The 57,671-nt window shown below is 38.7% G+C and carries 36 protein-coding genes (1 of these 36 running past the window's edge); 18 read left to right on the top strand and 18 right to left on the bottom strand.

Annotation, left to right across the window (positions count from 1 at the left end):
- On the bottom strand, window positions 1–2,113 hold a 2,113-nt coding region (locus tag Q1K78_RS09100), incomplete at its 3' end, for a VCBS domain-containing protein (protein WP_300177167.1).
- A gap of 374 nt (window positions 2,114–2,487) precedes the next feature.
- Here Q1K78_RS09100 and udp point away from each other — a divergent pair.
- Window positions 2,488–3,246, top strand: coding sequence for a uridine phosphorylase (udp, locus tag Q1K78_RS09105; RefSeq protein ID WP_300177170.1), 759 nt, complete (start codon window positions 2,488–2,490; stop codon window positions 3,244–3,246).
- Window positions 3,247–3,378: 132 nt separating this feature from the next.
- Here the strand turns inward: udp and Q1K78_RS09110 are convergent, their stop codons facing one another.
- The gene (locus Q1K78_RS09110; RefSeq protein ID WP_300177173.1) at window positions 3,379–4,530 is read right to left on the bottom strand and encodes a DUF1887 family protein; all 1,152 of its coding nucleotides are present in this window, start codon (window positions 4,528–4,530) and stop codon (window positions 3,379–3,381) included.
- A gap of 240 nt (window positions 4,531–4,770) precedes the next feature.
- On the opposite strand from Q1K78_RS09110, the gene Q1K78_RS09115 reads away from it, so the two are divergent.
- Window positions 4,771–5,244 carry a DUF2947 domain-containing protein gene (locus Q1K78_RS09115; RefSeq protein WP_300177176.1) on the top strand — a complete coding sequence of 158 codons (474 nt, stop codon included), beginning with the start codon at window positions 4,771–4,773 and terminating at the stop codon, window positions 5,242–5,244.
- A gap of 99 nt (window positions 5,245–5,343) precedes the next feature.
- On the opposite strand, the gene Q1K78_RS09120 is transcribed toward Q1K78_RS09115, so the two are convergent.
- The 4 genes from Q1K78_RS09120 to Q1K78_RS09135 all read right to left on the bottom strand — a co-directional run bounded on the left by Q1K78_RS09120 (window position 5,344) and on the right by Q1K78_RS09135 (window position 11,208).
- A complete protein-coding gene (locus Q1K78_RS09120) occupies window positions 5,344–5,646 on the bottom strand; it encodes a hypothetical protein (RefSeq protein WP_300177179.1) in 303 nt (100 codons plus the stop codon).
- Window positions 5,647–5,784: 138 nt separating this feature from the next.
- Window positions 5,785–8,601: an Hsp70 family protein gene (locus Q1K78_RS09125; RefSeq protein WP_300177182.1), complete on the bottom strand. Its 2,817-nt coding sequence runs from the start codon at window positions 8,599–8,601 to the stop codon at window positions 5,785–5,787.
- A 154-nt stretch (window positions 8,602–8,755) separates the two neighbouring features.
- The gene (locus Q1K78_RS09130) at window positions 8,756–10,576 is read right to left on the bottom strand and encodes an Hsp70 family protein (protein WP_300177185.1); all 1,821 of its coding nucleotides are present in this window, start codon (window positions 10,574–10,576) and stop codon (window positions 8,756–8,758) included.
- A complete protein-coding gene (locus Q1K78_RS09135; RefSeq protein WP_300177188.1) occupies window positions 10,576–11,208 on the bottom strand; it encodes a DUF2760 domain-containing protein in 633 nt (210 codons plus the stop codon). The genes Q1K78_RS09130 and Q1K78_RS09135 overlap by 1 nt, the downstream gene beginning before the upstream one ends.
- Window positions 11,209–11,547: 339 nt before the next feature.
- Between Q1K78_RS09135 and Q1K78_RS09140 the strand changes: the two genes are divergently transcribed.
- Together Q1K78_RS09140 and Q1K78_RS09145 are read left to right on the top strand one after the other, a co-directional pair.
- On the top strand, window positions 11,548–12,972 hold the full coding sequence (locus Q1K78_RS09140; protein WP_300177191.1) for a sensor domain-containing diguanylate cyclase: 1,425 nt from the start codon (window positions 11,548–11,550) through the stop codon (window positions 12,970–12,972).
- Window positions 12,973–13,062: 90 nt separating this feature from the next.
- Window positions 13,063–13,593, top strand: a complete 531-nt coding sequence (locus Q1K78_RS09145) for a 3'-5' exonuclease (protein WP_300177194.1) — start codon at window positions 13,063–13,065, stop codon at window positions 13,591–13,593.
- A gap of 402 nt (window positions 13,594–13,995) precedes the next feature.
- Here Q1K78_RS09145 and Q1K78_RS09150 read toward each other — a convergent pair whose 3' ends face one another.
- A complete protein-coding gene (locus tag Q1K78_RS09150) occupies window positions 13,996–15,366 on the bottom strand; it encodes an L-cystine transporter (protein ID WP_300177197.1) in 1,371 nt (456 codons plus the stop codon).
- A gap of 253 nt (window positions 15,367–15,619) precedes the next feature.
- On the opposite strand from Q1K78_RS09150, the gene Q1K78_RS09155 reads away from it, so the two are divergent.
- Together Q1K78_RS09155 and Q1K78_RS09160 are read left to right on the top strand one after the other, a co-directional pair.
- Entirely contained in the window at window positions 15,620–16,261 is a 642-nt protein-coding gene (locus Q1K78_RS09155; RefSeq protein ID WP_300177199.1) for a thiopurine S-methyltransferase, read from the top strand.
- Window positions 16,262–16,464: 203 nt separating this feature from the next.
- On the top strand, window positions 16,465–18,369 hold the full coding sequence (locus tag Q1K78_RS09160; protein ID WP_300177201.1) for a metallophosphoesterase: 1,905 nt from the start codon (window positions 16,465–16,467) through the stop codon (window positions 18,367–18,369).
- 74 nt (window positions 18,370–18,443) lie between these two features.
- Here the strand turns inward: Q1K78_RS09160 and Q1K78_RS09165 are convergent, their stop codons facing one another.
- From Q1K78_RS09165 to Q1K78_RS09185, 5 genes are all read right to left on the bottom strand, one after another.
- Window positions 18,444–19,538, bottom strand: coding sequence for a YdcF family protein (locus Q1K78_RS09165; RefSeq protein ID WP_300177204.1), 1,095 nt, complete (start codon window positions 19,536–19,538; stop codon window positions 18,444–18,446).
- Between the two features lie 192 nt (window positions 19,539–19,730).
- On the bottom strand, window positions 19,731–20,477 hold the full coding sequence (locus Q1K78_RS09170; protein WP_300177207.1) for a phosphocholine cytidylyltransferase family protein: 747 nt from the start codon (window positions 20,475–20,477) through the stop codon (window positions 19,731–19,733).
- A gap of 75 nt (window positions 20,478–20,552) precedes the next feature.
- Entirely contained in the window at window positions 20,553–21,326 is a 774-nt protein-coding gene (locus tag Q1K78_RS09175) for a CDP-alcohol phosphatidyltransferase family protein (RefSeq protein WP_300177210.1), read from the bottom strand.
- Window positions 21,327–22,523, bottom strand: a complete 1,197-nt coding sequence (locus tag Q1K78_RS09180; protein ID WP_300177213.1) for an aminotransferase class V-fold PLP-dependent enzyme — start codon at window positions 22,521–22,523, stop codon at window positions 21,327–21,329.
- A gap of 698 nt (window positions 22,524–23,221) precedes the next feature.
- Window positions 23,222–23,572 (bottom strand): DUF2750 domain-containing protein, encoded by a 351-nt coding sequence (locus tag Q1K78_RS09185; protein ID WP_274445413.1) that lies wholly within the window; start codon window positions 23,570–23,572, stop codon window positions 23,222–23,224.
- 222 nt (window positions 23,573–23,794) lie between these two features.
- Here Q1K78_RS09185 and Q1K78_RS09190 point away from each other — a divergent pair, with 222 nt between their 5' ends.
- Entirely contained in the window at window positions 23,795–35,713 is an 11,919-nt protein-coding gene (locus Q1K78_RS09190; protein ID WP_300177217.1) for a retention module-containing protein, read from the top strand.
- A gap of 234 nt (window positions 35,714–35,947) precedes the next feature.
- Window positions 35,948–38,722 carry a hypothetical protein gene (locus tag Q1K78_RS09195; RefSeq protein WP_300177220.1) on the top strand — a complete coding sequence of 925 codons (2,775 nt, stop codon included), beginning with the start codon at window positions 35,948–35,950 and terminating at the stop codon, window positions 38,720–38,722.
- Window positions 38,723–38,868: 146 nt separating this feature from the next.
- On the opposite strand, the gene Q1K78_RS09200 is transcribed toward Q1K78_RS09195, so the two are convergent.
- Entirely contained in the window at window positions 38,869–40,059 is a 1,191-nt protein-coding gene (locus Q1K78_RS09200; RefSeq protein WP_300177223.1) for a class I SAM-dependent methyltransferase, read from the bottom strand.
- A 145-nt stretch (window positions 40,060–40,204) separates the two neighbouring features.
- Window positions 40,205–42,166 (bottom strand): methyl-accepting chemotaxis protein, encoded by a 1,962-nt coding sequence (locus Q1K78_RS09205; protein WP_300177226.1) that lies wholly within the window; start codon window positions 42,164–42,166, stop codon window positions 40,205–40,207.
- Window positions 42,167–42,501: 335 nt separating this feature from the next.
- Between Q1K78_RS09205 and yccX the strand changes: the two genes are divergently transcribed.
- Window positions 42,502–42,774, top strand: a complete 273-nt coding sequence (yccX, locus tag Q1K78_RS09210) for an acylphosphatase (protein ID WP_300177229.1) — start codon at window positions 42,502–42,504, stop codon at window positions 42,772–42,774.
- A gap of 55 nt (window positions 42,775–42,829) precedes the next feature.
- On the opposite strand, the gene Q1K78_RS09215 is transcribed toward yccX, so the two are convergent.
- Window positions 42,830–43,156 (bottom strand): TusE/DsrC/DsvC family sulfur relay protein, encoded by a 327-nt coding sequence (locus Q1K78_RS09215; RefSeq protein WP_300177232.1) that lies wholly within the window; start codon window positions 43,154–43,156, stop codon window positions 42,830–42,832.
- A 167-nt stretch (window positions 43,157–43,323) separates the two neighbouring features.
- On the opposite strand from Q1K78_RS09215, the gene hrpA reads away from it, so the two are divergent.
- On the top strand, window positions 43,324–47,250 hold the full coding sequence (gene hrpA / locus Q1K78_RS09220; RefSeq protein WP_300177234.1) for an ATP-dependent RNA helicase HrpA: 3,927 nt from the start codon (window positions 43,324–43,326) through the stop codon (window positions 47,248–47,250).
- Between the two features lie 108 nt (window positions 47,251–47,358).
- Entirely contained in the window at window positions 47,359–47,835 is a 477-nt protein-coding gene (locus Q1K78_RS09225) for an outer membrane beta-barrel protein (RefSeq protein ID WP_300177237.1), read from the top strand.
- A gap of 92 nt (window positions 47,836–47,927) precedes the next feature.
- Here Q1K78_RS09225 and Q1K78_RS09230 read toward each other — a convergent pair whose 3' ends face one another.
- A complete protein-coding gene (locus tag Q1K78_RS09230; protein WP_300177240.1) occupies window positions 47,928–49,031 on the bottom strand; it encodes a phosphoribosylaminoimidazolesuccinocarboxamide synthase in 1,104 nt (367 codons plus the stop codon).
- Between the two features lie 175 nt (window positions 49,032–49,206).
- Here Q1K78_RS09230 and Q1K78_RS09235 point away from each other — a divergent pair, with 175 nt between their 5' ends.
- From Q1K78_RS09235 to miaE, 5 genes are all read left to right on the top strand, one after another.
- The gene (locus Q1K78_RS09235; RefSeq protein WP_300177243.1) at window positions 49,207–49,953 is read left to right on the top strand and encodes a YggN family protein; all 747 of its coding nucleotides are present in this window, start codon (window positions 49,207–49,209) and stop codon (window positions 49,951–49,953) included.
- A gap of 24 nt (window positions 49,954–49,977) precedes the next feature.
- The gene (locus Q1K78_RS09240) at window positions 49,978–50,265 is read left to right on the top strand and encodes a glutaredoxin (RefSeq protein ID WP_300177246.1); all 288 of its coding nucleotides are present in this window, start codon (window positions 49,978–49,980) and stop codon (window positions 50,263–50,265) included.
- A 67-nt stretch (window positions 50,266–50,332) separates the two neighbouring features.
- Window positions 50,333–52,015 carry a DUF342 domain-containing protein gene (locus Q1K78_RS09245; protein ID WP_300177249.1) on the top strand — a complete coding sequence of 561 codons (1,683 nt, stop codon included), beginning with the start codon at window positions 50,333–50,335 and terminating at the stop codon, window positions 52,013–52,015.
- A gap of 242 nt (window positions 52,016–52,257) precedes the next feature.
- Window positions 52,258–52,638 carry a transporter gene (locus Q1K78_RS09250; protein WP_300177252.1) on the top strand — a complete coding sequence of 127 codons (381 nt, stop codon included), beginning with the start codon at window positions 52,258–52,260 and terminating at the stop codon, window positions 52,636–52,638.
- Window positions 52,639–53,266: 628 nt separating this feature from the next.
- Window positions 53,267–54,028 (top strand): tRNA isopentenyl-2-thiomethyl-A-37 hydroxylase MiaE, encoded by a 762-nt coding sequence (miaE, locus tag Q1K78_RS09255; protein ID WP_300177292.1) that lies wholly within the window; start codon window positions 53,267–53,269, stop codon window positions 54,026–54,028.
- Window positions 54,029–54,108: 80 nt separating this feature from the next.
- On the opposite strand, the gene Q1K78_RS09260 is transcribed toward miaE, so the two are convergent.
- Window positions 54,109–54,873 (bottom strand): DNA repair protein, encoded by a 765-nt coding sequence (locus Q1K78_RS09260; protein ID WP_300177255.1) that lies wholly within the window; start codon window positions 54,871–54,873, stop codon window positions 54,109–54,111.
- Between the two features lie 287 nt (window positions 54,874–55,160).
- Here Q1K78_RS09260 and cysB point away from each other — a divergent pair, with 287 nt between their 5' ends.
- Both cysB and Q1K78_RS09270 read left to right on the top strand, forming a co-directional pair.
- On the top strand, window positions 55,161–56,135 hold the full coding sequence (gene cysB / locus Q1K78_RS09265) for an HTH-type transcriptional regulator CysB (protein ID WP_300177258.1): 975 nt from the start codon (window positions 55,161–55,163) through the stop codon (window positions 56,133–56,135).
- Between the two features lie 33 nt (window positions 56,136–56,168).
- Window positions 56,169–57,365 carry a methyltransferase gene (locus Q1K78_RS09270; RefSeq protein ID WP_300177261.1) on the top strand — a complete coding sequence of 399 codons (1,197 nt, stop codon included), beginning with the start codon at window positions 56,169–56,171 and terminating at the stop codon, window positions 57,363–57,365.
- A 69-nt stretch (window positions 57,366–57,434) separates the two neighbouring features.
- Here the strand turns inward: Q1K78_RS09270 and Q1K78_RS09275 are convergent, their stop codons facing one another.
- Window positions 57,435–57,671: the 3' end of an amino acid aminotransferase gene (locus tag Q1K78_RS09275; protein ID WP_300177264.1), read on the bottom strand. 954 nt of this gene lie beyond the right edge of the window; the window shows 237 of its 1,191 coding nt (coding positions 955–1,191); the start codon falls outside the window, past its right edge; its stop codon occupies window positions 57,435–57,437.

The following is a 57,671-nucleotide window of genomic DNA, read 5'->3' on the forward strand; positions in this document are numbered from 1 at the left end:
CTGAAGTCTGAAGTTGAGATTCTTCCGTCACCGCACCAGTATTTGAGCCACCAATTACCGCTTTGTCATTAGTGCCATTAACCGTAATCGTTACTTGATGAGGCGTGCCATCGGCCGAATGAACAGTAATGGTATCCGTTGCCGTCGAGCCTTTACCTAACGCTTGAACTGTTGGATTAGTATTATCTAAATCGTATGTCCAATTGCCATTATCAGTTAAGTGCAGCGTACCTAAAGTCCCAATAATGTTGCTATTAGAGAAGTGCGCTTCGCCTGTATCAATATCCGTTACAGTCAGTGTACCGGAGGTATGAAGTTGAGATTCTTCGGTGACCGCACCAGAGTTTGTCCCTGCAATAACAGCTTTATCGTTAGTGCCATTTACTGTGATAGTTACTTGATGTGGCGTGCCATCGGCAGAATGAACGATGATGGTATCGGTAGTTGTCGAGCCTTTGCCTAATGCTTGAACCGTCAGGTTAGTATTATCTAGATCGTATGTCCAATTACCATTATCAGTTAAGTGCAGCGTACCTAACGTCCCAATAATATTGCTATTGGAGAAGTGCGCCTCGCCGGTATCGACATCGGTGACAGTCAGTGTGCCTGAGGTCTGAAGTTGAGATTCTTCTGTTACCGCACCAGTATTTGAGCCACCAATTACCGCTTTGTCATTAGTGCCATTCACCGTAATAGTTACTTGATGAGGTGTACCATCGGCAGAATGAACAGTAATCGTATCGGTAGCTGTCGAGCCTTTACCTAGCGCCTGAACGTTAGGATTTGTATTATCAAGATTGTACGTCCAACTACCATTATCTGTTAGGTGGAGAGTCCCAAAAGTTCCTGCAATATTGGTACTTCCTGTGGGTGAAGTAGCGAAGTGCGCTTCGCCAGTATCGACATCAGTCACAGTCAGTATTCCTGAAGTCTGAAGTTGAGATTCTTCCGTCACCGCACCAGTATTTGAGCCTCCAATCACGGCTTTATCATTCGTGCCGTTAACGGTAATCGTTACTTGATGAGGCGTGCCATCGGCTGAATGAACGATGATGGTATCGGTAGTTGTCGAGCCTTTACCTAATGCTTGAACGGTTGGGTTAGTATTATCTAGATCGTAAGTCCAATTACCATTATCAGTTAAGTGCAGCGTACCTAACGTCCCAATAATGTTGGTATTGGAGAAGTGTGCTTCGCCAGTGTCGACATCAGTCACACTCAGTATTCCTGAAGTCTGAAGTTGAGATTCTTCGGTGACCGCACCAGAGTCTGTCCCTGCAATAACAGCTTTATCGTTAGTGCCATTTACTGTGATAGTTACTTGATGTGGCGTGCCATCGGCAGAATGAACGATGATGGTATCGGTAGCTGTCGAGCCTTTGCCTAATGCTTGAACCGTCGGGTTAGTGTTATTTAGATCGTACGTCCATGCACCAGAGTTAGTAAGGTGGAGAGTGCCTAGTGAACCTGAAATATCAGTGTTTGAAAAATGAGCCTCACCAAGATCAGGGTCTATTATTGTCAGTTTTCCGGCAACATGAGTTGTCACGTCTTCGGTTGTTGTCGCTGAGTCTTTGCCTGAAATAATGGCTTGCTGTTGTGAGTGTTGTGGTGGAGATGTGCTTAATGTCGTAGGGTTTGTGACCAACATAGCAGGAGCTTGATTGATTGTATGGTTTTGCACTGGCGTAGGAAGAATTCCAAGAGGAGTTATTGCGTGTGAAGCTAAGTGAGAACTACTTCGTACGCTTGGAGTTACTATTGGTGTGTGCTCATTCGTATCATCTGGATTAGATTGAATATTGCTCATTTTACTTTCAAAAATAGGATCTAAAGGTGAAATGAGTGATTCATTATGATGAGAATTCGACACATCTAATGTATCGCTTTCTATATTTGAGGCTTTTTCTTCGACCAATTCTTCGGGTGTAAATGTTTTAGAAAAAGAAAAACTTGGCAAAATTAGCATCAATTGAGGATAAAGAGAGAGCCTTCTAGCTAAATAACGTTGGCTTTTATTTTTTTTCTTTTTAATCGGTGATTTTTCCTTTCCCGAATCTGAAAATGATTTAGATTTATTATTTGAGTTTGCTTTATCTGACTGCTTATTCATCCATGACCTCAGTACATAATATATAACTTATTATAAGTTAAGGATATAGAAGGCAAAAAAGCCAATACTAAGGTTAATAATTATTTAAAAGTGAGCTTCCGTTTTAATAAAAGATAGTGCTATCAATTATACCTATTGAATTTGAAATGATTGTAAGGTCATATAAGTCGCGTTAATCTTGAGTGTAAGTTAACCAAAGCTCTCAATTTTTGTGATGCCAATCGTTTTTCTGTGCAAGAGGGCGATCTATCATCATTCCTTTCGGGATTTTAATCACACTAATACTTTAGCCGTTTGGGTAAAGTAACTTCATCGAATCAAATATAATATAATTATTTAAATTAACGCGACCCTACAATCGCAAGGAGTTAACCATGACAGCAGCAGTATTCCATTTAGGTGTTACAAAAGACGATCTTCAAGGCGCAGAAATGGCTATCATCCCAGGTGATCCAGCACGTGTTCAGAAAATCGCAGAACAAATGGAAAACCCTAAGTTCTTAGCAAGCCACCGTGAATACACAGTGTACCTAGCGGAGTTGGAAGGTAAGAAAATTGTTGTATGTTCAACAGGTATTGGGGGGCCATCGACTTCTATTGCTGTTGAAGAGCTAGCACAACTTGGTGTTCGTACTTTCTTACGTGTTGGTACTACCGGTGCAATTCAACCGCATGTAAATGTAGGTGACATGATTGTGACTACTGGTTCCGTTCGTTTAGATGGCGCAAGTCTACACTTTGCTCCAATGGAATTCCCAGCAGTAGCTGACTTTGATGTAGCAACAGCAATGCGTAAAGCCGTTGTTGATCAAGGTGCAACTGTTCACACTGGTATTACGGCATCAAGTGATACGTTCTATCCAGGACAAGAGCGTTACGACACATTCTCTGGTCGTGTTGTTAAGCGCTTCCAAGGTTCTATGCAAGAATGGCAAGACATGGGTGTGCTTAACTTTGAAATGGAATCAGCAACACTACTTACAATGTGTGCAAGCTCAGGTTTACGTGCGGGTTGTGTTGCAGGTGTTATTATAAACCGCACACAAAAAGAGACGCCAGATCACGCAACACTAAAAGAAACAGAAGCACGTTCAATCAAAGTTGTTATTGAAGCTGCTCGTAATCTTCTATAATAGAAGAGCATAAAAAATGCCGCTGATTCGTAATGAATGAGCGGCATTCTTATTTTGTAGTAAAGTAAATAATAAAAAGACCGAATTACGGGTCTTTTTGTTATTCAAATAGCAATGTATCCGTGATAATTATTAATGACCGCCAGCCGCCAAGAACCAATTTAGTAGATGTTTTTTAAGATCGCCTAATTCATCAGGGCCAATAATCGCTAAACCTAAATCCTGTGCTCGCATAATGTCATTGTTACGTAAAGGACGGAAACTCACTAGCATTGCGCGTGCTTGCAGGCCACCTAAAAGGTCACGTAATGACTCTAATTTATAAAGCGTATCATCGCCATCATCTCGCATACCTTTGGTCTTACATTCAATGATATGCAGCTTATTGTTCACGATACTCACAACATCAAGCTCATTACGAACATCTTTCGTTCCTATTTCACGATGTACCTGAACATTCAATGAGTGATCTTGAAGTGTTGGCAAATACTGTTGAATATCAACAACCGTATTATGAACCAGAATTTCCAACCATTCTCCATTCGCTAATCGGCGCGCTTCTTCACAATCAAAGGTTAATACCCCATTGTCATATTTAGCTAGACCGGTTTCCACTAAATCATTCAGCAGCATATTTAGCTCTTTATAGCTCTGCTGTTTCTCTGTAACTTCAACATCTAAACGTTGTTCTTTACGGCATGTGGTTGCAAGGTAATTCAGTGTGGCTAAGCCTGGGCCTAATTCTAGTGCATTACTTGCCCAACGCTGGCAAAGCTGACGTAGACGCTTATCAATATTTTCCGGTAATTCAGTTTCAGAAAACTCACAACGTGCGCCAAAGATAGCAAGATAATCACTGAGTTGAATATTATCAGCAACGTGTCTCTGTTTGCGCCCATCTGGATATAGCCAACATAATTTGTCACTGAAAGGTTCGACAACAAAAATTGGCCAATGATAAGAGCGAAATACTTCATAGGCAGAAAGAAGGCGATGACGAAGACCACAGCTAGCATTCAATTTGATATCACTAAAATGAACTTTCATCTCAGCAGCCAGTGCTTGCAATGATTTTTTGATTAAATGCGTATCAACAATATTTGGTATTTCATAGAAATCAGAAGAGATACCTTTATATTTAAGAATACTCTCTAAACGATGAAACATATCTTTTTGCGTATTATCACCAATAAAAATCATATGCTCACCTTTTACAGAGAGGTCAAGAAGAGGGGTGATAAGACGGACTGGGTCTTGATCTAATATACCAACATGCGTGATCATAAAAAAATCCTTGTAATGGTGATTACACATAGATGGAAATGGAAGGCATGTGTAACCGAATAATTATAATTTTAGATAATATCAACTTATACTAATTTATTGGATTAGTATAAGTTAGCTATTCAATACTATTGTAATGAGGGGCTTAATGATAAAAATCAACCCATTGTCAAATATTCTTATTTGGGCTAAATAAAAAAGGCGATAGAATAGGGGGAAATGCCTACCTATAGAAGAATTATGAGCTATTTACTTTTAGATGAATACAGTCGCAAATGGATTTTCACTCACCAATCAATGCCAGTTGATGCAGAGTTATTACCATTAATTAAGCCGTTCACTCAAGCAAAGTCTGCTCAAGTTTGGAATGACTTTATCAGTGCAAATAGTCCAACGGCTGATCATTTTGACTCAAAAGAATGGCCAATGAAAAAAAGCTCATGGAGTAATGAGATTGATTGGCAACATCGTTGGGACAGTGATAACGACGATTTACCTGAAGAGATTTTAGAGTTCATTGATTGGGCTGATGATGTGACGATATATTTTTGTTATGAAAAATATAATTTAGTTGAAACTTCTTGGGGAACATTCAAGAAAACATGGAAAAATTTCTTATTTTATGATGACTTACCAATTTTAATCGGTAAAAAGAAATCACAAGCGTTATGGTTTAACTCAAAAGGTAAAGTGAAGTTAGGCTCAAGAAGCTAGCCTTAATTTATATAAAGAAACATGTATATATAAAATACAGATGCATAAAAGGCTCAGTGTCAATGACGGTGAGCCTTTTTAAATTGTAAATCAGAATGTTTAAGAGTGGGTTCTTGATATGACATACTCAGGGGCATGTATTTCGAGATAATGTGAAAAACTATCTAATTCTACCTTTAAGTCTTCAGTGTTTGATCTATTTAAATGGATGATAAAGCGTTGAAACTCATTGATATCCAATATCTGTTTGTTATACATAATCCATTCAATTACTAGCTCTTTAGGTGCAGGGAATAATTCACTAAACCTTTTAGCAGCATTGCGTAATTCTCGAGTGCCGAAGCGAGACCAACCAACAAAATAAAGTAACACCATAACCGCTAAAATAACGATATGGATCATTAAAATTACCTTCAAATTGTGATGAATAAAGTATACCTAATTCATTATGTATTTGAAGGTAATTTTAATTTCTTTGCGAAGCTTTGACAAAAATTAAGCAAGACTCTCTTTTGTTGTTGTATTTCTGATATTGAATTACTAATTAATTAAGCGTAAACCAGCTGGTAAAGCATCACCAAAGAGGCGTTTTGAATCTGCCTCTGTTAACGCTTGTTGACTTGATACAAGGTCAATCCAACTTTGTGGAGAACGGCTCTTCTTTAATTTATCGATGATACTTTCACGCAATTCATCAGAGACATCTAAGGTTCTATCTCCAGTAAGGCGTGCCATCATTACCGCAGCAAAGCCTGTCATCGGTTGTGTTTTCCAGTCTTGTTCTAGCAAGGTTGGAAGCCATTTTGATACTTGAGTTGCTGGGATCAAATTATGCTGACTGCCATAGAAAGGGGAACGAGAACAAATGCGTCCTAGAGCCCACCAATGCACTTGGGGTTGATTGCCATTTTTTGCATGACCTAAGACCCAAGTTGAAATTAATATTTTGTCTTCAATATCCAGGTGTTCTAATGCAGCGGCTAAACGAACCATAGCTTCATAGCTTTTATTCGTTGCGTCTTCTAATGTCTTAGGATTACGCAGAGAGCCCGGGTGTAAGTATTTAGCAATATCGGCCAAAATAGTTTCTTGTTGTTCTTGATTTAATCCACCCGAAATTCGACGCCAGAACGTCCACCAATCATTCCAAGATTGCTTAGATTCAAACTGAATCCCTTGTTGATAGGTTTCCCACGCTTGGCCAATTTTCCATTCATCCGCAGGGTAACCAAAGCCCGGACGCAGCGTAAACCCCGTCATCTTTAGCCAATTCTGTTCGTGTTTATCTGAGCGACGGCGACGTTTTTTACTGTCTAATAATGCGGTTGCTAGTTCACGAGAAGTAATCAAATCCCATGATTCACGCTTACCAATTAATTTCTCGATATTTTTAGAGAAGGCTTTGATGGCATTAGGATTTTGCTTACTACCACCATAGGCTTCTTTAATGTTTTCTATCGCATTAGGAAGTCGAGGGGGTAGGCTGATTTGGTCAGCCAAGTTTGCACTTTTATTTGATGCTTGGTTACGCACTTCAAATTCAACCAACCAACGTTGTGAATCGTCTTCAATTGACACGCATTCAATCTTAATCGTACCCACTTCAGTAAATTTACACGCTAAAGTGACTTCTACACGGTCTTTTTGATTGGCGTGTAATTCTTCTTTTGCTTTGCTTGAATCAAGTGTTACTACATAAGGGGGTAAGCTAACAAAGCTTGGGTCCGCTAATTCAGTGATCATTCCTGAGGTGGCGAGCTGATCTTTAGTTGTCGATAAAAGATTAAAACGAACAGGCTCACCTAACGTTAAGGAGAAGCGACGGCTCGTCATGCGGATTTCGTCGCCTTCGTCGCTGCCTTTTGCTAGTAAGCATAACCCTTGAGGTTGTTTGTTTTTTTCTTCTAACTGTAAATAGAATGAACGAGCAGAGCCACCACCAATTTTAAGCTGTGCGCCATGACGTGCCTTGCCATAAGCGACAGCACCATAAGCCACGGCTAAATCTGGATGAGGATTTGATAATTGAGTGATCGGGTCACCCTTCCAGTGGCTTAATAATGCCACAGAACGCTCGGCAAGAAGTGGGCTATTAAACACCCCGCCATTTAATAATAAGCCGATAGGGATCGCGCGATCTTGATGATCTGCGAGATCAGACTGATCCCAGTCTAATGCTTTCATCGATACTTCTTTGTGGTTATCTAAGAACTGAGCCAAATGTTTGCTGATGGCAGGATCTGAAGCATAAGGTAAACCAAATTCAACTACGGCTGCTTGTCGTTGATTTGGACGATCATCAAAGTCAGTTAATGGTAAGAAACCATTTAATGCGATGTTATGAACTTCTTCTTTGCTTAATTCAACCTTACGACTGCCGCCTAATAGTTTAGAACCCGATCCAAGGAGAGTTATATGACCTGAATCAGGTGCATTAGCTGAGAGTAAACGTTCTTTGGTTTTTCGAGTCTGCTGAATAAGTTTAGTTAATGCTGCTGCGGTCATTTTTTTACTGCTGTCTAAACGTTGTTCAGCTAAATGTGCTAACGCTAAATCTATATTATCACCGCCAAGCATGAGGTGGTCACCCACACCGATACGATCAAGTGATAATTCATCTTTATCAAACCGCGCTTGGATCAAACTTAAATCGGTAGTACCGCCACCTACATCGCACACTACCATTAAAGGTACATTTTTAAGAATGTCTTTTGCTGTGTCTTGATGATGGTGATACCAGTCGTAGCAAACTGCTTGTGGCTCTTCTAATAGAATAATTTTATCAAGGCCAGCTAGTTTTGCTGCCTCAATAGTAAATGAGCGGGCACTCTCATCAAATGAAGCGGGAACCGTAACAACCACTTCTTGTAGTTCCATTGGGGCATCTGGGTGATGATAATTCCAAGATTGACGAACGTGATTTAAATAACTTGCACTAGCAACAATAGGAGAGACTTTTTCAACATCTTCTGCTCCAGCCCAAGGCAGAATATCAGAGGTGCGATCAACCTTAGTGTGAGATAACCAACTTTTAGCACTGACGACTTGGCGGCCTTCGACTTTTGAGCCTAATTCACGTGCCCATTCACCAATGATTGCATTTTTTATCTCGCCATTAATGGTTTTCACATTCCAAGGTAGGGTTAAATCATTGTCACTGATCTGGCTTTGAGAGGCATGATAACGAAACGAAGGGAGCAGGGGTTTACGAGCAACTTCTCCCGGCCCAATTAATTGGTCAATATTGAAGATTTCAATTGGACTGGTTTCAATACCAAGAGATATATCGGTATAAGCAACAACGGTATGGGTAGTACCAAGATCGATACCAATTAAATAACGGTTAGAATAACTCATCAAAACTCCAACGTGATTTTAATATTGTTGTGAAAGAATCGCTGTAAAATAGAAGGCAACAGCGTAAAAATACAAAGGCACATAGTAAAAGAGTTCAGCCGCCATAACGGTGACTGAACTCTAAAGAAGTGATTAGCGAAGAATAATGTTCAAATTATGCTTCACGAACATCGAACTCTACATGCCATTTCTCACTGCTATCGGCTGCAATGGCTTCAAGATAAAGTGTTCCAAGTTCAGTCACTTTTGAAGCAAGACGAACAGGAACAATCTCACCCGCAGAGCGGCCTTCTGTAACAGGAAGGGTTACTTGAATTGCAGGTAGCTCTTCTAGATCTTCTGGCATCCAGAAATCAAGGTGTGTACCTGCTTGATCATCACGACGAGTGGTAGAACCGTAGAATTTAAACTGTACTGGCTGACCAATCACCAAACCAAACTGTTGGCTAGGAACGTCAGCGTGAGAGCCTTCTTCCATACCAAATGGCGCAACACACAATGCTTCCATTGGTGGTTCCATTCCTGGAATTGCAGGCATAGAACTTTCAATTCCAACATAATAGCTTGATGCGATACCACCACGGATACGAACGCCTTTACCTGTACGAACCGAGCCATAATAAGACGCGCCAGAAGCAACCGCTAAGTCAAGGTCTAACCCTTCAAGTAGTTTTGCGTCCTCAGCTTCTGCATCAATTAACCAATTATTGATAATGCCAAGTAGGCGTTCAGCAAGAAGATTTGATTTTAGAACACCACCGTTTAAAAGAATTGCAGTAGGTTTAATAAAATCAGATTCGTTTTGTTGACCAAACACTTCATCAGTCGCTGCTTGTTGGCGAGTTAAGAAGCTTGCAAGGTGGCGAGTTACTGCGGCATCTTGCGCGTAAGGTAGACCCATTTGAGTCAGTGCGCCACGTGCAGATTGAACAGGGTGCTCAGTGACAGGAATAACAGGGAAGAAGCCTTCAACCAGTGTTTGCTGTACTTCTTCCTGAGTCAATTCAGTTTGCAGTGTGCCACCTAACAATTTAGACCCACGGTTAGGAACCACAATTGGAACAGCACGTAATTCAGAATCGTTAAGAAGCGCCTCTTTAGCATCACGACAAGCGTGAGTCATGACTTGAATTTGCCAAGGTTGCAGTTGTTTACCTTCTTGCGCTAGCTTCATCTTTAATCGATAAGCCAGAGCCAAATCCATGTTGTCGCCGCCAAGAAGAATATGGTCACCTACCGCAACACGGTTTAGGCTCAAGTTGCCTTCTTCTTCAGTCACCGCGACTAATGATAAATCGGTTGTACCACCGCCAATATCGACTACAAGAATTACATCGCCAATAGAGACTTGATCACGCCAAGAGTCGCCATTGTTTTTAATCCAGCTATATACCGCAGCTTGCGGTTCTTCTAATAACGTAAGATTGCGGAAACCAAGATTGTTTGCCGCTTCAGCCGTTAAATCACGCGCAGCAGGATCAAATGATGCAGGAACCGTCAGCGTAATATCTTGCTCATTTAGAGGGTGTTCAGGGTTTTGAAAATCCCAAGCATTCTGAAGGTGCTCTAAATAACGCTTAGTGACTTCAAGAGGCGATGCTTTGATCACTTCTTCAGGGCTATTTAATGGCAAGAAGGCTTCACGACGGTTCACGCCACCATGACATAACCAGCTTTTAGCACTAGCAATTAAACGAATAGGGGTTTTACTACCAAGGTTACGAGCAATGTTACCCACAATCGCGTTTGGTTTTGTTGTCCAAGGAAGCGTTGTATCGCCTTCAAGCAATTCTGCTTCATGTGCTTGGTACATAAATGAAGGCAGTTGCGATTTTTCTTCAACTTGACCCGGTGCCGTTAATTGTGGGATTGGCATGACTTGAACACTGGCGTCTTCGTCATGTAAATCAACATAAGAAAGCACGCAGTGAGTTGTGCCTAAATCGATACCAATACTGAATTTAGCTTGTTCCATTACAGTTCTACCTCTGCTGGAGCAACAATCGTTGCATCATAACCATCTGCTAATTTAGGAAGTTTAACTTCAGCGACTTTCCAACCACGGTGGATAAGCGTGCCATTAAACGGTGCTTCGCCAATTACATTACCAGTTAAACGTATTTCTGATGGATTAAAGCCTACAGGGATAGATAAGCGAGACTCTTCTTCTTCCGTGCGAATCGGGATAAGGGTGAAGTATTCAGATAATACTTTTTGACCACCGTCATGAATAACACGAGCGGCAGCGCCGACTTCAGCATCAGCAAAGCCTTTAAGATCTTCTTGCATAAAATCGATGAAACGCGCTTCTTTTTGTAGAAGGGATAATAATTGTAGAGCAGATTCAGGGGTAGATGCTTTTACTTTAGGCTCTACTTCAATAATTTTTTCGATGATCTTTTCTACTTCAACCACTTTCTCGATTTCAACAATCTTCTCAACTGGTTTTTCTACGATTTTTTCTTTTTCAATTTCAACAATCTTTTCAATTTCTACTGTTTTGCCTTTTTTCATCGCATAAAGTAGTACGAATAAAGCAGAAGTACCGAATAGGACAATGTGACCTAAATCGAAGGTAGAAGGAATAGCATTTACGTCAAAATTCATAATTCATTCTCTATATTTTTGGGTGCCATGCACCAAACGTTTCTAACTAAATTGTGGTGAATTGTAGCATATTCAAGGGATAAGAGAGAAAATAACCGCCTAGAAAAGAGATAACAGATACCGTTTGGCGTTATTTTGCACAGAATCGAATTAATTCAATAAAATGTCACTTTTATTCTGGATTGGGTTTCGTTAAGTACCTATAAGGATTAGAATTAAAGAATATTAACGGCTTGAGGGAATAAGGTGTTTAAAAATAACTATTTTTACGTAATTTGCAGTTTTATCTTGGCCCTATTTCTAAGTTTGTTATCAATGAGGGTTGTCTACAAATCAGATTTGGACAACAATCTTGAAAATTTCTATAAAGAAGCGGATCGTCAATCGGTGTTACTTTCTTTATTAATTGAAAAAGATATTGATGTTATTGGCGCTGGTGCCAACTTTTATCAGGCTGGCTCTAAACACGACTGGCAGCAATTTCCTCTTTTTGCCAGCTCTTTAGTGAATAGTTCAGAAAGCCTGATTTCGCTGCAATGGATGCAAAAAGTCGAAGAATCAGAAATTGATCAACATATTAAAGAGGTTCAACAAGTTTTTCCCTCATTTACTCTTTATACCGTCCCTAAAGACCTCCCTAAAACCTATGGTTATGTGATGAAAAATCATGAACCAATTTTTGTTGCGACTGATATTTACCCAAGAGATAAAATGAATATCCCTTTACTTGGCTTTTACTCTTCTCGTGAACGTTTTCAGCGCGTTCTTGATGAATTTATGAAGACGGGAAGACCGAGTGTGTCAGATAAAATTCGTTTATTGCAAGATAGTTTAGATCGTAATGATGTAAAGACCGGGATGCTAGTATATCACCCCGTATTTACTGCTGATAAACAAGATTTAAAAGGGGTAATGATAGGGGTATTACGAATTACCAGTTACTTCGAACAATTAGTATCATCAACGTCATTAGGGAAATCGTTGGTTGTGCGAATTATTGATACAGGGTTTGATGCTGAAGACGATCCTATTATGTTTGAGAGTCAAGAATGGAATAATCTTAGTGGCTTAACTTACACAACGAACATAGCCATTGAGAATCGAATTTGGAATGTAGAATATAAAACCCATGCAAAATTAAGTGACTATCAACGATTGACGCTATTTTGGATGTTTATTGGTGCTCTAGCAATTTCAATACTGGTATCATTACTTATATCCATGGTTATGCGCGATAAAGGGCAATTAGAAAAATTATTAGCGATTCGAACCAAAGAATTACGCTATTTAGCCATGCATGATGATCTGTCTGGATTATTAAATCGACGGGCAATAAGAAATGTAATCCGAGTGTTTATTGAAGAGGAGAAGCCTTTTGCTCTGATTTGTTTTGATATTGATAAATTTAAACAAATTAATGACACTTATGGTCATCCTGAAGGCGATAGGGTGTTATGCCATATCAGTGAGTTAGTGTCAGAGTTACTTGATGAGCTCGCTTCTTTTTCTCGGCTTGGTGGGGATGAGTTTTCTATTGTGGTTACAACAAAAACGCATCAAGAGTTAATTAATCTCTCAAATAAGGTTCGTGATGCTGTAGCAAGTTCACCAACCAAATTTGATAGTTTTGAGATAAATCAAACCATCAGTCTTGGTGCAGTATGCTGGAAAGGAGAGACCAAAGAAGAGCTTATTAAGATTGCAGATCAAGCTTTATATCAAAGTAAACTGAAAGGAAGAAATCAAGTTACTGTTTGTGAATAATTTTTCAGCAATCAATACTCAGAGTATCGCGCTCTCTTCTTTGATTAGGTAGAATAGCGCTCCCGTTTTATTTGAGTACCAAGGATCTCCATGAACTTTAATCGTATCGTCTGTTTTGATTTAGAAATGTGCTGTTGGAATGTAGACGGCAAAGGAACAACAGGGGAAATAATTGAAGTAGGATTAGCTGAGATTGATTTACAGGTTGGTGAAGTGGTTAGACGCGCTCAATATTATGTAAAACCTGAAGAAGATCAAATTTCGCTCTTTTGTGTTGAGCTTACAGGGATTACTCCACGTAAGATTGAGAAGCAAGGTCGACCATTAGAAGGTGTTTTAAAATCCATGATTAAAAACTTCGGAGGCACGAATAAAATTTATGCCGCTTGGGGTCATGATGAGCTGATTTTAAAAAAAGAATGTGAAGCGAAAGGCATTGAGTTTCCATTTGTTGAATTTATCAACTTAGCGACGTTATATCGTATTAAATCACGGAAGAAAAATGATCGAATGGGTCAACGTAAAGCGATGGAAGAGTTAAATCTTGAGTGGGAAGGAAGACAGCACTCAGGCTACGTTGATGCTTATAATCTTGCACAGTTAGCATTGAAAATATTATAAGATCTAATAAATCCCTGCATTAGATATAGAAAAGGAGCTGATTAGCTCCTTTTTTAATTCAGCGTATTATTTATTATCGCGCTTGTACAATTCAACAAATGAACGCTGATAAGCTCTTGCGATTTTAGTTATGATTTTCTTAGCCATAGCAGCACCTTTTTATTTGATAATAGGGCGAGATATTTCATCTCTGTATGGCGCGCATTATAGATAGATATTTTATTATTTCTAGCAAGTAAAATTATTTTATAAGATTAGTTTTTCTAATCCAAAAATGGCGCATGCAAGTTACAAGTACTAATGTAATGAGTAACAATAGGGTTACAGAAGTATGTTGGTTTTGTGAATAAAAAAGAAAGCCAAATGACTTCCTTTTTTAATTATTAAATGAATTAAGGGTAATTACGCTTGTGCGTTTTCCACTTGTTCATCAGTGCTTTTTTCACCAAGTACTCGGCTTGTAATTGTACCTGCTGTCATTGCGCCACTTACGTTTAGTGCAGTACGAGCCATATCAATTAATGGCTCGATAGAGATAAGTAAAGCCGCAATCGTTACGGGTAAACCCATCGCAGGAAGCACAATCAGAGCCGCGAATGTTGCACCGCCACCGACACCAGCAATACCGAATGAACTAACAGTGATAATTGCAACAAGAGACAGAATAAAGTGAGTATCAATTGGAATTCCCATTGTAGGAGCAACCATTACCGCTAGCATAGCAGGGTAAATACCAGCACAGCCATTTTGACCAATGGTTGCACCAAACGTTGCTGATAAATTCGCAATTGCAGGTGGAACACGTAGCTTGGTGATCTGAGCTTCAACATTTAGTGGGATTGTTGCTGCTGAACTACGAGAGCTAAATGCAAACGTCAATACTGGCCAAATCTTCTTGAAGTAATTAACAGGGTTTACACCAACAAATGAAACCAATAAACCGTGAACGACAAACATTAGAAGAATAGCGACGTAAGAAGCAACAATGAAGCCAAGTAGATTTAAAATATCGGCCGCATTTGATGTTGCAACGACTTTTGTTAATAGAGCTAAGATACCGTAAGGCGTTAGTGCCATTATCATTTTAACCAAACGCATGACAATTGATTGAGCAACATCGACAAAGGTATTGATTGGGGCGGCTAACTCTTCTTTTTCTTGGCTTACTTTACGAGCAGCAATCCCAGCAAGAATAGCAAAGATAACCACGGCAATAATAGAGGTTGAACGAGTCCCCGTTAAATCAGCAAATGGATTTGTTGGGATAAAGCTTACTAGCATTTGAGGGATGGTTAAATCACTGACGCTGCTAATACGAGATTCAAGAACAGCAACACGTGCAGTTTCGCGTACACCTTCGGTTAAACCTGCCGCTGTTAAACCAAACGCTTGAGTTACCCCAATACCGATAAGTGCAGAAATCATAGTAGTAAATAAAAGTACGCCAATGGTAACACCACTGATCTTACCTAAAGAGCCTGATTTATCGAGTTTCACGACTGCTGAGAACATAGAGACTAAAACTAATGGCATAATAACCATTTTGAGTAAGCCAACATAACCACTACCAACAATGTTTACCCAATCAAGTGTTGTCTTAATTACAGCACTGCCTTCACCATGGATAAGCTGAAGGGCTAAACCATAAACGCTACCCGCAATTAAGCCAATAAGTACAAGGCGAGACAGGGTGTACTCTTTACGCTGTTGCGTATTAAGAAAAAAGATAAGACCGATGAAGGCGATTAAGTTGATGATAACGGGTAATGACATACTGCTTTCCTGTACATGGATGTGCCAATATTGACAAATAAGGCACAAAGTCCTTTTGATTTGAAGGGAATAGTAACGGTAAGCTGCTCGGTATGATAATTAGAAAAAGTTATGCCATATAACTAAATGGAATATAAATTGGTATTTAGGTTATAGATACGGCGATTCGATGCTAATTTGAGTATTTGTAGAACAGAATTAAGGGATGAGTTACCATTTCTAAATAATAAAAGTTAATCAAAAGGGAAAGAAAATGGATCATGAATTTTGGGAAAAGAAATGGGCAAGTAATGTAATTGGTTTTCATCTACCTGATACAAACCCAATATTGACTCAATATTGGTCAGCCTTAAAGCCGCAACGTAGTGATACGGTATTTGTTCCTTTATGTGGTAAATCAATGGATTTAGATTGGCTTGCAGAGAAGCATAATTCAGTGATTGGTGTTGAGTTGAGTAAAATAGCCGTCCGTGCTTTTTTTGCTGAGCGTTTATACACACCAACAGTCACCGCATTAACTAGCAGCCTTGAGTTGTATGAGTTTGATGAATTTGCTATTTATTCTGGGGATTACTTTACCGCATCGATTGAAGCAACCGATCTTATTTATGATCGCGCAGCACTTGTTGCGCTACCTAAAGAAATACGAGCAGAGTATGTACAAGTATTACGTTCTCGTTTAAAAGAAAGCGGACGTATCTTATTAGTGACATTAGATTACGATCAAGATGAAATGGCAGGACCTCCATTTTCAGTGTCAGAAGAGGAAGTTCGTACACTATTTTCTGGTATGAAAATTACTCGTTTACAACGTGATGAAGCAGATGCAGACCATCCTAAAATTAAAAAAGGATTATCACGCTTTGCAGAAGAAGTATGGTTGATTGAGAGTTAGAAAATAACCTAAATATAAAACAAGTTCATTATATCCAAGCCGCCAGATTATTAATTTGGCGGCTTTTTGTTGGCAATGTGTCACTCATCATAATTTTGTAACTTAAATTCATCGTTACATAATAAATGTGATCACTCATTATTTATAAAGTAGGAGATGCCTTTATGCTTCTTTATCATCCTACAAATAAGATAATGATAATTATGAAAAAACACATACTGGCCTCTGCAATTTTACTTTCGTTAAGTGGTTATACTGCGGCGGCAGATGGTGATATCGTTGATGTCACCATTCTTGGTACATCAGATATTCATGGACATTTTATGCCTTGGGATTATGCGAGCGATAAGCTCAATATGAAAGGCAGTTTGAGTCAGATCGCAACGAAAGTAAAAACTATCCGGAATGAACAAGATCATGTCATCTTGGTGGATGCAGGCGATACAATACAGGGTAATTTTGTTGAAACCTTTAAAGATGAAGCTACTGATCCAATGATGCTCGGCTTTAATGAGATGAAGTATGATGTTTGGGTTCTCGGTAATCATGAATTTGATTTTGGATTAGATGTACTTAATCGCTCTTTAACTCAGTTTAAAGGCACATCATTAGCAGGAAACATCAAACGAGAAGATGGAAATCCATTTCTACCTGCCTACAAAATCATTGCAAAAAATGGCATCAAAATTGGCATGATTGGTATGGATACACCAATGACTCAAGTATTTGCTGAAGGTACAAATCGCTTAGAGGGAATGACGTTTACTAATCCATCTCTAGAAGTAAAAAAAGTCATCAAACAGATAGACGATAAAGTGGATGCGATTGTATTAGTAGCTCATATGGGGCTTGATAATGAGAATAACATTGAAGCCACAGGGGTTACGGACATCGCAAATGATAACCCAGAAATTGACGCGATTGTTGCAGGTCATATGCACACCCGTATTGATAAAGCGACAGTGAATGGTGTGATTATTACCGAACCAGATAAATATGGACGAGCACTCTCTCGTATCGATTTACAATTTGAAGAGAAGAATGGACAGTTTACCCTCGTTAATAAAGACAGCTTTACCTACAAGATAAAAGGTATTGAGTCTGATGAGAAGATGGAAGAGTTATACGCACCTTATCATAATCGTCTGCGAGAGAACGCAAATCGTGTGGTGGCAGAGCTACTCGGTGTTGATTTAGTACCAGAGAATGAAATCAAAGGCATACCACAAGTTCATATCCAAGATACGGGGATCAGCGCTCTTTTCCAAGAAGCGAGCATGCATTACGCACCATTGGCAAACGTGATTGCTTTGCAAATCGATAACGACATGGCAGAGCTCGATGTAGGTAAAATCAAAGCTAAAGACATTGCTTATAATTATCAGTACGCGGGCGGTGAAATTACTGTTTATGATATGACGGGTAAAGAGCTTAAAACTTACATGGAGTGGTCGGCAGGTTATTTCAATAGCGTAAAAGAAGGGGATGTGACTTATAGTTTTAACCTTGATCGCCGTTCGTCTAAATATTCCACGAATGACTTTTTTGCAGGGGTAACTTATACCATTGATTTAACCAAGCCTGCGGGAGAGCGTATTGTCGATCTTAAATTTTCTGATGGCAAAGCAATAACAAACACGACTCCAATTCGCATCGGGATGAATAGCTACCGCATGGGGCATTTAACCAAAGCGGGTGGCGTACTTGAAGGACAAGTTTTCCCTGTGTTATTTGATACAGAAGAAGAATTTGGTGAAGATGAAGGGACGATTCGTAACTTAACCATTCGATACTTAAATGAAGTGAAGAATGGTAAATACGTAGGAAAGCCAATGAGTCGCTGGACATTAAGTGGTCTTGATGGTTATGCAAAAGAACGTGAAATCATAAAATACTTAGTGAATAGTGGGAAAATTAATGTACCAACCAGTGACGATGGTCGCTATACCAATGTTGAGTCTATTAATGTGAAAGATAAGATCTTCTCAACGGAAGCTGAACTAACGACTTATCTAACTAGGCTTGAAAAAGAGCTAAAAACGGCGACAACAGAAGCCGAAAAAGCACGAATTCACCGTGATATGATAATAGCTAAAGCCCTGAACTAATTTCATTATAACTAAAAAGGTGACCGTGTTGATTGGTCACCTTTTGTTTGCTTATCAGGTAGAAGTAAATGGATTTATCTTTGCTCTAAAGGATATGAGCGATAACTCCACATACCATACACACGTAGTGCATCACGATAAATGCCTAATAATTCACCGTCTGTCGGGACTTTCAATTCTTCTAATGGACGGTCGTTAGCGGCATAGGTATCAAACGTGATCCCTTTAGGGCCAGTCTGCCAGCTAGCCACTTCAAATAGAGCTTGTCCACGGCGAACATGGCTTGCCGAACTAATAATTGTAGCGTGGTCAATATCATGACGAGCTAATGCATAGCTGCTGTATAAAGCATTTTCTACCGTACTTCTGGCGTAGTTATCTTCAATAATACGAGATTTATCTATGCCATTTTTTACTAACCAGTCGGCCATTAACTTACCTTCGGTCTTGTGGTTTTTAGGTACGCCACCAGTGACTACTATGTAGGTATTAGGGTTCTTCTTCGCAATCGTTAGCGTTGCATTTAATCGATCAATTAAGATTTGATTCATGCTGCCATCAGGGTTTAATGCATAGCCCAGTGTAATGATTGCGTTGTTACCTTTTTTAGGCTTTTGAATCGTATTACTTAATGGTGTATCAACGATTCTATCAATGGTCGACATGATTTTTTTCAAATCTGCAACACGGCCTTTGTTTAATTGCTCTAGAGCGTTTAAATGTTTTGTTACTTCGCTTTTGTTGCCTTTAAAATTTTGCCAAATAACAAGATATGAATGAGCATCCACATCATCTGGAGCTACATTTAGTACTTGAGTAAACAATTCAATAGCTCGGTTGACATTATTATTATAAATCTGGGCATTAGCCGCTGAAAATAGTAAATCTACTCGGTAGGGTTCAAGTTTATAAGCATCAAGTAAATTATTAGTGATCATCTCCATATTGCTTGGCATTTTTGCCGTAAAACCTGCATGAGAGATGCGTGATGGATTTTTGAATACTTGGTAAGCATCATTAAGTAATTGGTCAACTACCTGACGCTGAGAGGTCATTTCTGTGTAGTTAATCTGTGGTTGAACCGCATCTAATGCAGCAATGCTTGGCGCGGAGTAAAAAGAGCTAGAAAGGATAGCCGCCAAAGAAAGGGTTAAGAGTGTGCGTTTCATAATAATACCAAAGTTCGCAAGAAGAAGACGTTATCCTACGATTTGATAAAATGGTGTGCTGTGAGCGCAATCGTATTTATTAAATTTGATAACTATCCGATTTGTAATGGTAAAGGGTAGTTACAAAAATTTATCTTCTTCAGTATAAGAATGCCGCTCACTTGTAAGTGAACGGCATTACCTAATAATTAGTTACTTTCGATAAATCGTAGCCGCTTCACTAAAGTCTTCTAACGTATCAATCTCAATCCATTTCAAACCCGTAATATCTAATCCGTAAAAAGGAACGTGTTTTTCAATAAGACGATCGTAAGCTTCTTCATAATATTCTTGATGATTTTTTTCGTCTTCCATCATGAGTTTTAATTCAGAAAAAAGCGTAATAGCTGTTGAGCTAGAAATTTTCTCAATACCAATAGATTCGCCAATGGCTTCTACCGGGTTTACTGATTTGTTTGCTTTTAGTACACGGTTATCATCGGTTAGTATGACCTTAACTTCTTCGGCGTCTAACTGAATGTTTTTGTCAAAGCAGAGGCAATTTTCATGATTGTTTTTGATAAGGTTACGCAGAATATCGTTGTCAAAAACCACATCGGCATCAAACTTAATAAAACCTGAATTTCCGACGTATTCTTCAGCCAGCATTAATGAATAGCCTGTATTCGTGCTTTCATAGTTTTCATTAACAATGTAAGTCACATTTAAATCAGGGAAAGTATCGCTAACAAACGCTTTTATCTGATTTTGTAAATAGCCTAATACAATGATCACTTCAGAAATGCCACAATGTAGTATGTTTGTGATCATCATTTCTAAAATAGGTTTACCTTCCACCTTTAAAAGGCTTTTAGGGCAATTATCAGTTAGCGGTCTGATTCTTGACCCGACGCCTGCAGCTAGAATGATGGCTTTCATTGGTGAGTTATTTTTATTCATTGGTGAGTTTGCTCTATAGAAGTGGTGCTTTAAAATAAAAAGGAGATGAGATCGTTTGGTTAAACATGAATCACTCTAGTTTTGATTTTGTTCTTTCAATTGTGCTATTTGGCTCAAACTTCGTTTTATGGCATAAATAAACTGACTGAGAGCAAATATAATTAACATCGGCGTTAACACATTGAAGATTAATGCCGCAGATAACATAAAGATAAATACGCCTTCATTGAAAAATACAATTTTGCGTTGTTCGCTGAAGAACCAACGAAGATTCTCTGCTGTGCTGAAACTTATACCTGCTTTTTCAATTATTTGTTCGGTTGTGTCTTTTGTGGGTACTTGTTCTAACTGGTCAGAAGCATTCTGCATTTTTGTGTAAAGGAACATATATTTTGAATAGCCACGTAAAGAATAAAAAGTGACTCCGGCGAAGGCTAACAATAGAGGCGTTATATTTTGTGTTTGATCGTAAGCTGCATAACCTACAGCGCCAAACCAAAGCGCTACTTGAAGGTGATCTGTCAATTTGTCATAGTAACTACCAGTAGGAGAGCTGGTTTTACGAAAGCGCGCCATCTGACCATCCATGCAATCAAGTATATGGCTAAATTGTACTAAAAAAGCGGCAATAACAAAGTTAATGTGGCCACCAATAACAATAAGCGCGACTGAGACGAGAGCAACTAAAAATGATAGCAAAGTAATAATGTTTGGAGTTAACCATTTAATATCAACGACAAAATAATTAGCAAAAATAGCTAATGGTGAAGTCACAAAAGATGACCACCATTCGTCGTCCTTATTTTTAGTTGCCCATAATTTGGTTAATTTTTCATTTGAAATATTCATTTATATTAGGCTCACAGCAACTAATGGAGACGGGGTTAATATGGATTTCGTTTTATTGATTAAAGGACGTATTTTTGGCAATGACATTAGTTTATTGCTTTCGAGTATATTGCTGCTTTGTAAGATTTCTTTTTGTATATCTAAGAAGAATTGAATATCTTCAAAAGAAATCTCTCCAATATTACCCACTTGAAATACTTTATGTTTAAAGCATCCTTTACCTTCATAAATGATAATGGATTTATCTCGAAGTTTTTGGCGAAGTACATTTACGTCAATATCCGCAGGCACATAAACCGAGGTTAATATTGAGCACATATCACGTTCATTGAGTAAAAAATTCAATCCTAGTTTTTGCATGCCGCTGCGTAAAAAATTCGCTTTACTTCGTAGGTCTGCGTAGCGATTTGCTACCCCTTGTTCGAGTATGTTGCTTAATGCTTGATCAAGTGCAAAAAATAATGGTACAGCAGGTGTGTTAGGTGTTTGTGATACAGTTTTAAGGAAAGTATAAAATTTATATAAATTCAGGTATGCCGTTTTTATAGGATAATTTTTTAATTTCTCGAATTCAGTGGTTTTACCTATAACGAATGATAAACCAGGGTATGAGCCTAAGGCTTTAGAGCTTGAACTTGAGAAAAAATCGATATTATTTCGTTTTACATCGATGGCTTCAGCACCAGCGCTGCTGACACAATCGACGATGAATTTAGCATTATGTATTTTTGCTAGTGCGCCAATTTGCTCTAAAGAATTGAGAATGCCAGAGCTTGTTTCATGATGAACCATTGCTATGACATCAACAGAATTATGCTCTAAATAATCAGAAATAATATTAATATCTAAGCTCTGTCCCCACGGAAATTCAAGCACAGAAGTGTTCTGATTGTGGATTTTAGATATTTCATGTAAACGATCCCCAAACTCACCGTTAGACAGAATAAGAATTTTTTTGTCACCAACAACGGACGAAAGCATGGCTTCATTTGCTGCGGTTCCTGAGCCGGTAATAACAACCGCTCTATAATCATCAACGGCTTTTATTTCAAAGACATTAAGTAATTTTTGCTCAATACCTGCTAACAATAAATCGAAATCAACTTCTCGATGACAAATGTCTTCTTTAGCAATAGCCATTCGAACATTGTTAGCTACGTTGACTGGGCCCGGGGTTAATAATAAATATTTATTCAATGCAATATCTCCAGATAACGACAACAGTTATGTTAATGTTATCTTTAATGTTATCTTTAATGTTAATTATGTTTAGCGCTTATTGAAGATGCAAAAGGTGATGCATTTTTCTCCAAGTCAGATAAACAACAAATTAATATTTTCGAGAATAAATTGGTTTCTGGTTTTATGTTGACCATAAAGTGTAGGCAATCATTCGACTGTCTATCTAGTTGTCAAAATTCAGATCAATGTTACGGATGAATACGTTGCTTTGCATTTTGGACTAGGCCAGTTAATGTGGAGGCGGCATTCATTTAACATGAAATTTATTCGCGCCAGTTGGTCCAAGAAAAGCATTGGATTGCCTGATACTAACGTAATATAGACATACTAAATTTAGAAAGGAAAAATCTGAAATAGAGGCAACAATCTATCTATAGAATTGTCGTCCGCTCTTTTCATTATCACGAGCTAGCGAGAAGTATCTTGAAGTGGCTAGGTACATAATCCATTTAAATTCACTGTATGGCGCTAAAGTAAGCGGTGTGTCATTAAATGTTTTGAATCGTAGGGTAAGTAGATTATAGGCTCTGAATCTGCTAGCAGCGGATAATAACACTGAACGCTAAATTTAGATACAAAGAAAAATAAACAGTACTAGAAATAAAAAAAGGGCCGTAATAATTACGGCCCTTTATGTTTTTTAAGATTGACTCTTATAGGTAAAGTTTTACAAGCTCAGTAGCTTCAACTTCTTTGCCTTCAAGTTGTTGATTCCAGTTTGTACCAACTAAAACACCATCTTCAGATAAAGTCACCAACCAGTCTTCTGCGAAGATATCTAGTGGAATTTCTGTTACTTCAAAATCAGCCCACTCTTCAACATTGTGAAATGCTGCGTCTTCTTTATTAGACCAGAACGGCATTACTTCAGAGTTTTCAAATTCAGTTGACTCAACAGAGATCCAACCTTCTTCGTTATAAAGACTCCAAACTAGCTGCGTTTCTTTCGTTTCTGCAATGAAAAGATCTAGGTTTGCTTGAGTATCTGACGTTAATTTGCTCATGATGATGTCTCGATTAAAATAAACACAATGAATAATAAAGGATTATGAGGATTATGATACTTAAATTTGGCAAAAATTATGTTATAAAACGATCAGTTAATAAATTTATAACAACAAATTAACTTGTCATCATTTTTGTGTGTTGATGGATTTTTATCCTATGCTTAAAATAGAGATGAAAGTTAATTTGTTGATGCCGTTAAATGGACTGTAGGTGGTTGCATGAAAGAAACAATAATTCCTTCTCAAGTAGAAATAAAAAAAATAGAAGGCGATGCTTATACATTAAATCAATCAGGTGTACCTACAAAGGTAAGTGTCGGTCAAATTATTGGACGTGATTCAGTTCTGTTTACTGGCTATGACGCCAAAGTGGTTGTTCAAATTAACGGTAAATTAGTGACGGTTGATAAGAATTGTATGGGTTGTCTTGATGAAACTAAAGCTGATGACCTACTGCAAGTGCAGCCAATAGATGGAAAGATAACTCTTGACCCTACACAATCAACAGATGAACTTGATATCGCAGCGATTCAAGATGCCATTTTAGCAGGAGAGGATCCAACTGAATTTTTAGAAGCAACAGCGGCTGGTGAGGGCGGAAGCTCAGCGAATAATGGCTTTGTTGTTATTGATTATGCGTATTATTCAGATATAGCAACGACGAGCTTTACGACATCAAATACTTTCTCTTATGACAATCAAGAAGACATCGATAATTTAAGTGGGGGTAATGCCAGTAATGCACCTGCGACGCCAATTATTACGCCCAATAATTCAGGTATTACAAAAGAAGATGAAGTTTTAGAGTCTTCAGGTCAACTTGCAGTAACGAACTCTCAAAGCAACTTTTCTTATACGTGGTCAATTACAGGTAGTCCAACAAGTGAGTTTGGTACGCTGTCATTAAATCCAACAACAGGCCAGTGGGAATACACGCTAAATAATAGTGCATTGTCTGTTCAATCGTTGGCTAATGGGCAAATTATTACTGATGTGTTTGAGGTGTCAGTCTCTGCTGGTGGAAATCTGACATCAACTCAGCAAGTGACTGTAACGATTGTTGGTACTAATGATGATCCTATTATTTCTGGTATTTCTACCGGTAACTTAACTGAAGGGGATGTGTTAGACGCAGACTCAACAGTGAGTGAAACCTTAATCGTTACGGATATAGATGCTCCAGATACCCACTCTTGGACAATTGTCGAAGGCGGTAACGCAACTTATGGTGTATTAACTCTTAACGATGGTGTTTGGGAATACAAATTAGATAATTCTCGTGATGAAACCCAAGCATTAAGTGCCGGAGAAACGGTAACAGAAACATTCACGATTCAGGCTGATGATGGTAACGGAGGCATAGATCAACAAGAAGTTGTGATTACGATTACTGGCACCAATGATGATCCAGTCGTTAGTGGTACAAGCTCAGGACGAGTTGTTGAAGATCTTATTGCGTCTGCTGAAGGCCAATTAGATGCCGTTGACCCTGATGCGGGAGATGTAATTACGTGGGCTGTTTCTGATGGTGCGGGCGTTTTCGGTTCACTCACTATCGATGGGTCTGGTAAATGGACATATAGCTTAGATAATGGCTTAGTTTCGACTCAGGCTCTTTCTAGTGGAGAAACACAAACGGAAACGTTTGAAATTGTTGTAGATGACGGAAAAGGTGGCACTGTAACTCATACAATTTCTGTTGATGTTACAGGTACAAATGATACGCCTGAAATAACCAGTTCATCAGTGGTTTCTGGGGATGTGAGTGAAGTAAGTATTGATGCTGTTGGCGATTTGGTTTTAGAAGATGTGGATACATTAGATAGCCATACATGGACGGTTGAACCAAACAGTAATGCCGATTTAGGTACGTTTAATGTCGATAGTACTGGTAAATGGAGTTTTGGATTAAACTCAGCTGCCGCTGCTTTTCTTGCTCTTGGTGAGGGGGATTCAATTGATGTTATTTATGTTGTTCAAGTAGCAGATAATAATGGTGCAATTGATACTCAAGAAGTGACGATAACCATAACGGGTTCAAATAATGGCCCAATTATTGGTGGAACAAGTACGGGGTCTGTAGTTGAAGATACCATTGCTACTGCATCTGGTGTATTGGTTTCTGCTGATTTAGATACAACCGATACTGCAACATGGTCAGTACAAGATCCGAGCTCAGGATCTTATGGTGAAATCACCGTTGATGCTGACGGTAAGTGGACCTACACCATAGATAATGCTTTGGCAGCAACTCAATCATTATCACAAGGCCAAACAGAGACTGAAACATTTACCGTGATTGTTACCGATGGTAGTGGTGCACAAGCTACACAAGTTGTCACTATCGATGTTACTGGTACCAACGATCTACCAGAAATTACAGATACGTCAGTTATTGCAGGAGCCGTTGAACACAGGGCAACAGAAAGTGCGACCGGCGATTTAGTCCTTGACGATGTCGATACATTAGACACCCATTCGTGGACAGTTGAAGCTAACAGCAATGACGAATTAGGCACATTCAGTGTTGATGCTGATGGTAAATGGACGTTTGATTTAGATACCGCGTCAGCCAGCGTGATTGCGTTAGGCGTGGGCGAAACCCTTGATATTGTTTATGTAGTTCAAGTTGAAGACAACCATGGTGGAATTGATAGTCAAGAAGTAACAATTACGGTCACAGGTTCTAATGATGGCCCAACAATCAGTGGTACCGATACCGGCTCTGTTGTTGAAGATTCAGTTGCCATTGCAGAAGGGCAACTTGAAGCAACCGATGCAGATGTTACGGACACTCACGCTTGGTCAATTACGGATGATGCAGGCACGTACGGTTCACTGGCAATTGATGCAACGGGCAAATGGACCTACACGCTAGACAATACACTGGCGGGAACGCAAGCTATTTCGAATGGGGACGTTAAAACAGAAACGTTTGAGATTGTTGCTTCTGATGGAAAAGGTGGCACTGAAAAACACACGGTTATCGTTGAAATAACTGGCACCAACGATCTACCAAGCGTTGCAGGATCATCAGTGATCTCTGGAGATGTAACCGAAGAGACTATTCTGAGTGCAAGTGGCGATTTATTTGTTGATGATGTGGACACATTAGATTCGCATACTTGGACATTACTTTCATCAAATACAGATCCTTATGGTTCTATCATCGTTTCGACTAATGCTGATGGCTCAGGTAAATGGGAATACACCCTTAATAATACCGCTGCGCAAGTTCAAGCTTTAGCAAATGGTGAAACACATACTGTTGAATATCAAATTCAAGTTGATGATGGGGAAGGTGGCTTAACTACTGAAACTATTTCGATTGAAGTAACGGGCACAAACGATGAACCTGTGGTGTCAGGTCAGTCTACTGGTCTAGTGAAAGAAGATACCGCAACTCAATCAGAGGCCGAAGGTCAACTAACCGTTGATGATGTTGATTTAATCGATGTTCATGGTTGGAGTGTAGATACTAATAGCGGCACTTATGGCTCGATTACGATTGACCCTGCTACGGGTAAATGGGTTTACACCATAGATAACGCGTCAGCAGCTACTCAAGCATTAACGGAAGGCCAAAGCGTAGAAGATAAATTCATAGTTATTGTTGATGATAATAAAGGCGGTACAGATACCATCGAAATCGTTATTACCGTAGTGGGTACAAATGGAGTACCAATTATAGGTGGCGATATTGTAGGTGATGTTACCGAAGATACAAAATTAACCACAACAGGTACGCTAACTGCTGCGGATGAAGATGCAACAAGTTCATTTAATTGGAATATCGTTGGTTCAGATACGAGTACATATGGCAAATTTACACTTGATGCTGCTACTGGTGCATGGCTATACACATTAGATAATGATGCGGCACAATCTCTGGGTGCTGGTGATGACCCAATAAAAGAATACTACACGGTAGAGTTGAGTGATGGCGCTGGTGGTGTTATTACAGAAACGGTTGAAATTACCATTAATGGTACCAATGATAAACCAGAATTATCAGGCCAAGCATTAGGCTCAGTAAAAGAAGACTCTATTGAAACCACAGAAGGGCAACTGATTGTCGCTGATGTTGATTTAACTGATACTCATACATGGGATGTTCAACCAGCGAGTGGTACCTATGGTTCGATTACTGTTGATGGAAATGGCAAATGGGTTTACACCATCAATAACGGGTTAGACGCAACTCAACATCTTGCCGAGGGAGAAGCGGGTGAAGATAAATTCATCGTTACCGTTAATGATGGTCAAGGTGGAACCGCGCAAAAAGAAATCGTTATTTCATTAGAAGGAACTAACGATTTACCTACTGTTGTAGGTAGTAATGATACAGGTACTGTCATTGAAGACGGAGTTCAAACAATTTCAAATACCTTAATAGTGGAAGATGTTGATGTTTCTGATACTCATAATTGGTTTGTTATTGGTGCATCAGAATCGAAATTAGGCAGCTTTTCTATTGATTCTGCTACTGGTAAGTGGACTTATGTACTTAAAAATGACGAAGCTCAGCTATTAGCAAAAGATGAAACGGTTGTTGAAAGTTTTGTTGTTGTCGTTGGTGATGGAAATAATGGGTATGCGCAACATACTGTTGAAGTCACTATTGTTGGTACAAATGATGAACCAACGATTACAGGTAGAACGACAGGCACAGCAGTAGAAGACATTATACCAACAGCTACTGGCGCATTAACTGCTGTTGATATTGACTTTAGTGATAATCATACTTGGCTTGTTGATGGCGGTGGTGCTGGTAAGTACGGAACCATGACGGTGGATGTTGATGGTAATTGGATTTATGCATTAGATCCAGCAGAGCCAGATACTCAAGCTTTAGCCGAGAACCAACAAGAATTTGAAACATTCACAGTTATTGTCAATGATGGTAATGGTGGAACTAGTGCCATCATGATAACGGTTGAAGTACTTGGTACTAACGATGCTCCGATAATTGGAGGACGTACAACTAGAATAATTACTGAGGATGATGCGGCTTCGGTTTCGGGTAAATTAAAAGATGGTGATGTCGATTTAACAGATTCACATACCTGGACATTACTTACCGACGCACAAGGTGATTATGGCTCATTATCATTAAATGCGAATGGCAAATGGACCTATACAATTGACAACACATTAGCCTCAACTCAAGGGTTACTTGCTGGTCAAAAAGAGACAGAGCAATACATTATCCAAGTTGAAGATCAATATGGTGCCATTGATACAGTAACAGTTACAGTCACAGTTAAGGGCACCAATGATATCCCTGAGTTATCAGGTGAGTTGACAGGAAAAATTGAAGAAGACTCAGCAATTACTGAAATTGAAGGGCAATTAAACCCGGATGATGCCGATATTGGAGATACACACACTTGGTCACTGAGTTCTGAGACTGGTTCTTACGGTACGCTTTCAATTGACGCTTCGGGTAAATGGATTTACACATTAAGTAATAATAAAGATTCAGTGCAACAGTTATCTGAAGGTGAAGAAGTAACCGATATCTTTACGGTTACCGTAAAAGATGGCAGTGGCGCAAGCACGCAAAAAGACATTATTATTACGATTGTAGGTGATAATGATGACCCATCAATTACCGGTGCCACAACAGGTAGTACTATTGAAGGTACGGCTGGTAAAGATGTAGCAACAGGCGATTTAACAGCCGTTGATATTGATCATCTAGATACCCACTCTTGGTCAGTGATGACACCGGAAGGTGTTTATGGGGCATTAAGTATCGATGCTGCAACGGGTAAGTGGACCTATCAACTTGATAATTCAAAGCCAGCCACTATTGGAATTGCATCTGGTCAAATAGTACAAGATAAGTTTGTTGTTGAAGTTGATGACGGTGAAGGCGGTACTAATCAAATTGAAGTGATTATTGATATTGCAGGGACAAACAGTTCCCCTGGTATTATTGGTGATACAACTGGCGAAATTAAAGAAGACGCTACAAACAATGAAATTACAGGAGAGTTAAAGTCGGGAGACTTAGATGCAACTGATGTATTAACATGGGAAATTATTGGTGCGGCTGGAGAGTATGGTCAATTTACCATTGATCAAGATGGCAAATGGACTTACGCACTTAATAACAGTAATGGTTCGGTCAATGGCCTAAAAGAAGGCGCAGAGCTTATAGATACCATCATGGTAAAAGTAACCGATTCATTTGGTGAAGTATCTGAAGTTGAAGTGAAAATTACCATCGAGGGTACAAATGATGCTCCTGTGTTAAGTGGTGCATTAACTGGTACGGTAGTTGAAGATCAAACAACAGTTGTAGAAGGGCAATTGCAAACATCTGATCCTGATATCGGCGATGTTCATGGCTGGAATCTTGATAATGGCGTCGGTCAATATGGTTCGCTAACCATGAATGCCAATGGTCGTTGGACCTATACATTAATGAATTCCTTAGCTGCGATTCAAGCGCTTGGGCCTAATGCAACCCTTACCGAAACATTTACCGTAACGGTTACTGACTCACAAGGTGTAGCATCAACTGATGATGTTGTTATTACTATTCAAGGTACGAACGATCTTCCTGAAATTACCGGTGGGACAACAGGCGAGTATATTGAAGATAATACGACAGACCAAATACCTGGAACCGTTTCAGGTCAGCTTGTGGCAACCGATGTAGATGCTGGAGATACTACCTCATTTGAAGACCGAACTTATGTAGGTAACTATGGTACGTTTTATCTTGAAGCTGATGGCTCATGGAAGTATGTAATAGATACTGACTCTGCTGCTATTCAATCATTAAATGAAGGTGAAAAGATTTCTGAGACGTTCACTGCTGTTGTCCATGATTCTAACGGTGGATTTACGAGTGAACAGATAGATTTCACTATTATAGGTACTAATGATTTACCTGTTGTGTCAGGTGATAATTCAGCAACCGTGATTGAAGATGCTCAAGACTTTCTTCCTGATGGTGAGACGTTTAATGGTCAATTTACTAAAGTTACAGGTAATGTGATTGCTGATGATATTGATTTAGGTGACGACGTTGTCAGTTGGCAAGTAAGTAATGGTAGCGGTGTTTATGGGATCTTTACCATTGATGCCAATGGTCAATGGACTTACTTATTAGATAACACTGATCCAGATACGAATGCATTGAATTTTGGTGATATAAAAACGGAAACATTCCAGGTTACGGCAACAGATAAACATGGTGGCGTCTCTGAACCGTTTGACGTAACAATTACGATCGAAGGCAACACAGATCCAGGCGGCGGCGGTGGTGGCTCTTATGATGAAACGATTAATATCGATTCAATAGAAGAAGGTGTTGATGGCGATGGAGATGTAATCGGCGGTGGTAGTTCCGGCACGATAGATCTTCCAAGTGGCTGTGAAATTATCAGTGTCGATGGAACCTCCTCGGTTGATGGCGGATTATTTGGTTCATTAACCGTTGATAACGATGGTAATTGGGTTTATGACGTTGCTGATGATAAATCGTATGTAGATTCGTTATGTGAAGGCCAGAAGATTACAGAGAAATGGGCGGTCACAGTACAGACAGACTGCGGGCCAAAAACCATTTTAGTTAACGTTACCATTATAGGTTCTAATGATATTCCTGTGATTATTGCTGACACACCAACAGGTGAGTTAGGAGAGGTGGTTGAAGATGGTATCCTTGAAGTTTCTGGTCAGTTAGAAGTAGTTGATCCTGATACATGTGATAGTCATACATGGTATTTAGTTGATGTCGATGGAAATAAGATTGGAGCTTTAGATTCTAGTGGTGAAAACATAGTAATCCAAGGTATTTATGGAGAACTAACACTGAATCAAGCAACAGGCGATTGGACGTATGTACTTGATAATGATAACCCACTAGTACAAGCCTTAACGCCAGATCAAATCGAAAAAGAGTATGTACGCGTTGTTGTTGAAGATGATAAAGGCGCGGTTAGTGCAGATTCGACTATAAATATCAATGTAATTGGTGTTGCGGATGATGCACCTGCTGTTGAAATCATTGAACAAATTGAGTTTAAAGAAGATGGAAGCCCATTAACTCAAACAGGGGTGTTAGATGATGTTGCAGGTTTAACACCAGATCTCACTTGGAACCTTGTTACAGGCGATGGTTCATATGGACATTTAACGTTAGATGGCAACGGTAATTGGACCTATGTTTTAGACAATGATTCGTTAGCTGTTCAACAGCTAAATGAAGGCGAAAAGGTTACTGATACTTTTAGCGTTACCGTTGTCGATAAGTTTGGTAAAACGGTTGTTGATGAAAATGGCGACCCGGTAGAAATGATCTTCAAAGTGGAGGTTACAGGCACAAATGATGCGCCAGATATATCAGGCCAGTTGAATGGAACTATCTCTAATATAGATTCCGATAGCAAAATATCAGGAAAGCTTAATGATGGTGATGTAGATACCGGTGATACTCACACTTGGGATGTAACTGATAACCAAGGTGATTATGGGCGTCTTGTATTAATTAATGGGAAATGGACATATACCTTAGACACCAGTTTAGATGCTGTCAAAGTGTTAGGTATCGGAGAAACATTAACGGATACTTTTGAAGTGACAGTTAAGGATGCCGCTGGTGAAATGTCTACAGAAACCGTGACAGTAACCATTGACGGGTCGAATTTACCGCCAGAAATAGCTCAAGATGATCAAATTATCATGGAGCTAAAAGAAGATGAAACAATAACCGATTCTAAAACCTTAATCGTAACCGATCCAAATGGAGACGATGTTACTTTTGATGCGAAAACATTAACGGGTACTTACGGTACTTTTACCGTTGATGCTAATGGTGTTTGGAGTTACACCTTAGACAATGATGCTGCACATATTCAGGGGCTTAATGAAGGAGAGGTTGTTTCTGAAGTATTTACCGTATTCGCAGTAGATGTTCATGGCGCAAAAACATCTCAGCAAGTGACGGTTAATATTACTGGCACAAACGATATCCCTAAAATTTCGGGTATGGACACAGGCTCAGTTGAAGAGGCTGACGGCAGTTCTACTTCTGGAAACTTCGTAACATCAGATGTTGATGTTGGTGATATTGTTACGGCATCTGCTGGAACCCAAGGCTCTTACGGTAGTGTATCTGTTGATAACGCAACAGGTAAATGGACTTATACGGTTGATGGCACAAACTCAACGGTAGATAGCTTATCAAAAGGTGAAACTCTTACCGATACCATCACTATAATTGCCACCGATAAACTTGGTTCTAGTTCTGAAATGACTATTACCATTACTATTAATGGTGAAAATGATGCGCCAAATCTAGTCGTAACGACACCTCCTGAATTAACTGAAGATGTGGGAGCAACAGTACCAACAACGATAGAAGCAACAGGAAACTGGGACGATGGTGACCCAGACGCATCAGATACTCATATATGGCAAGTATTGAGTGGTGATGCTTTAGGTACATTAACGTTTGATCCAAATGGCGACTATAAATTAGTTATTGATAACTCTGCGCTAGAAATTCAACAATTAGGCGTTGGGGAAACATTAGAACTAACGTACACCGTAAAAGTGACGGATGAATATGGTTTAAGTAGCACTCAAGACATTACCTTTACCATAAATGGTACAAATGATGCGCCAGAAGTGATTAACACCAGTATTCTTTCTGTGGATGTTGCAGAAGATGGAACATTAAGTAAATCAGGCCAATTAGATATTACTGATATTGATATTACTGATACGACGTTTGAATTTGATGTGATTACATCGCCAATGGATGCTTATGGTGCAGTAACTGTTGATGAAAATGGAAAATGGACTTATGTATTAGATAATGATAAAGCTCAAAATATCGGCGATGAAACTATTACAGAAACATTTACGATCCAAATTGACGATGGTAATGGTGGGGTAATTACACAAGATGTAACCGTAAACATTACCGGTACAGATGATGATCCAATTATAGACGCCACTATTCCACAAATAATAGAAGGCACGGTAGTAGAAGATGGGACATTGACGGCAACAGGTCAAGTTGCTTATGTGGATCCAGAAGGAGATACGATTAATTATAATGTAATTAATTCGCCATCTTCACCTTATGGAGCGTTTACAGTCGATGCAAATGGCGTATGGACTTATGAACTATTGAATGGTTTAGCCCAAGAAATTAGCGTCACTGGTGCACAAGAAACCTATACCATTGAAGTAACCGATCAAACTGGCGGAACAATACAGCAAGTTATCACTATCAATATTACGGGTGAAAATGATAATCCTACGATTGATACATCAAGTGTTATTATTGGAAGTGTTGATGAAGACGGCACCGCAACAGCCATTGGTCAATTAGATGTGTCAGATGTAGATCTTACTGATACTAGTTTTGCTTATGAGGTTATTTCTGGTCCAAATACCACTACCACTCCGGGAGATTTTACCGGGTTATATGGTGCTTTAACGATTGATGATAATGGTAAGTGGACATATCAATTAGATAGCGATAAAGCTCAAGTGTTGGGTGATAGTGTTGAAACAGAAAAATTCATTATAGAAATCGCTGATGGTAATGGTGGTACTGTAACTCAAGAAATCACAGTGAACGTGACAGGTCATGATGACCAACCAATAATTAATGCTGAAGTAACTCAAAAAACAACCGGTTCTGTGGTTGAAGAAGGTGAATTACATGCAGAAGGAACAATTACTTATTTAGACCCTGAAGGAACAACCGTAGAGTATGCTGTTTCTAATACATCTACACCTATGTATGGAACATTTATCGTTAATGCGACGACAGGTAAATGGGAATATGATTTAGACAATACACTTGCTCAAGTAATTGGCGTAGATGGTGCTCAAGAATCTCTTGTTATAGATATAACCGATGCAACAGGGGAAGTAACTCAGCAAATAATAACAATTGATATCACTGGAGAAAATGACTCACCAGAGATAGCAGGAACAAGTACCGCAGACGTAAAAGAAGGTGTAGTTGAAACGGTTACAGGTCAATTAACAGCAACAGATGCTGAAAATGACCCTATAACTTGGCAGCTTGCTTCTACCTCTTCAGCTACTGGTGCTTATGGAACGTTAAGCATTAACTCGGCAGGCTTATGGACCTATATTCTTCTTGAAGATAGTACATTGGCATTAGCCGCAGATACGATGGACGAATTTACTGTAGAAGCGTCTGATGGCAAAGGTGGTATCACTCAACAAGTTATCACTGTCGCCGTTGCCGCTCCAACTATCATTCAAGGCTTTAGTGGTTCAGATATTCTAACGGGAACTACCAATGATGAATTGTTATTTGGTAATCCATTAGACTTATCTGATGTAGGCACAGCAGATACCTTTACTTGGACAAATGCCTCTATTAGTGGTGATTTAGGTCGAGATGTTATTAAAGACTTTGATCTTGATAGCGACCAAATTGATTTGAGTGACATTGCAAATATAACAACAGTGTGGGATTCGGCAGTATTAGCGTCTCAAATCCAAATTACAGAAGTCGATGGAAGCACTGAAATTTATATTAATGAAGCAGGAGCAACCGTTCAAACCATTATCGTAGACGGAATTACTCTGGATGAGTTAGCTGGTGAGCCAACAGCGTCAATGACAGATGAAGAGAAATTTAATGCACTGACAAACACAGGTCATTTAGTTGTTTCGGATACCTTCGGTAACGAGAGTGATAATATATTATACGCATCAGGTCAAAACGATATTTTAACTGGCGGTGGTGGTAATGATATTTTCTATTTCGCAGGAGAAGTAGCGGGTGATTCAGTAACTCCAGCACAAACATCAATTACTGATTTTGCAGTTGATACTGTGGCGGCAAATGGAGAAGCTGACATTTTAGACTTAGCTGAGTTATTACCTGATTCAATTCAAACGAATTCAAGTATGGATGACATGCTGCAACACATTAATGTGAATATTGATGACAATAACTCACAAACGGTGCTATCAGTCACTGATGAACTAGGAAATAAAACAGATATAACCCTAGAAGGTGTTGATAGTACTACGCTTGGAATTAGTGATTTAGGCTCAATGAGTGATCAGGATATTCTGAGTACAATATATAACGACTTCAACATGTTTAAAGTAGATTAATAGCCCTAGTATCAATGAGCATATTGTAATTGTATTGCTAATTAATCTTAAAAAATAATCAGTTAAATGTTAATTAACTTTGAGGCAGCCTTCTAACTTTTGATGTTTAGGCTGCTATTTTTTTGGATGGGTGTCTCACAATTGATATATTTTAAATATATTTATTTTTAAATGGTTCGTTTGATGCAAAGATAATTTCATTCAATATGTATATTTTTTAAGACAATGTAAATCATGAAGATAAAATTACTTGCACTTTCCGTTATGTTAGCGGGATCTCTTTCTGCTGCTGAGCTTTATGTTCCTAGTGAACATTATCCTGGAGGAGAACAGATTTCTTTTAATGGTAATATTTATGAAACTCAGTGGTGGGCTAACCCTGGGCAATCACCTGCTGATATTACAGAAAATAGCTGGGATTCTCCTTGGGTTTGGGTATCTGAAGATGCAGGTGATGTAACGCTTCCTGAGCAAACGACACTAGAATATTTTGAACGTGGTCTAGTATTAAATGGTGAGAACTTCGGTTTTACATCAGAGCAGGAATTTAATATTTCAGCAGTAGAACGATATAAGAACAGACTTTATATTACTCAAGATATTAACCCGGGAGAAGTATTAATTGTTGATGCAACAACGGGGGAGGAGCTAGGGAAAATAGACGGTGTTAGTAGTGGGCTCTCTGCATATCGGAGGATTTACGAATTATATATTGATGGAAATAGACTATTTGTAGCATCGCTATCATCAAACCGTGTTGATATCTATGATTTAGATAATAATCACCAACTTATAATGAGTTTGGGAACGGGGTCATATTCGGGGACAAATGGCTTAACCCATCCCCAAGCCGTGGTGAGCAACCAAGATTATATTATTGTTGCAGAAACGTTTGATGAAATCTCAGTGTACCGCCAACAAGATGCAGTGCCTGAAAATCATTTACGTGCGCCAAGGTATGCTCGTCTGAAATTTGATGGTACTTCGCTTTACAATACGGTGCAGATGCATGTGATTGAAGACTACTTGTTTGTATTTACTGCAAACAATAGCTACCGAATTTATGATTTAAACAAAGTGGAAGCTGCGGCAGTGACAGGTGAGCATCTGGCACCTGAGATGATGATTCATTCTTCGTTGCAAAAAATCGACAAAGATGGCGATCAACTTGTTATCAATATGGCTGATCAAGATGGCCGAATTGAATGGCATAATATTACAGATGTTATTGCCAATGATTTCCGTTTTATCAGTCCGACTAAGGTAACGAAGCATTTAGATGGACAATCTGTTGGCTCATTGCGCGATCTACATTACTCTAGTGGTGAACTTATTAGTGCCACGAACAGAGAAGTTCGTTTTGATACATTACGTACTAATGATATTACGTTTATGCCAGGTCAACAGGTTGAAACGACGGATCTGGCATTTGATCAAATTATGCCTAGTTCTATCAGCGAAATTCTCACGCTCGATGAACAACATCATATTTTGACTGATCGTACATTACGCTCAGTAAAGGTAAATTCACCAGTAAAAACGGAATTTAGAGATAAAAATACGGTGCTTATCACTAACTATGCGCCGGTTGAACTGAAAGATTTAACTCTTGAACTCAAGCTTAACGGTGTCGACCGTTGGTTTACCTTAGCCAATTTAGATCGGATCCCTGCTTTTACTCAAATTACGTTGCCACTTTCAGCTTTTGGTGATGGGCAATTTAACACTAATGAGAAAGATGGTTATTTAGATTTAACTAATTTGTTCGCGAGTAATATGAACTACGCTGGTGATTTCGATTATCGCTTCCACTCTTTTTCTGATTCTTTTGCTCAGAAACTAGCCAATTTAAAGCCTGACTGGGAAATTCGTTTTTCTAGAGATAGTGATGGGTATTGGCGTTCAATGAATGCCTTGTATGCAAGAGAGTGGTTAATTATCCTGACTAATCTTGCGTACATGGTTTCACAAGAAGAGTTTGAACATTTGTGGTTTAATTACGAACGTATTTTTGGCTACAATTTGCATGGTCTTTCTGGTGAGGAGAATAAGCCTGGTGGTTATTTTACGCCAGAAGATTATCAACATTGGTATGATGCCTTAATGAATAGACCAGTGACTAATGTTGCAGTATCGTTGCGAGGAGGAGGTCAGGGAGATCATCATACATTCGGCGTTGATACATGGAATTTTTATACTCACTATTATGGGGATTGGAGCGTTATTGCTCATGAGTTTGGTCATGGCTTTGATGGCTTGCAGACGTTTCCAGATGGTTCGGTGTTTGCTGCGTCTTGGAAAGGTTGGCAACCACTGATCTCGGATTTAGCTAATTACCAAATTCGTAAAGGTGATCTGCCTTATATGGATGATAGCTTAAATGGTTTCTATAAACCGGAATATGCAGAGTATCATCATGTTGGTGTTTCTCAAGGAATGCGAAAGCACCGCGCTGACAATAACATGAATATGATCGATAATTATTTCATGTCACGATCAACTATGCCACGTAGCTGGGCGACTAACGGTGAGCAAGTGAACACGCAGGTGATCGCTAACTTAAAGAACCAAGAACAAATGTTGATGGCTTACTATCCGATGAAGGAAGAAACGTCAAATCTGTGTCGTTTTACTTATAAAGATGGTGAACAATACTACGGTTATGTTTCACAAGAAGGAGAGCAAAGTCGTTGTAAGGCAGGAAATCAAATAAACTACCGTGAAATTGATGGTTCACGTTCTGAGTTGGTTTCGAATATTAACGAATTTGATTGGTTGTCTCTTTATAATCCTGAGAATGCTGGCGAACCAGTATTGCATCAAAATGGTCAGCCACTTTGTCAATACAATCGTGATGGCTTCTATGGTACTGGTTTTATCAATACAGAAGATCAGTGTACTCAGTTGCCAAATGTATACGCGTCAAATGGAAATCATTGGACATTTAGCAGTAATTGGACGCCAATTACATATAGTAGTAGTCAATGGATTGCACCTACGACTAACTAGAATAGTATCCTATTGAAAACTACAATATATTAAGTAGTTGTATCGGAAATTATCAAGAGTCAGAAAATAAAAAAGAGGCTTTCTTAGAAAGCCTCTTTTTTTATTAATCGTTGAATAAAGTTAAGAATTCAGATTGTGAGTAGTGTCTACACCACGCGACAAGCAAAACCTTTTAGGTAGAAACCTTCAGGATAAGCAGAGTCAAGAGGGTGATCGGCAGCTTGTTCAAAACGCTCAATAAATTGAACCGTACGTTTAGCATCTAATGCCGCATCGGCAACGATTTTTTGGAATAAGCCCGCATCCATTAAACCAGAGCAAGAGTACGTTAATAATGTCCCGCCAGGGTTCAGAATTTGCATTGCAAGCATATTGATGTCTTTATAACCACGACATGCACCAACCAATTGATTTTTAGATTCAGCAAATTTTGGTGGATCCATGATCACAACATCAAATTTAGTGCCGTTATCACGATATTCACGAAGCAGCTTAAATACATCAGCGTTCAAGAACTCAGCTTTAGATAAGTCAAATCCATTAATTTCAGTGTTGTTTTTCGCATTATCTAATGCAAGTTGAGATACATCAGCATTAACTACGTGTTTTGCTCCACCTTTAAGGGCATACAAACCAAAACCGCCAGTATAAGAGAAGCAGTTAAGTACTGATTTGTCTTTTACGTATTTGCATGAACGCTCACGGCTGTCACGTTGGTCAAGATAGAAACCTGTTTTATGACCATTAACTATATCAACGCTAATTTTCACGCCGTTTTCTTCAATGATGACAGATTCAGGTGGCTCTTCACCGTGCAGAACGCCAGTACGTTGTTTTAGGCCTTCTTTTTTACGAACAGAAACATCAGAACGTTCATAAATATTGCAGTCTGGGTAACATTCAATTAATGCTTCAATTAGCATATCTTTTGTTGCTTCAGCGCCAGCGCTTAAAAGCTGACACACAAAATAATTTTGGTAACGGTCAATAGTGATACCAGGTAAACCATCAGACTCTGCTGCGATTAAACGATAACCCGTTAAGCCTTCACGTTCAGCCAATATATCACGTAAGCCTTGAGCTTGATTTAATCGGCGAACAAAGAAATCCTTATCGATCGCTTCATTTTTATCAAAGGTCCAAACACGAGCACGGATTTGAGATTGTGGAGAAAAAGCACCACGAGCAAGCCACTCACCGCTGTTTGAATAGATTTCTACTGTTTCACCTAGCTCTGGTTTACCTTCCATACGCTCAATACCGCGAGAGAATATCCAAGGGTGGCGACGACGTAATGCTTTATCACGTCCTTTTACTAAATAGATTGAAACAGTCATATTGATGCTCTGATGGAATAAATTAGGGGATATTTTCGGTGAACTATGGCATAAAAGCAATGAATAATAAGAGTTATATCACACGGCATATAAAAAGAGGGAGAGATTATAAATCCCTCCCTCTTTTAATGCTAAGTATTGACGATTATTTTGTTGTGAATTGTTCTAATTGAGAACGTTGTCTCTCTGCCAGTTCTGACAGGAAATTAGACGCTTTGCTTGACTCTTCAATACCCGTTACATTTTGACTAATAATGTCCTTGATACCAACGACAGTACCACTGATCTCTTCAACCGCATGAGATTGTTGAAGGGCAGCAGAAGCCATTTCTGTGGAGCTACCATAGATAGACTGGATAGCGGAGTTAATATTCGTTAAGTGATCATAAGATTGAATAGATGTTTCGCGTGTTAAAGTGACCGTATTTAAGCAGCCATCTACTTTTTCTGTGGCATCTAATGAATAAGATTGTAGCTCAGAAATGATTTGCTTAATGTGTACTGTTGATTGTTGAGTTTTTCCTGCTAAATTTCTTACTTCGTCAGCAACAACTGCAAATCCACGACCCATTTCACCAGCACGAGCCGCTTCAATAGCAGCGTTTAGTGCGAGTAAATTGGTTTGCTCTGAAATAGTATTAATAACCGTTGCGACTTCTTCAATATTGATACAATGAGTACGTAGGTTTTCAACAACAGAAGCCGTGTCACTTAATTGTGTCGTTAAATCGTCAGCGCGAGTTTTATTTTGTTCAGCAATTTCTTGACCAAGTTGACATAAAGATGCAGCTTCAGTTGCTTGTATTTCTGTATTTCTTGCAGATTCAGCCACTAGATTTGAAGAAGCTGAAAGCTCGGTAACCGCAGCTGCAATTTGTTCGATTTGCATGTTTTGTTCTTCTGCATTACTTGAGCTTTGTGTCATAACACAAGCCAGTTCAGTTGAAGAAGAGGCAACATCATTACTTTGTTCTCTTACTGAACCAACCATTTCTGCCATGTTTTTAATTGAGGTATCTAGGTTTTTTGCGAGTACAGCAAGCTCGTTTTTTCCTGATAGGTTAGTTAATTTTGTTAAATTCTGCTTTGCCATTGCTGAAATTGTTTTTGAAATAGTAGTTAAAACATTATTAATATTACGAGCAAGGAGTAGTGCAATAAAGGTTGAAAGTAACGCTGCACCAAACCACGACCAAACTTGAGTATTTTGCACGTTCTGACTTGCTGTAAGAGATTGTTTATTTAATTTTTGAGTAAACTCAATTTGGCGTAAACCTGTTGCCGAAATGGTTTTAGTTGCATCCCTAACAATGCCTGTACGAAATTTTGATTGTGATTTTGTCTTAATTATGGTCTCTACGGTTAAATCATATAGATTTGAGTATTGACTAAAAGTTTGTGTTTGGAAGTTGTTTACCGCATCAATATGATTATATCTTACAAAGAAAGCGGTAATATCTTTTAGGTATTGATCAGCCGTAGCTTGTTCGGTTAAATCTCGACCACTGACAATTCTACCTAAGATATCGTAAAAACTTTCAATATTTGCAGTAAATAATACTCGCTGCTCTTCCCATTCAGTGTCAGTGTTTGCATAAGCGCGATCAGTGGTTGTGATCATATTGATCAATGGTTGCCAAAAGATAGGAGTATCCACATGAGCTTGATGTAGAGTAAGGAAAAGATCAATGGATATATTTAGGCTGGCTTCATAATCTGCAAACAATTGTTGAAGCTGTTGAAGATCTGCTCTTCCTTCTTTGGATAATACGTCAGAAGTTAAAATTGAGGTTTCAATATGCTGATCTGCAGTCACGAAAGCATCATGGAGTTCTTTTTGATCCCTAAGCATTTCTTCACCCGCTCCGTTCATCGTATCACGGTTGTGTACACGGATCTCTTGCCAGTTAAATCTTAGTTGATCGAGCTCTGTGCTTAATGATGCTCGTTGTCCTGTTTGTATAATATTGCTCTCTACTTCCATATTGCGTTCATTAATTAGAAAGGCAACACTCGCAAAAAGTAGTAATGAAATAATTACAGGGGTTAATAATAGAGTAAGTAGCGGTTTATTTAGAACTATTTTAAATAAAAATGATTGGTTCACTTTGGACTCTCCTGATCACACAAGCGCTGTTTTTTATACTAAACATAATCAAAAATATTGATTATATAGCTATTAATTCAAATAGATAACGAGCTTTTCATCTTGAAATAACTCGGAGGGGGAATGTATAGTAAATAAAAAATATCAAATGTGATCTCTGTCTCTTTTTGTGTGCAGTTGTTGGTATTTAGTGTAACAATACATGTATTTTCGTCAAAAAAACGTTGACGCTATCGTGTTCTTTGAGTGAGTTTTTTTTTAATTTAAGTGTAATGAGCTTAATTAATATTTAATTATTAATGTTTTTCATTGTAAATCATGTAGATAGGTTGGTTATGTCGCAAAGGTCATATAAATTTACAGTAAAGGGAAAGGTGCAACGTGTCGGTTTTCGTTTTCATACTGCACATACCGCAATAAAATTGGGGATAACGGGGTATGCGCGAAATCAAAAAGATGGATCAGTAGAAGTGCTTGCATGTGGAGAAGAGGAACAGATAATTGCACTCTCAGAATGGTTAAAATCTGGACCTCAACTAGCTCGTGTTGATAGCGTTGAGCATATTGAAATCCAGTGGCAAGAGTTATCTGATTTTAAAATGTATTAAAGAAATGACGCTCTTGGTAATTGCTTAATTAGTAAAGCCTCTAGTGAATACAAGCTTAAAGACATTTTGCAGGTTTTGGTAAACCGGCTAGTTTTGTGGCTTGTTTCGCTGGACCTAATTTGAACAGTTGGAATAGATACTTACTGCTGCCTTTTTCTGGACCGTGTTCTTTTTCCATTGCCTTTACAAGCATACGAACGGCTGGTGAGGTTTTGAACTCTTCATAAAAAGAACGTACAAAGCGAACGACTTCCCAGTGAGCTTCAGTCAGTTCGATATTTTCTTCTGCTGCTAACATGGGTACTAACTCTTCACACCAATCAGCATGATTCATTAAATAGCCTTGAGCATCGCGTTCAATGTGCTTACCGTTAAATTCCATACTACTTATCTTAATAATTAGGACTAATGAACTAAGTTTAGCAAATAGAGCTCAGTTCGGACAATCGCAATGTTGAATTAGCTCATTATTAATTACGTATTAGTAAAAGAGATTTTTATTTCTCAACAGTCGATGCAGTAAAGAATGTGGTAGAATTACCGCAGTTTATGAATAATAAAAATGCAGTAGGATATATTTTGAGTCAATCAAATCAAAACTCAGCAGCAGCACTTAGAAAGGCATTAAGTGAATGTATGATCCGTGATCGTTTCCGCCTAAGTAAACGTATTCAAGGCGCATCACGCATTAAAAACGAAGAATCAAGAAGTACCGTGTTTGATGAAATTGCATTAGACATCGCAAAATCAATGCAAGTTGCCAACAATCGTGAAGCTGATCGCCCAACGATTCAGTACCCAGAACAATTACCAGTAAGTCAGAAAAAAGATGACATTGCTGAAGCGATTGCAAACAACCAAGTGGTTATCGTTGCCGGTGAAACGGGCTCGGGTAAAACGACACAGTTACCAAAAATCTGTTTGGAATTGGGCCGTGGTAAATTTGGTAATATTGGTCATACCCAACCACGTCGTCTAGCGGCGCGTTCGGTTGCCGATCGTATTGCGGAAGAGATGGAAACACAACTTGGCAGCCATGTAGGTTATAAAGTTCGATTTAATGACCAAGTGTCAGAGCGTACCCAAGTTAAATTGATGACCGACGGTATTTTGCTTGCTGAGATCCAAAGTGACAGATACTTAAATCAATACGACACCATTATTATCGATGAAGCGCACGAGCGAAGCCTGAACATTGATTTTATCATGGGTTACTTACGTGAGTTGTTACCAAAGCGTCCTGATTTAAAAATCATCATTACCTCAGCAACGATTGATCCTGAGCGTTTTTCAAAACACTTTAATAACGCACCTATTATTGAAGTATCAGGCCGAACGTTCCCTGTTGAAACACGCTACCGTCCAATCATTGAAGACGGTGATGATACTGACAGAGATCAACTGGAAGGCATTTTTGATGCAGTCGATGAACTGTGTGAAGAAGGGCTAGGGGACATTCTCTTGTTCATGACGGGTGAGCGAGAAATTCGTGATACCGCAGAAGCATTAGAGAAACGTAATTTACGGGACACTGAAATTGTGCCTCTATATGCCCGCTTGTCTTCTCAAGAGCAAAACAGAGTTTTCCAACCTCATGTCGGTCGTCGAATTGTACTAGCAACCAACGTTGCTGAAACGTCGTTAACCGTTCCTGGTATCAAGTATGTCATTGACCCAGGTACAGCACGTATTAGTCGTTATAGTTACCGAACTAAAGTACAACGTCTACCAATTGAAGCGATCTCGCAAGCCAGTGCCAATCAGCGTAAAGGTCGTTGTGGTCGTGTATCGGAAGGTGTGTGTATTCGTCTGTATTCAGAAGAAGACTTTGTTGCACGCCCTGAGTTTACCGATCCTGAAATTTTACGAACTAACTTAGCCTCTGTTATTTTGCAAATGACCGCATTGGGTTTAGGTGACATTCAAGCCTTCCCATTTGTAGAAGCGCCAGATAACCGCAACATTCAAGATGGTGTAAAACTGCTTGAAGAATTAGGTGCGATTGATGCTGAGATAAGTGATTCTAAAAAACGCTTAACGAAAGTTGGTCGTGAATTGGCGCGTTTGCCTATCGATCCGCGTTTGGCTCGAATGGTACTTGAAGCTCCGGATCAAAATGCATTGCAAGAAGTGATGATCATTGCAGCGGCACTATCGATTCAAGATCCTCGTGAACGTCCAAGTGACAAAAAACAACAATCAGATGAAAAGCACAAACGTTTTAATCATGAAGATTCTGACTTCTTAACGTTTGTAAATATCTGGCAATATGTAAAAGAGCAGCAAAAAGAATTATCAAGTAGCTCGTTTAGAAAGCAATGTCGCAAAGATTTTTTAAACTATTTACGTATTCGTGAATGGCAAGATGTGCATTATCAATTAAGCCAAGTAATGAAAGAGCTTAATTATAAAGTGAATCAAGAAGCGGCAGGGTATCAAGGTGTTCATACGGCTATTTTAGCCGGCATGCTTTCTCATATTGGTCAAAAAGATCAAGAGAAAAATGAATATCAAGGTGCGCGTAATGCGCGTTTCCACATCTTTCCTGCATCAGGTTTATTTAAAAAACAACCGAAATGGATTATGGTGGCAGAGCTGGTTGAAACCTCGAAACTGTGGGGTCGAATTGTAGCAAAAATTCAGCCAGAGTGGATTGAACCGTTAGCGCCACATTTAATTAAGCGTAGCTACAGCGAACCGCATTGGTCTAAAAAATCAGCGGCGGTAATGGCATACGAGAAAGTCACTATTTATGGCATTCCAATTGTTCCTAAGCGTCAAATTAATTATGGAGCGATTGATGCGCCTATATGTCGTGAAATATTTATTCGTTCAGCTCTCGTTGAAGGGGATTGGAACACGAATCATAAATTCTTCAAAGAGAACCGCAAGCTATTGCAAGAGGTTGAAGAGTTAGAGCATAAATCACGACGTCGTGACCTATTGATTGATGATGATCAGTTGGCTGAATTTTATGACCAACGCGTGAACACAGATGTGGTGTCAGGTCGTCATTTTGATTCATGGTGGAAAAAAGCACAAAAAGAAACACCAGAATTACTGAATTTCGAAAAAGAGATGTTGTTCCGTAATGATGCAAGTCATGTGACGGATCTTGATTATCCTAACTTCTGGCATCAAGGTAATTTAAAACTGAAGCTAAGCTACCAGTTTGAACCGGGGCAAGATAGTGACGGTGTAACGGTTCATGTGCCATTACCAATCTTGAATCAAGTGACAACAGATGGTTTTGATTGGCAAATTCCGGGTCTGCGTCATGAGATGGTCATTGCTTACATTAAATCGTTACCAAAAACACTTCGTCGTAACTTTGTGCCAGCGCCGAATTATGCGGATGCATTTTTATCACGTATAACACCATTTGATATGCCATTACTCGACAGCCTTGAAAAAGAGCTGCGTAGAATGACGGGTGTTGCTGTATTGCGTGAGGATTGGAAACTAGAACAAATCCCTGATCACTTGAAGGTGACTTACAGAGTGGTTGATCACCATAACCGTAAGTTAAAAGAAAGCCGTGATTTATATGATTTAAAAGATGGCTTAAAAGACAAAGTTCAAGAGACATTATCTCAAGTTGCTGATGATGATATCGAGCAAAAAGGCCTTAAAACGTGGAGTTTTGGTGAGTTACCAGCACTTTACACACAAAAACGTGGTGGCTTTGAAGTTAAAGCTTACCCTGCGATTGTTGATGGTAAAGACAGTGTAGAAATTAAACTGTTTGAGACAGAAGAAGAGCAACATAATGCGATGAAGGCAGGCCAACGCCGTTTGATCCTGCTAAATGTTCCGTCACCAATTAAGTACTTGCACAGTAACCTACCAAATAAGTCAAAATTAGGTCTGTATTTTAACCAATATGGCCGAGTGCTGGATTTAATTGATGACTGTATCGCTTGTGGTATTGATAAGCTAATTGAAGAGAAAGGTGGTCTAGTTTGGGAGCCTGAGGCTTTCGATAAGGTGAAAGAGCACATTCGAGCAGAGCTAGGTGATACGGTTGTCGAGATAGCGAAATTAGTTGAAACGATTTTAACGACGGCTTTCCAAATACAGAAGAAGCTGAAAGGTCGTGTCGATCTAAGCATGGCGTTTGCTTTGTCTGATATTAAATCTCAAATTGAAAACTTGATTTTTAAAGGCTTTGCAACAGAATGCGGCTGGAAGAAGTTGACAGATATCCATCGTTATATGAAAGCGATCGAACGTCGAATGGAGAAGTTACCGATTGATCCAACTCGAGATCGTGCTCATTTATTGAGAGTTGACGCTGTTAACAATGAATACAAAGAATTGTTAAATAAAATTCCCAAAGGGCAGCCAATTCCAGATAAAGTAAAAGAGATCCGTTGGATGATAGAAGAGCTACGAGTAAGCTATTTTGCTCAACAACTTGGGACACCGTATCCAGTTTCTGATAAGCGAGTTAAAAATGCCATTGCCGATTGTTAAGGTATCCCCTAAACTATACCTAATGTCGGCATATTAATTGCTTGGGTATAAATAATATTGAAAAGAGCGTCAAAGATTGCCGCTCCCTTTTGAAAAATAGGATTTAAAATGAAAAAGACACTTTTAGCGTTAGCTCTAGCAAGCGTATCAGTAACAGCAACGGCTGATTCACTAATTTATGGTGGCGTACAAGCAGGCTCTGCTGATTACAGAGGCGACAGCTCAACGGTATACGGTGCACACATTGGTACTGGTATCCTGCCTTTCATCGGTCTAGAAATGGGCGCATGGAACCTAGGTTCTTACGATGTTACTGGTGCTGGTTCAGTAGATGTAAGTTCTGTTAACTTTGCAGTTAAGCCAAGCATCGAGTTAGGTCCTCTACACGTTTACGGTAAAGCGGGTCTGCATAGCTGGGAAGAGAAAGGCGCATTTAAAGATGACGGCGTTGATCCATTCTTTGGCCTAGGTGTTGAATACAACATCTTTCCAATGTTTACTTTAGGTGCTGGTTACAATAACTTCACTGTAGGCAATGAAAACATCGATTTCGCATCTGTTAACCTAACGGTTCATTTCTTATAATTACAACATCCTTTGTGATTATCTGAAGTAATAGATACAAAAATGGCGACCAATGCGGTCGCCATTTTTATTTGTAAGATAGCAATAAAAAGCTAATCGACTAATTGATATTCTTCTTTTAATACTTTAATGATTTCGGCTTTTGGGTTGTCACTCAACGTAATTGGTGCGCCAGTGATTTTAGCTGCAATGTCTAAATAGGTTTTAGACAAATTCATCATTGCTTCTAATGGCAATGCATTTTCTTCTGCTAAAGAAAAACGCTCACTCATGCGATTTTTATTTAAAAGAATATCTGGTTCTGGGAAATAATTAAGTAAGAACTGACGGAAACCTTCTTTTGAGTTCTCAATGATATGACCAGAACGATACGCTTCTTTATCCCAGATACGTGATGAATCAGGTGTACCCACCTCATCCATATAGATCAATTTCTCATTACCTTGCGCGTCATTAACATAACCAAATTCAAATTTAGTATCGACAAAAATTTGGTCAACTTTGTCCAAGGCCTTAGAAATGACCGCAAAGCCTTCTTTTAGTAATTTTTCGTATAAATCGATGTCTTCAATGCAAGAGAAGTTAAATTTAGCATAGTTGTCTTCGATATTCTTACGAGTAATATTGACATCATCGACTTCAGGTACGCCATCAATTCCTTTCAAAATACCCTTGGTTGATGGTGTTAATAGCAACTCTGGTAATTGCTCGTCTTTTTCTAAACGAACAGGGATTTGAATACCGCAAAATTCACGTTCACCATTAGTATAAGCACGCCACATAGAGCCAGTAATATATTGACGGCAAATGGCTTCAATCATGACAGGTTTGGCTTTTTGAACAATCCACACAAGCGGGTGAGGGATATCAAGAATATGGCTTTCAGCCAAGTTGTTATCTTTAAATAGTTGGAACCAGTGATTAGAAATAGCGTTTAATGCAGCGCCTTTTCCTGGAATCCCTTTCAGTTCTCCTTCACCGTGCCAAATACAATCGAATGCAGAGATACGATCGCTGATAACCATGATAGCTAAAGGTGCGTCAGAAGCGACATTATAGCCTTTTTCTTTGATAAGACGGCGGCTGTCTTCTTCTGTTAACCAATAGACAGAACGAACCTTACCACTATGAACTGGTTTATTGGTACGAATTGGCAGATCATCATTAACAGCAAGTACTTGTTCGGAAAGACTCATTATAGAATTCCTATATAAACGGTTTAAATACAGGATGCATCATACCAGAACTTTTAATGACTACCACTAGAAAAGCAAACGTTTGCTTTTTATTTGTACTAAAAACTGAGTTGAGCTAGGGAGTCGCTATCAGTTAAACTAATACATATAGAGTAAATAACGAAATAGGGCACTTATGCGACTTAAAAAAATCATCACTTTAGCTATGTTAATAGTTTCGAGTAACAGTTGGGCAAATATGTGCCCAGTTAATGTTGAAAACGATGTATTACTGACACCGTCAGGAGAAATGAAAGTAGATAAGGCCCAAGATAAATTGAGGATTGATCATGATGGTCGTGTGTATATTAATGGTGAAGAGCTTGATTTAACTGCTTCGCAGAAGAAAGCGGTTGAAAAATACCAACAGCAAGTTTCTGATTACATTCCAACGGTTGTTGATTTTACCGACAAGGGAATTGCCGCGGCGAATGATTTTGTCAGTGAAATTGAAACGTCTTTTGATGCGAAAGGCTCATTTGATGCCGTAAAAATCAAGATCGATGAATATGGTATGACAGCAAAACAAAAATTCTATCAAGGGAAAAACCTAATTTTAGAACGCGATTTCTTTAAAGAAGTGAATACGACTTGGAAACAAGATTTTGAAGTGATGATCAAAAGTCTTGATAAAGAAATATTTGCGAGCGTATTTAATTCATTGTTAAATAAGATGCAAGAAGGCGAACTTAATTTTTCTGAGTTGCAACAACAGTTTGCTAATGCTCAAACGGCAATGAAATCAAAAATGGAAGAGCACCGTGCAGAAGTAAAAAAGGAAGCTCAAGAATTGTGTGATTCAGCAAAAGATATTGCAGAAAAAGAGCAAGATCTGCATCAACTCATTCCAGAGTTACGACAGTATCCGGTATTTACCATTTAATTATATATAGAGAGATAGTTTACGATGTTCAATACAGCAGAAACGATTATTTTTTCAAAAACAGTGTGTCCATTTTGTGTTAAAGCAAAAGCGATCTTGGACGATAAAGGTATAGCTTATAAAGTATTTACGTTAGATGCAGATCTAAGTAAAGAAGAAATGGTGTTATTAATTCAAGAGAAAGAGGGGATTGCTGTAAATACAGTGCCTCAAATCTATTTGGATGGTAAATACATCGGTGGACATGACGATTTAGTGGCGTTTTTTGAGCGTCAAGAGACTGACATGGATCTAGACGGTTTTGAACTGTAGAATAGCAGTTAACTAATTAATATTTACAGTTAAATTTATAGCTGTAATGAATACTAAGAGTGATGATATGTGGGATTCTCTTCTAACGTTAATACAGGATGATAGTGTGGTTGTTTTACGTTTTCCTGATAAGTTTCAGCCGGATGCTGAGCCAACTTTAAAGGGATTTAAAATAGCTTTAGAAGAGATAGGAGCCACAGGTTTTTTCTTTGATGAAAAGATAATCACTACGATTATGCATGATATGAAAAGCGGGATGATAAGTAATCATCAAAATCGTCAGATTGCTGATCGTCGTGATGCAGAAGTTTTTATTGCACTTGAAGATCGAGACATGAAAGCGACGATGAGTGTTATTGGTGCTTATGGTGGTCGTGATGTACAAAGTAGCGATATTATTAATGCGCTAACGAGTATGGAAGTCACTCGGGGTATTAGTCAAAATGCACTAAAGAAAATTATGGTATTAAGCCGTAATTTAAGATCTGGTGACAAGATTTCTTTTCTCGTTGCTAAAGGTAAAGAGCCTGTTGATGGTGAAAATGCAAGCTTTACTCCTTTGGTTGAAGACTTTCGAGAGCAAGCTTTACAGCCTCAAGAGAAAGAAGGCGAACAAGATAAAGTCGACATGCGAGATTTAGGCGAGACGATTAGCGTTGTTGAAGGGGATGAATTAATTCGTCGTATCCCACCAACACCAGGAATTGATGGCTATACCGTTAAAGGTGAAGATATTCTGGCAACTCCTGGTAAAAATACCAAACTTCGAGCAGGTAAAGGCGCCCTGATCTGTCCTAATGATCCTGAATTGGTTATTGCTTCGATTTCGGGCATGCCTTGGATTAATCAAGATGGTGCCGATGTTGATAATGCCTTATGCCTTAATAATGTTGATATCTCGACAGGGCATGTCAAATTTAAAGGCAGCATTATCGTTAGTGGTGATATTGCAGCTGATATGATTGTAAAAGCGACTGGAAGTGTGACTGTGGGTGGCTTTATTGAATCGGCAGATGTGCAGGCTCATGGTGACGTGATTGCTATGAAAGGGATTATTGGTCACCAGGTTGAAAATGGCGAAGAGTATACTTGCCATGTTAAAGCGGGCGGTAAAATTACTGCGAAATTTGTTCAATCAGCAAGTCTACAAGCTTCTGGTGATATAGAACTAGGTCTACACGCAATACAAAGCTTTGTAAAAAGTAAAAATTCAGTGACAGTAATGGATAAGTCAGGTCGTAATGGGTCTATTGTCGGTGGTGAAATCTATGCGGGCTCTAATATTACAACAGTAAACTTAGGGGCGACAGCTGGCACAGAAACTCTGGTTAATGCCTTCACTAGATTTGATAAATACAAAGAAAATATTGCGGATTTAAATACCAAATATAAAGCAGCACAAGAGAATACGATGAAAGTGGTTCGTGCTGAAATGGATTTATTTAAGATCCCAAAAGCGGAACGCACGCAAGAGCAGATTGAACGAGTTCAAACAATGAAAGAAGAGTCATCGAAAGAGATGGCGCTTTCAATGAATCGCTTCCAGTCTGCTGAAGAAGAGCTAAGAAAGCAACTAGTTGAAAATGTAGTTAAAGTAACTGAGCGAGTATATCCCAAAGTAACAATTCAGTATTCTGATGAGCAAGTTACAACGAAGCGTGAACATAGCCCGTGTAAGATTTATTTCAATGAGTATGAAATTAAGATAGACCCAATGATATCCAAAAACACCAATCTTACTCGTGACTAATTATTGTTATATATTTAAATAAACCGCTCTTAGTAGCGGTTTTTTTGTTGCTGAAATGTAGGGGTGTAAATAATGTGTTAGAGCAATGATAAGGTTCAGAGCTAAGAATTATTAAGTGTGATCCGTGTCAGGTTTTATACTTGCGATGTCTCTTAGATTAAGGATACTTGTAGTTATAAATAAAACATTTGTTCTTTTCAATAGGATGTTGAAGGTTGATGCGGGAATATATCGAGGCAAATATGACGAATATAATTGAATTTGATTACAGTGAATTTCTTGCGGACTCAAGCAAACAGAAATGGACTTTTTCTCAAGCATTAAAAAGTATCATTCCAACGTTTGGCGCAGTTTGGAATGCATCAGTTCATAATCCTACCCCAACGAAAGAAAGACTTCGTCAAGAGGCGTTACAAGTGCTTTCTTCTCATATCAATGATGAATCTAATATGATCCGTTTAATTCGTTTAGCTAGGATTGAAGGCATCACAGACTTACACATTAAATTACCTTATACATTAGATGAAGACCAAGTGGCGTATATTTTAGAAAATACGCATACCGAGATATCTCAATCAAATGAAGATGTTGATCTTCTTTATGTTCATTTAAAAGCACGTTGATTTATTGATTTTGGTTATTAGTGCAGAACTGCTATTTTTCGGTTTAATGTTAACCACTGAGAGTCAGAGAAATAGTAACAATTAGAATTACAAATAATGGCACTTGCGGTCCCAAACTGCTTTGCTTTCTCTATAGTCTCCGTTTCTGATAAATGGTGAGATGGCCTTAATCTAACCAGTCTATTCAGCTCCACTCCGTGAGCTAATAAGGTATCACAGGTTGGCATTGTGGTATTTGCAGTAATAAAAATCCACTTATTTTGTTTCGATAAGCTTTTTAGTATCTGTATGAAATGAGATTCACATTGCGCATTGACTAGGCTTGCAGCATGAGTCACGCGTTGTGAGATCGAGTGATTAAATGAGTTTGAGTATGTATTTAATGTTATTGCTCTGTTCATGACAAGATACCTGTTTATCCATACAGTGTGTATTTGTACAGTACTTTTTATTTGATTATTGATCAAGTTATTTTTTTATTATCTATAGTTTATTGTACATATTATTGGTTATTTTTATTCTTCAACATATTGAAATTTAATCTTTTTAAGATAAAAATGATCAATGCTGAACAGGGGGCTAGTAGGTTTGATATAATGGAAAACAGAATTTTCAAATGAAAAACGATATGTACGATAAATCATTACTAGAACCAATTTACTCATTTTTGCAGTGTGAAACTCCTGATGAATGGATAGAAGAAGCAAAAAAGCCAGAGAACCTCTCTGTAATTTTACGTGATCATTTAATGTGTGAGCTTAAAGCGGCTCAAAGTGCGCTGTATTTAATCCGTAAGTATGCCGTTGATGCAGAGAGCACGAATGTATTACTTGATTGGTTTAAGCCGTATGAAGATTTTGCTTATAAAAAAACAGGCAGTTTAGAGACTCTAAAGGGTAAGAGTAATATCTCTAAAAAGATCACGGCACGTAAAGATTCTCCATACAGCCAAGAGTTAATTGATAAAATGGTGCTTTTGATTAAAGAAGAATTACACCATTTTTATCAAGTGCTTGAGATAATGGATCAACGCGGAATCCCTTATAAAAACATCCGAGCTAGTCGTTATGCTAAAGGCTTATTTACCAATATTATTACGCATGAACCATGTACATTAATTGATAAGTTGATTATTGGAGCCTTCATTGAAGCGCGCTCTTGTGAGAGGTTTGCTAAGTTAGCGCCTTATTTAGATGAAGATCTAACGAAGTTCTATATTTCTCTCTTGCGCTCTGAATCACGCCATTATCAGGATTATCTTACGTTAGCAGAGCAAGTAGCAGGCGGAGATGTGAGTGACCGTGTGGCGCACTTTGCTAAGATAGAGGCTGAGCTTATTCTATCGCCTGATGCCGATTTTAAATTCCACAGTGGCACACCGATAAAATAAGCGTAAAGGCTACAGACAAAAAAAGATCGCTAAGTGCGATCTTTTTTTTGATAATAAGATAGAGAAAAAGAGTGGGTCGGTTACCATTTCTTCTTAGGTTGGAATAATACATCGATATCATCATCTTTGTTTTTATCCAATTGTTCTTGAAGTTCTTGGTCTTGTTTCTTTTTCGTTTTATTATTTAATTCATCAAGCATATCTTGTAGTTGAGCTCGTGCCTTGTTTGAGTAACCATCATTTTTGCTTGATAGCGCATCAATACCTTTTTTCAACAACTGACGAGCAGTACCTGCTTGACCACGTTGTGTCGCATCTTTTGCTCGTTTCACTACATTTTCAATATTAATACGTACTTGAATCGATTCAAGGCGAGCATTTTCTGCTACAAAAACTTGTGTGTTTACACGACCTTTTTTATGCTCATTACGTAGTGTATCACGTAAGCGCTTTACCAATTTCAGCATAACGATAGCTTGCTTATCATTACTTGGCACTTTGAAGTTAGTACTATCACCACCAGTGTAATTGGTTTTTAATTGTTGCAGTTGTTGTTCCATATTCTCAATGCGAGCAGGGTAAGAGCGATCATTTGGCTCAAGCTCAGAAATGGCTTTTAATGCATCAAGAATTCGTTGGTTTAAACAAACTAATAATTCTTTACTGTATGGAAGATGATGAGCATTAGCGATAAGTTCTTCGGTTGAATCAATAATGGCCATATGTTTTGCAGATTCTTGCTTTTTAGCTGATTCTATTTTTGTTCGGTACTGAACAATAACGTTATAGCCAATAATCAAAGTAAGTAGAATCGCAAAAAGTCCGATAATAAGAGCAATATTCATAGTTTAAACATACGTCCAGTAGTAATAGTTTCCAGTGTAACACCTTGTAAACTAAATGAATAGCAAGGGGGGCGATTCCTACGAGTAAATTACTCGAAAGAGGGTAATGATACTAGGTCTTAATTAAATTTATCGACAAAGGTTCACATTTCTTTAATGTATTTGATTGTAAATTAAACAATTGATAGATATTAGATATAAGGCTTTGAAAATAGTGATGAATAGGTATATAACTATATCGTATAAGTAAAATGAATTTTTATGTAAAGGATTACAGGTAAATCAATATGAAACTACAACAATTAAGATACATTGTGGAAGTGGTTAACCATAGCTTAAATGTATCTTCAACCGCAGAATCGCTATACACCTCACAACCGGGTATCAGTAAACAAGTGCGCTTGCTCGAAGATGAGCTCGGTGTGCAAATTTTTGAACGTAGTGGAAAGCACTTAACGCGAGTTACCCCTTCAGGTGAAGAGATTGTTAAGATATCTCGTGAGATTTTATCTCGTGTTGAAAGTATTAAGTCGGTAGCCGGTGAGCATACTCATCCAGAAAGAGGCACGCTTAATATTACCACCACTCATACCCAAGCTCGCTATGCTTTGCCTGATGTCATTAAAGGGTTCACTAAGCGTTATTCTGATGTGTCTTTGCATATGCACCAAGGCACACCGGCACAAATGTCAGATGCAATTGCGAAAGGAACCGCAGATTTTGCCATTGCGACAGAAGCGCTTCATTTATATCAAGACGCTATTATGTTGCCGTGTTATCACTGGAACCGCTCTATTGTAGTAACAAAAGATCATCCGCTGGCACAAAAGAAAAATGTCACGATTGAAGATTTAGCGGCCTATGAACTTGTTACTTATGTCTTTGGCTTTACAGGACGCTCTGCACTAGACAGTGCATTTAATAAAGCAGGGTTAAAACCTAAGATTGTCTTTACTGCCACTGATGCTGATGTGATTAAAACGTACGTTCGTCTAGGCATTGGCGTAGGGGTAATAGCAAGCATGGCAATGGATGAAGAGAGAGACTCCGATCTTGTTGCACTTGATGCCAGCCATATATTTGATGCAAGTACGACAACCATTGGTTTTAAACGCGGTTCATTCTTAAAAAGCTACATGTTTGATTTTATGGAACGCTTTGCGCCTCATTTAACACGGCCAATTGTTGAGCAAGCAACCATGCTTAAAAATAATCACGAAATAGAAGAGATGTTTAAAGACATTAATCTTCCTGTCCGTTAAGATCGCCCGGATACTATTTTCAGGGCCATTTTCATGCATCCTCAGCAATTTTTAAACATAGACCGTTTGTTAGTTCAGACGGTCTTTTTTTGGCAATTTTCTGCGTTTCATAGTTCAGATTATCCATGGCGTGAAACTCATACTGAGTTAAGTGATTGGCTTGATGGATTATCACTTCAAGAAGTACAACGTTTAAAATCAAATCCTGAAGAACTTGCCACTCAACTTTCTGTGTATATTCCGCAATTATCAGAACTCTATCCTTTAGCTCAATTATCAGAGCTAGAGGTATCAATCCCCCAGTTTCCTAAAGGATTAGATTCAGGTATTAATGGACGAAAATGGCAACAGATAACGAAGTTAAGTACGTTAGGGGTTGAGTTTCATAAACCTGAAAACGGATGGCTAGAATGGTGTGGTGGTAAAGGGTATTTAGGCAGAGTATTAGCCGCAACCACCGGAAAACCCGTTACGACGTTGGAGTGGCAGCAGTCCTTATGTGATAGTGGCCAAGCGTATGCTAATAGCCATCAATTAAACATGACGTTTATACAAGGCGATGCACTTTCTTCGCAAAGCGATGAGTTGATACAAGAGAAGCAACACGCGATAGCTTTGCATGCCTGCGGTGATCTACATATAAACTTACTGACTAAAGGTATTGCAAATAATATTGATGCGATCACTATTTCACCTTGTTGTTTTCATTTAACGCAAGCAACAAATTACCCGGGCCTATCTTCATTGTCGTTGCAATCAGGATTGGCGTTATCGAAAGATGATCTGCGCTTGCCTTTGCAAGAAACGGTGGTTGCAGGCTTACGAACGCAACATCATCGTGAGTTAGAGATGTATTTTCGTTTAGGGTTTAAGGGATTACAGCAATCATTAAGTAAGAGTAATGCGTACGTCTCTATCCCAAGCATTAAAAAGTCATTATTAAGTGATGGTTTTGAAGCGTTTTGTGACTGGGCTGCTGAGAAAAAAGAACTGAAACTGCCACAGGATACGAACTATGCATTGTGGTTAGAGAAAGGAAAGGCAGCTTTTCTCGTGATGGAAAAATGCGACTTGGTACAACACTTATTCAAACGGCCACTTGAAGTTTGGTTATGTTTAGATCGCGCTTTATTGATGGAAGAAGCTGGATATGAGGTTCGTATTGGGGAGTTTTGTTTAAAAGAAGACACCCCTAGAAACATTGTTATCCAAGCAAGAAAGCAGAAATAATTACTAGAATTGAAATAATAAAGGCGCTTACATTGAGCGCCTTTATTGATTTATATCGTTAGCAGAGAATTAAAGAACCGCTGTAATTCCTTTACATAAAGGAAGCATGTTGTCTTTTGTCATACCAGCAACACTGATACGGCCAGATCCGACAATGTAGATAGCAAATTCATCTTTTAGACGGTTTACTTGTTCTTTAGAAAGACCTGAGAACGAGAACATGCCGTTTTGACCTTCAATAAAGCTAAAGTCAGCGGCAACGCCTTGCTCTTTTAATGTTGTTACGAATAGAGTGCGCATTTCTTG

It is taken from the genome of uncultured Aliivibrio sp., from assembly GCF_946479765.1.
In the GTDB taxonomy this organism is placed as follows: domain Bacteria; phylum Pseudomonadota; class Gammaproteobacteria; order Enterobacterales; family Vibrionaceae; genus Aliivibrio.

Excerpts from the sequence above, each read along its gene's own strand:
- Q1K78_RS09245 (WP_300177249.1), top strand. The coding sequence starts at position 50,333 with ATGTGGGATTCTCTTCTAACGTTAATACAGGATGATAGTGTGGTTGTT.
- udp (WP_300177170.1), top strand. The coding sequence starts at position 2,488 with ATGACAGCAGCAGTATTCCATTTAGGTGTTACAAAAGACGATCTTCAA.
- Q1K78_RS09145 (WP_300177194.1), top strand. The coding sequence starts at position 13,063 with ATGAACTTTAATCGTATCGTCTGTTTTGATTTAGAAATGTGCTGTTGG.
- Q1K78_RS09235 (WP_300177243.1), top strand. The coding sequence starts at position 49,207 with ATGCGACTTAAAAAAATCATCACTTTAGCTATGTTAATAGTTTCGAGT.
- Q1K78_RS09155 (WP_300177199.1), top strand. The coding sequence starts at position 15,620 with ATGGATCATGAATTTTGGGAAAAGAAATGGGCAAGTAATGTAATTGGT.
- Q1K78_RS09120 (WP_300177179.1), bottom strand. The coding sequence starts at position 5,646 with ATGATCCATATCGTTATTTTAGCGGTTATGGTGTTACTTTATTTTGTT.
- Q1K78_RS09170 (WP_300177207.1), bottom strand. The coding sequence starts at position 20,477 with ATGAATAAAAATAACTCACCAATGAAAGCCATCATTCTAGCTGCAGGC.
- miaE (WP_300177292.1), top strand. The coding sequence starts at position 53,267 with ATGTACGATAAATCATTACTAGAACCAATTTACTCATTTTTGCAGTGT.
- Q1K78_RS09230 (WP_300177240.1), bottom strand. The coding sequence starts at position 49,031 with ATGAGTCTTTCCGAACAAGTACTTGCTGTTAATGATGATCTGCCAATT.
- Q1K78_RS09110 (WP_300177173.1), bottom strand. The coding sequence starts at position 4,530 with ATGATCACGCATGTTGGTATATTAGATCAAGACCCAGTCCGTCTTATC.
- Q1K78_RS09175 (WP_300177210.1), bottom strand. The coding sequence starts at position 21,326 with ATGAATATTTCAAATGAAAAATTAACCAAATTATGGGCAACTAAAAAT.
- Q1K78_RS09165 (WP_300177204.1), bottom strand. The coding sequence starts at position 19,538 with ATGAAACGCACACTCTTAACCCTTTCTTTGGCGGCTATCCTTTCTAGC.
- Q1K78_RS09125 (WP_300177182.1), bottom strand. The coding sequence starts at position 8,601 with ATGAGTTATTCTAACCGTTATTTAATTGGTATCGATCTTGGTACTACC.
- Q1K78_RS09115 (WP_300177176.1), top strand. The coding sequence starts at position 4,771 with ATGAGCTATTTACTTTTAGATGAATACAGTCGCAAATGGATTTTCACT.
- Q1K78_RS09160 (WP_300177201.1), top strand. The coding sequence starts at position 16,465 with ATGAAAAAACACATACTGGCCTCTGCAATTTTACTTTCGTTAAGTGGT.
- Q1K78_RS09250 (WP_300177252.1), top strand. The coding sequence starts at position 52,258 with ATGACGAATATAATTGAATTTGATTACAGTGAATTTCTTGCGGACTCA.
- Q1K78_RS09200 (WP_300177223.1), bottom strand. The coding sequence starts at position 40,059 with ATGACTGTTTCAATCTATTTAGTAAAAGGACGTGATAAAGCATTACGT.
- hrpA (WP_300177234.1), top strand. The coding sequence starts at position 43,324 with ATGAATAATAAAAATGCAGTAGGATATATTTTGAGTCAATCAAATCAA.
- Q1K78_RS09150 (WP_300177197.1), bottom strand. The coding sequence starts at position 15,366 with ATGTCATTACCCGTTATCATCAACTTAATCGCCTTCATCGGTCTTATC.
- Q1K78_RS09215 (WP_300177232.1), bottom strand. The coding sequence starts at position 43,156 with ATGGAATTTAACGGTAAGCACATTGAACGCGATGCTCAAGGCTATTTA.
- Q1K78_RS09270 (WP_300177261.1), top strand. The coding sequence starts at position 56,169 with ATGCATCCTCAGCAATTTTTAAACATAGACCGTTTGTTAGTTCAGACG.
- Q1K78_RS09225 (WP_300177237.1), top strand. The coding sequence starts at position 47,359 with ATGAAAAAGACACTTTTAGCGTTAGCTCTAGCAAGCGTATCAGTAACA.
- Q1K78_RS09240 (WP_300177246.1), top strand. The coding sequence starts at position 49,978 with ATGTTCAATACAGCAGAAACGATTATTTTTTCAAAAACAGTGTGTCCA.
- Q1K78_RS09260 (WP_300177255.1), bottom strand. The coding sequence starts at position 54,873 with ATGAATATTGCTCTTATTATCGGACTTTTTGCGATTCTACTTACTTTG.
- Q1K78_RS09185 (WP_274445413.1), bottom strand. The coding sequence starts at position 23,572 with ATGAGCAAATTAACGTCAGATACTCAAGCAAACCTAGATCTTTTCATT.
- yccX (WP_300177229.1), top strand. The coding sequence starts at position 42,502 with ATGTCGCAAAGGTCATATAAATTTACAGTAAAGGGAAAGGTGCAACGT.
- Q1K78_RS09130 (WP_300177185.1), bottom strand. The coding sequence starts at position 10,576 with ATGGAACAAGCTAAATTCAGTATTGGTATCGATTTAGGCACAACTCAC.
- Q1K78_RS09190 (WP_300177217.1), top strand. The coding sequence starts at position 23,795 with ATGAAAGAAACAATAATTCCTTCTCAAGTAGAAATAAAAAAAATAGAA.
- cysB (WP_300177258.1), top strand. The coding sequence starts at position 55,161 with ATGAAACTACAACAATTAAGATACATTGTGGAAGTGGTTAACCATAGC.
- Q1K78_RS09135 (WP_300177188.1), bottom strand. The coding sequence starts at position 11,208 with ATGAATTTTGACGTAAATGCTATTCCTTCTACCTTCGATTTAGGTCAC.
- Q1K78_RS09195 (WP_300177220.1), top strand. The coding sequence starts at position 35,948 with ATGAAGATAAAATTACTTGCACTTTCCGTTATGTTAGCGGGATCTCTT.